This is a genomic window from Herpetosiphon giganteus (assembly GCF_016907925.1).
GTDB lineage: Bacteria > Chloroflexota > Chloroflexia > Chloroflexales > Herpetosiphonaceae > Herpetosiphon > Herpetosiphon giganteus.
Genome location: NZ_JAFBCZ010000020.1, coordinates 57,672 through 115,342 on the forward strand (window position 1 = coordinate 57,672; position 57,671 = coordinate 115,342).

The window sequence follows — 57,671 nt, forward strand, 5'->3', positions numbered from 1 at the left end:
TTAGCGATTAACTGCTGCGCTGTGGTTAAGCCATTGTTTGATTAGCCAATTTGGCCCGTCGACGCATCCACCAACTTTCATCCCAATTGGTATAGCAAATATGAATAATCATCACCAAGGGCAAAATCCAAGCAAACCGAATCGCAAAATCTGGTTCAATCGGGGTAAACACGACCCACACATACGAAAGCACGATCGTCCACCATTGAGGATAAAACAAAATAAACACAATATAGCTATAAGTGCCAAAAACTGGCGAGGCCAGCGCCATCATCAGAATACTGAGCAGCATGCGGCGTTCACGATCAGCAAACAAGAAGGGAATCCAGATGAAGGGCAAGGCAAAGCGCCATGTATCGCCTGCGGCTAAACGCCAAACGTGGGGCGGAAGCGCTTGGGTATTGCTCAGCCAGCGCACCGGCCAATCGATACCAAAGACCAAAAAACTTAACAGCAGCATAATTGCTGGCGGAATAACTATTTTCCAGAGCTGCGACCATTTTTGGCCAATAAGAAAGCCAACGATGACCAAAGCAGTAACCTGTGGCTTAATTGCCAAAAAGCAAATTCCCAGCCCTTGAAGCCATGAATTTTTTGATTTAAGCATCAGATAGAAGCCAATGCATAAAAAAATATCAACTTGGCCTAGTGAATATTGACCAAGCATTGGAAAGGCGATAATCACCAACGGATTTGCATCGAGCTTATAAATGAACCAAAACATGCCTGCAAAAACCAGCAAGCTCCACAAAGGCATAGCCCATTGATTATCGGGCAAGATCATCAATGGAACAAAAAACCAACGCGCATAATAGGGATTAAATCCACACGTATCACAACCTTTGGCAAACGGCATATAATATTTATACAGATCTTCACCAAACATCGTAATAAAGAACGATGCGATTACCAACGTTCCTGCAATAAGAATCGCACTAATCCAAGCAATTCGTCTAAAATTGATTGATGGTTGGGTCATAAAAGCCTTCCTCGTATGCTGAAGCAGTGTGCATCATACCAAAAAATGCTGAGCTTAAAGTTTGATATTTATTCTCTATAACAGACAATTTTTATCCGCAAAACATCAATTACTCATAAGCTATGGCATAATCAAGCTTGATTAACTTTGTGATTGAGGAGCATCGATGTCGCGGATCTATCCTAGCCAACCGTTAATTGGGGTCTCGGTGATGGTTTGGCATGCCCAGCGGGTGCTGTTGGTGAAGCGCTCCAAGGAGCCGTTGGCAGGCCAATGGAGCGTGCCAGGTGGCGCAATTGAGCTTGGCGAAACAATCGAGGCGGCTGCGCGGCGTGAAATTCGCGAAGAATGCAATGTTGAAATCAGCCCGCCACACTTTATCACCGCCGTCGATGTGATTCATCGCGACCAAAGCGAGCAGATTCAATATCATTATGTCTTGTTGGAAATGCAAGCAGAGTGGCTGAGTGGCGAGCCGCAGGCTGGCGACGATGCGCTGGCGATTGGCTGGTTTGGGGTTGACGATTTAAACGGCTTGGAGATTCATCCTGAAACCCGCTTATTGGTGAAAACCGTTGCCGCCCAACGCCTTGGTTAAACGCAAAACCCCGTCATGCCTAGCCGGCACAACGGGGTTTTTACGTACTGCAATTTAGAAATAGCCTAGTTCATCTTTGGCATCTTGGCTCATCATTTCGGGGTTCCAGAAGGGAGTCCAAACCAAGTTGATATTCACATCGTTCAAGCTTGGGTGAATCACTTCGAGCGCCTTGACCTCTTTATGCGCTTGATCGATAATTTGTGGGCCAGCTGGGCAAGCAGGCGTGGTCAAGGTCATATCGACGACAATTTGACGGCCTTCATCGCGAATATCCACGTTATAAATCAAGCCCAAATCGACGATATTCACCCCAATCTCGGGGTCAACCACGTTTTTGAGCGCTGAACGAACCATATCATCACTAAGCATTGAATTTCCTTCCTATAGCTCACACCACGCAGGTGTGCTTAATTTGAGAATGTTTCGGGTGGGATTTTGGCTGAATCCGTGCCAAGCTCCGATCGAATTTGATCGTTGCGATATTTCTTGATCGCGGCTTTGAGCGTGCCGAGGGCCAAGGTTGCGCAGCGTGGGCGCGATTGCACCACCTCGCGGCCTAGCTCATCGATCATCCAATTAAAATCAAGGCCTTCGACTGCTGTCAGGCTTTGACCTTGCATTTGTTCAAGCAAAATCGAGGCAGCTGCTTGGCTAATGGTGCAGCCCTCGCCGACAAATGCCACATCTTGAATCGCATCGTTGGCTGAATCGACCTTGAGATAGATTGTCACGACATCGCCGCAACCAGGATTACCACCAGGCATGGTCACATCCGGATCGGCCAGTTCGCCACGATGGCGGGGTTGTTCGTAGTGTTCGATTAAAAACTCGAAAGCTTCTTGGCGATCCACATTCGCCTCCATAACTGGTGCTAATATCTGTTTGTATTGTACACGATTATGCCTAAAAATTGGCTAGCTAAACGGCCAAACACCACCCCAAAGGATGGTGTTGTGGTCAAAGCTGTGGTTTGTTCGCGGTTTAGCGGCCAGCAGGCAAGCTATCGGCGGCATTCTTGGCAGCGCTATCAACAACCCCAATATTTAATGGAATTGAGCGCTCGAAGCTGCTGCCATCGGCGGTTGTGCCCGTAACCGTTACGGCTACTTGATACAAACCAAAGCCTTGTGGGCTACTGACATTAAGAGTTGCACGATCAACGCCTTTGGCCGCGAGGCTGCGGTTGGTTGGCATTGCGCTGTGCAATTCAGTGCCTTGTGGCGTGCCCGTCAATTGGGCCTTGATGCTTAAGCTTTGGGCATTCGCAGCATTGACCTTGAAACCCAAGTTTTGGTTGGGTTGGGCCAATAAGTTGGCAGCGTCAAGCTGTACCTTCAGGCTGCTTTCAAGCGTGGCATTGAACAAATAGCCAGTATCTGCTTTGCCACCACTGACCACCACCGACCAGGTGCCGCTTGCAGGCGCAACAACTTCAGCGCTGTAGTGGTATGCGCCACGGAAAAATTCGCCATCAAGCGCTGGTTTGTTGGCAGCATAGCGCTGGCCTTGGCTATCGACAAAGCTCACATCCAGATCAGCACTGTTGCTCACAAAATCAAAGCTCGCAGTTTTAACCCCAGTTTCGAGATTGAAGCGAATTCCGCTGCGGCTGGCGCTTTCGAGCATGCCACCGCGCAAAATGCTATTGGCTTCAATGCTGGTTGCTTGCTCGGCAACTGGGCTGGCGCTTGCATTTTCGACAGCTTTGCTGCGGAAGGTACTGCGAACGCTTGGCTCGATTGAACTCCAAACCACGCTACCCAAGCGAATATTGTCGTGGTCGTAGTTGCGGGTGAAGAGGCGAGTCGTTTGACGGGGATGAATTGAACTGCTAACCTGCACAACTCCATCGTTATCGCCTGAGATGTAGGCTCCACCAAACCACATCGCCGAGAAGAACGGGCCATGGTTGGTGCCGCCAGCGGTGTGGAAGCGCACATTATTGTAGTTGGCGCTGCCATCGGTTTGGGCGCGGAAGTTGTTCATATACGAGGTTTGCATTGAATAGGTGCCATCATCGCGTTGACCAAGCAACGAAGCCAGCCAACCAGCCCACCAACTGTTAGCCAAATCGGCCAGTTGCGAGCCACGATGCGGCGAGCTGAGGGTGACGATATTTTGTACCTTGCTGCTTGCGCCATAGTGAATCACTGCGCTATTGGTATCGACACCACCTTTGCTATGGGCGATAATGTTAACCGAACTAACCCCATAATGGCTTAAAATAACGTCTAATTGGCGATTGAGGGTTGCGCCGTTGGTCCAAATTGTTGATGAAGGGCCATCAACTTCGTCATCAATACTGACAAAGGCAGTCCGATAGCCAGCGGCATAGGCCTTATCATACATATCGTTCGTGCCGTGGTACATGGTTTCGCCCCACCAGTTGGGAGCCTTGCCGTGCAGACCATGGACAAAGACCAAAACTGGCTTGCTGCTGCTGTTGGCGGGCACAGCGCCAACCCAAACCCGACCTTTGCCAGATCCATTAACCTCGGCAATAATCCGTGGCGCTGGGGCGGCCATCAACTGGTTTGTTTGGGCTTGAACTGCTTGCTGGGGAAGGCTAAATGTGGCCAACATGAGGGCGATCAGGGCCAAAATAATAACAATCCGACGTTTCACGAACGACTCCTTTGCATTGCTCATCGTCACTGACGAACGATCATCGAGAGAAGCGACTGACGGATATTTGTGAGAATCGACTAGCGGATAAATGGGAGAGATTGGTGGATAGCAGCATCATAACGCAGAATGTCAAAATAGTCAAAAATTTATTAATAGCGCATTTTTGAGGAGATTTGGCAATGACCCAGCATCTTTGGCAGGTTGAATGGCTTCAGCAACTGTTGCAACAACCACATACGGCCCTCAATCAGCCAGCAATTCAACAGCTTGTAAGCGCCAAGGGCGGCCTAAATTCCTTTCTCCAAGCGCTTTGCCAACAAGCCTTACAGCCAGATCAACAGCGCTTGCTGCAATTGATTGTGGCCGAACCCCAACGTAGTATTGCCTATTACGCCGATAGTTTGGGCATTCACAGCACCACCTATCATCGCCATTTCAAAAAGTTATGTCAACAATTAACTACTCGCTTGAATGATGGGATTGCTGAGAGCCAACCAAGCGCCACCTTCAGCCTGCCAATTCCCCCAACCAGCTGTTTGGGCCGCAATAGCGAACAGCAAACGGTTAACCGGCTGTTGTCCAAGGGTCAACGCTTGATCAGCATTCTGGGCTTTGGCGGAGTTGGCAAAACCCGCTTGGCGCTTGCCATTGCTGAAGAACAGCAGGCCAACTATCGCGATGGCGTGTGTTTTTGTGGGCTAGCCAGCATCAGCCAACCGCAATTGGTTTTGGCCACAATTGCCGAGGCCTTGGGCGTAGCGATTGGCCCACAACAAACTGCCGAAAAAGCGCTCCAGCAGTTTTTGGCAAGCCGTCACTTGTTGCTGATTTTGGATAATGTTGAGCATGTAGTTGAAGGCGTGACCGCAATTGGCCAGTTGTTGCGCGCAGCAGCCCAGTTGCAAATTGTGGCCACCAGCCGCGTGCCGCTCAATTTGTATGGCGAATATATGCTGCAACTTCAGCCCTTGGCCGTACCAACCAAACCAATCGCAAGCGAAGATTTGGCTGAAACGCCAGCGATTGCGCTATTTCTGGAGCGTGCCCAGAGCCATGCTGCCGCACTGCAACCAGATGCAGCAACCCTTGAAGCGATTCGCCAAATTTGCAGCCAACTTGAGGGCCTGCCCTTGGCGCTCGAATTAGCTGCTGCCCATACCCGCGTGCTCTCGCCGCAACGCTTGGCCCAACAATTAACCAACCATGTGCTTGGGCTAAAAACCAGCATTCGCGATTTGCCCGAACGCCAACGCAGCCTGCGCAACCTCATTAGTTGGAGCCTCGATCTGCTTGAGCCAAGCCAGCAACAAGCGCTGCATGCTTTGGCAATTTGGCCCGCTGGTTGGACGATCAGCAGTGCCAGCTTTGCGCTTAATCTGGCAGAAACAGACCCTGCGCTGTATGAGATTTTGGGTAATTTGGTTGATCATCATTTGATTATGCAAGTGCCGCAGACTGAGCGCTGGGTGTTGCACCCATTTGTACGCGATTATGTGCTCGAACAATTAGCAAGCGACCAACAGCAACAGTTGGCGCAGCAGCATTTAGCTTGGGCCAGCCAACTCAGCGAGGCCTTTAATCAACATTTTGCTAGCGATCAACAACATTGGCTCGATCTCTTTGAAGCCGAGCACGATAATTTGCGCGCGGCACTTGCCTGGGCCAGCAGCAATCAGTATCCAATTGCAGCATTAAATATTGCGGTCAATAGCTGGCGCTTTTGGTGGGCACGCAACTATTTCCACGAAGGCCAACAATGGCTTGATCAAGCTCTCGCCCAAGCCACTAGCCAAGCCCAAACGCTTGAGCCAACCCTGCATTCGCGAGCATTAAACGCCTGTGGCGCAATGGCCTGGAGTCGTGGCGATATTGCTGCGGCCCAAGCCAGCTTTAGCCAAAGCCTTGCGCTCTACGATGCCAACAATAACCCCATTGGCGCAGCCATGGTGCGCAACAACTTAGCACTCGTGGCGATCAAACAACAAGCCTATAGCCAAGCCGAAGCCTTATTTGAATTAAATGCCGCCGTCTTTGGCCCCAATCCAGAGCAAGCTGCCAACTATGCAGCAACCTTGAGCAACTTATCGATGCTAGCTCGCTATCGGGGCGATTTGCAACGGGCCTATGATCTGGCCCAGCAAACCCTCAGCTTGCGCCAACAGCTCAATAACCAGTGGGCTAGCGCAACCTCACTCACCAATCTTGGGGCAATTAGCCTGCAACGCGGCGAATATCAGCAAGCCCAAGCCTACTATCAACAGAGCTTGCAGGCCTTACAACAGCTTGGCGAGCGTGAAAGTATTGCCGAATGTTTGGAGGGCATGGCGATTTTGGCAATTCAGGCGGGCAATTATCAGCTTGGCGCACAACGCTTAATTGTGGTTGAACAGCTACGCGAATCGATTGGCGCGCCACGCTCCGAGCCAGAACAAGCCTTGTTGGCTCCATGGATTGCCCAGCTTGAACAACACTTGGACGCAAGTGCCTATCAACACCTCAAGCAGCAAACCAGCCTTGATTTGCTCAAACCCATGATTGAACAAGCGCTCGACGAGGGATGAAAGAACATACAGCATAGAGCAAAAGTCAAAAATCAGAAATCAGAAATTAAAAGTCAAAATAGATGTCAAGGATGGGAGGCTTTTGGCTATAGGCTATTGGCTATCGGGGAGCAGAACCATAATCAAATAAATCTGTGGCGAAAAAACTTAACCTTCGCGTTCTTCGTGCGCTTCGCGGTTTCAACGGCTTAATTTTTAACGCAGAGGCGCAGAGCATATCAGGCTATCGGCGGTTGGCTATCGGGGAGCAGAACCATAATCAAAACAATCTGTGGCGAAAAAGGGTTTAATTGTTGAGGGCTGAGGATCAGTTGCTCCTTCTGGACTTATAGCCCAAAGCCAAGAGGCTATACCCACATTTGATTGACGATTAGAATTATTGTTGTTATACTTGCCTAGAGAGAGATTGCAGCTTCCCATTCTATCCTCTTATCTCAACCCTAACACTACAATAAATTCATTCACAACCCAGCAGTTTGGCCTTGGTCTCTTGCGAGATCCTTGTGATCTCGCAGTATTCCAATTACGGAGGATAGGATGATCATTCGTTCGATCTGGAAGCATATGCTGGTTTTTCTTCTTTTAGCCCTCTTCTTTAGTTGGAACACTCGGCCTGTTAATGCTGTTATCAATAACAATGGTAGTGGTTTTTGTTGGCAAAGTGGGGCTGCATGGCCGTCAAATAGTGTTAGCTATAAAATAGATCCTACTATTCCAGCCAGCTGGACGACAAATATCAATACATCCGCAACAACTTGGACAAATATAGGTTCAAGCTCATTTACATTGAGTAATAATTCATCATCAGCAAATGTTATTAGCAAAGGCAGCCTTGCTAATCCAAGCCATATTGCGTTAGCCTCAATCTATGCTTCTCCGACAACAATAAACAAAGTACTTGTTGTTTTTGATCAGACTGACTCATTCACAACGATACTACCCGCATCGCCAGAAAGTCATTGGATAACCGAAATTATGACCCATGAATTTGGTCATTGGTTTAATCTAAGGGACAATTATAGTTCCATGTGCAGGAGCGTTACAATGTATGGGACATTTGAATCAGGCGAATCCTATCGAGCTTCACTTACTTCATATGATATTAATGGGGCTGCATGGCAGTATCCATAGGCTTATTTTTAGCAGCCTATATGCTAATTAATTCCATATAAGGAGCTGTGACAAATGTGGTATAAAACTAAGCTAATCCGGCGACTTTTCGTGGTGATTCCTTTAATTGCGCTTGGAATCATACTGCTATCGACCCGTGCTTCATCAAATACCCTTGATACAAACATAGCTATGCTTGAAGAACGAGAGCCGATTGTTATCTCAAGTTATGCAGCCATGGAGTTTAAAAGTCTTGAAGACCTGATTAAACAATCAGATCTGATTGTTCATGGGGCGGTATCTACGGCTAACCCATCGCGCTGGAATACGCCTGATGGAACATTACCAAATACTGTGACTCTTGATACTATTTCTGCTGACTTTATTATTTATACCGACATGGTTTTTGAGCCAAAAACCGTCTTAAAGGGAAATTCATCAAACGATCAACTGATCGTTCGAATATTTGGGGGCAGCGTTGGGAAAGATCAGATGACGATTGATGCAGAGGAGCTTAAGCCTGGTACAGAATATGTCATCTTTCTGGCAAAAGATACAGGCTCAACTGCTCAATTAGGGCCTGAGCACTACTTAGTTTTCGGTTCAACCCAAGGTATCTATGAGATCACCGAAGGTCGCGTTGTTGCGCAAACAGCATTACGAGGCGAACAACAACGAACTGATCCTGCCCAATTAAGAGACGATAAAGCCTTAGCTGGACTGTCTATGGATGAACTCATTCGTCAAATCGATCAAGCAAAATAGGATCAGGGTAATGGCAGAAGGCAGAAAAGCAGAGAACAGAGAACAAGTCAAAAGTCAAAAGTCAGAAGTCAAAAATCAAATAGATGTCAGGGATGGGAGGCTATTGGCTATTGGCAATCGGAACATGCTTCGTGAAATTCGTGGAATTCGTGGCTAACAAACTTAACCTTCGCGCTCTTCGTGCGCTTCGCGGTTTCAACGGCTAAATTTTTAACGCAAAGGCGCAGAGGATGTGAGGCTATGGGCTGTGGGCTATCGGAACATGCTTCGTGCAATTCGTGGAATTCGTGGCTAACAAACTTAATCTTCGCGATCTTCGCGATCTTCGCGTGCTTCGCGGTTTCGTCCTTCGTGCGCTTCGTGAATCAATCTTCAAGACAATCGATTACCCTTTTTCGATTCCATCCTTGCTGCAAACGCTTGTAAATAGTCATTCAGTTGATAATCAAGCGTATAGCCACGCCGCATTGAGCCGTCAATAATCCGCATCGCAAATTCTTCAGGATCAAAGGGAATCACCAAGTATTCAGTATAAAACACCGAAGGCTCGACGTAAGAACTATATACCCGTTCTTTATGTCTGCCACGGTCTAGGAGCATATAGATATTCAAGCCTCGGTGTTGATCAGCGGTAAGCGTTAATGGCGTATGGCCCATATACCAAATTATAATTTGCACCTGCTGTGGCTGATCAATGGCGGGAACTGCATCAAGCAGCACCAATTCAGCGCCTAAAAGCGAACAAACTTCTTGGATAGCCTCGATTAATTGAGGCTCGCGTGAGCCATACAAGCCAATATGTAAACTCATTGATGGCTCCAAAGTCAAAAATCAAATAGATGTCAGGGATGCGAGGCTATTGGCTATTGGCAATCGGAACATGCTTCGTGCAATTCGTGGAATTCGTGGCTAACAAACTTAACCTTCGCGTTCTTCGTGCGCTTCGCGGTTTCAACGGCTAAATTTTTAACGCAAAGGCGCAGAGGATGTGAGGCTATTGGCTGCTGGCTGTTGGCTATCGGAACATGCTTCGTGAAATTCGTGAAATTCGTGGCTAACAAACTTAACCTTCGCGTTCTTCGTGCGCTTCGCGGTTTCAACGGCTAAATTTTTAACGCAAAGGCGCAGAGGATGCGAGGCTTTTGGCTAACGGAATATGGTTGTGGTAACTCAAACATTCCGCTAGCCCATAGCCTACAGCCAATAGCCTTCTTTTAGCGCGGCGCATCGGCCAAGACAAAAATATCCAAATCGCGGTCGCTGTTGATCAATTTGGTCAGCAACGAACCGCCGCGCAGCTCATCCCAGCGTGAGCGCACAGGCCGCCCAATAAAGATGCCAGTTGCATGCTGCTCGTGCGCCACTTGGAGCATCGCCGCTGCCACATCTTTCTCCTCGATAATCACCACCTCGTGGCACAACTCTTCTGCATAATCGAGGTGTTCGCGGGCCGCCAAACGATAGCCACTTGAGCCACCACCAGGCGGGCGAATATGCACCCCAATCAGCAATGCGCCCATGCCATAGGCCAAATCGGCGGCCCGTTGCAACAAATACATGGCACTAGGATTGAAGCCAATGCCCACCAGCCAGCGCGGACGTTCGGCGCTATCGCTCAATGGGCGGCGAATTTCGAGCAAGGCGTGGGTTGCAGCGCGCAGTTGATTCAACACATCGAGCCGCAGCGAGGTGCTACGCGCTTGCTCTGCTTCTGGAGGAGCCAGCAAAATCCCTTCATCGAGTTGGCGAATAATATCAATTGGCTCAGGATCGATCAGCACCAACTCGCTGGCTTGCTCCAAGGCCGTTTCAGGAATAATCGGCGTTGGCGTAATGTCAGTCAAACGGGTAAAAATAGGCGCAATCGTGGTCAAATTATAGGCATAAATCGTTGACCAAACTGCAATTCCGGCCATGCGCAATTGCTCGACCAGCTTCAACGGCTCAATTGGCTGATCTGGCAAGCCATGTTGATGCGCTAAGTTGCCAAGCACAATAATTTGGGGTGGATCACGCAGAATCGTTTCGAGATCGAGCGCTTCAATCCGTTGATTGTTTTGGCGCTCGTAGATTAAAGGTAAAGGCCGCAAACCACGGGCAAAATCGCATAAATAATCGCTTGAAGCATTAAAGGCAATCCCAACATCATAGCCTTGGGCTGCCAACAGTTGGGCATCGGCCATCAACCGACGGGTGCAGCCAATGCCTGGCGCTAAGCTCAAATAAATGCGATGTTCGCCATAACGGTGTGAAGCGGATTCAGATCGCATGGAGACCTCATTGCATAGATTGAGCTTTAATTATACCTGTAACGTCAATCGCGTGCCAAAAGCATCTCTGGCAAAACTCGGACCACAATTGGCCGCCCGCGTAAATCGCGCTGAGCATAGAACAAAGCTCGTCCTGCTTCAAGTTGCTCAACATTCTTGGAAAGTTTGGGGTTAGCAAGCCCAAAGCCAATTAAAAAGGCCCCAAAAAAGATCGTAAAGGCTCCACCAAAAATATAGGCACAAGCATAGGCAATCACTGCCCAAATCAACCATGCCAAGATAGGCAAGGGCTTGAGCGCTGGCAGCAGTTTAAAATCGCGGGCGGTTTCGGCCTTTAGCAAGCGTTCGCGTAATTTACGCCAATGGATCTTAATTTGATAAAAATAAATTGCGACTGGAATCACAATACTTATCCCGAGCATGCCCGCTAAATCTGCAAACTTAAAGCCAATTTGGCGAATTTCAAAGCCAAGAAACAGCACGCCTAAGCCAAGCAAGATGCCGCCAGCGATGCAGAGCCAACGCCCGACTTGGCGTAATTGTTCAGTTAAGCGCATTCCATGCTCCTAGGGTTGTACCTGATAAATAATCCAGCCATCGGCTTCGTAGACTTTGGTCGCTGCTTGTTCGAGCAAGCCGATATTGGCTTGGGGATAGGCTCGTTGCTCATTCGGCCCCCAAACCACATAATTAACTTTTTGGCGAGTCAGCACTTCGCGGAGTTGATTTAGATCGGTTGCATTATAAATCGCATTCAGATCGCCTTGGCGCTGCGCCACTTGCTGATTGGCATCGGGCTGCTTACTGCGCCACAAGCCTTCGTGAGAACCAGGCCACGCCAAAAGGGTTGGCCGAGCGCTCAAGGTCGCCAATTCGCCGCCATCTTGATAACTACTGCCAGGCGCGTTTGCCAAAATGCTGGTGCGCGGTGTGTTGGCTTCAAGCCAAGCTGCGGCCTTGCGAATTGGCTCTGAAAAGTGTTGGGAACTTTCAATCCCATCAAGCTTCGCGCCGCTCGCATCCCACGAGGGCGAGGTTCGCGGGTTAATCACTGAAATTGGGTAGACCAAGCCGCCAGCCAACAAAAGCCCAAACAATGGCAACCAAATGCCATTCGTCCAGCGTCGCCATTGGCCATTGCTCAACAAGCCCCAAATACTAGCAGTCGCAGTAATCCCCAACAGCATCCAAGCTTGATAATAGACCTTGAAAACCGTGTTCATGCGATTATCAAAAATGTCGCGCAGATACAGAAAATCGACAACCACAATCAATAAGGCTGCCAAGCCAACCACAATCAAGCTAAAGTTTTGCACATCGCGCTGGTTGCGTTGCCACGCTGTTTGCCAACAGATCACGGCAATTGGCAAAAATACAACCGCTGGAATGCCTGCGATCAAGCCAATCAGCAGCACCACCCCAATCACTGCCCATTGTTGCCATGCGTTGACCATGCTGGTTAGCCAGGCAACGATTGGCACCAAGAACAAACCAAAAATGATCAGCAAATCAGTCCAGCCTGAATGATCACGGGCTGGAGCCATAATTTTGCCCAAACTGTTGATAATTGGGATGTTGACGAAGGGTTCAGGAATCGTATCGCGGCCAGCAAACGAGGTAAACGTGAGCAAGAATGGCATATACAGCAAAACCGCTGCTAGCACCACCAAGCCAACTTGACCAGCCACATGCAACCAGTCGCGGCGCGTTGGTTGCGGCGTATGACTCCGCCACAAGTTGACCAAGCCCAAGGCATACAACACACCAAAGGTTGGCGCATCCCATGAATTAGCAGCGTACAAGCCGCCAATCACCAAGCCAGCCATGGCCAATTCAAGCCAATCGTGCTTGGGGAAGCGCAACATTGCAGGCCGCACAAACAGCGCTAGTGCCAAGGCAATTGCCAAAAGCGTCAGCGGAATCGCGAGTACATGCGGGTGCATATCGGCCAAATAGAAGCTGAAGAAGGGAAATTCGGTGATAATCTCACGCTGAAACATCCCCATGCGTTGCTGGTTATCAACGATGATCGTCGTTTCTTCGCTATCATCGTAGATCACCCGTGATGGCCACCAAGCATTAAATTTCTCGCCCATTGGTGGCAAGGTCGAGCTTTTAGACTCGCTTGGGTTATCCGATTTGAGCGTTGCAGGATCGACGCTAGCAGGTTCGATGCCTTGCAGCGATTGCCACAGCACCGAAACTCGTTGGCTATCGGTGAGCTTATTAACTTCCCCATAATTGATGATCGTTTGCAAGGCCCCCATTTGGTTGCCTACCACCAGCACCAACACACAGCCAAGCAAGCCCAGTGCGCCAATTCCAACCAAGCGCAAACGCGATAGCACATAATCGTGCCACCACAAACGCACCATTGTTGTGACTAAACCAGCCACCCCAACGCTGGCCAAGGCCATAATCGTGGCCAAGCCAAGATTGAAGGTTTCGCCAAGCGTCGCGCCGCTGAGCACGCTCAAAACGCTGATCAGCACATAGCCAAAATAGTAATAATTAACGCTAAATCCCGCCAACCATAAATCGCTTGGTGGATAGCTGGAGCTATTCAACACGGCGCTAAATAGCATCGCTTCCATCGGTTTTTCGGTGTAATGAATCCCTGAACCATAATACCCATGCAAACGCAACTGAATACCTAGCCAGAAAACCAGCCCAAACAACAGCTCGTAGGCCACCCATTCAGGCCAATGTTGGCGAATTACCGCCAGCATGCGCGCTTTATCAAAGGGCTTTTGCACAAACCAGCTCAGCGTGCCAAGACCGATTAGGCCCAAGCCAACCGTCACGCCATCGAAGCCGGAAAGATTGAGCATCGCGCCCATCCAAGCCAGCCATGCAACAACCAACAGGCCCAGCGCCTTGCTCCACGCCAAGCCCCGCCCTGGCAAATGGCCAAACACGCGCATACTCAGCGGCAGCGCGAGAATTCCGATTAAAACGATGCTTAACCACCAAGCAATCATAACAACTCACTATGGCAGGTTCTTCAAGCGCTCCTGCGCCGAACCTACCCACAAGCCCTCGGGCGGGGCGATACTCAAATAGGTTTCGTATTCGCGGCGAGCCTCGGTAGGATTATTTTGCAAACGATACACTTCGGCCAGATGATAGTGCGGGTCGGCAAATTGGCTATCGGCCAGAATCGCCGCGCTAAATTGGGCCGCCGCCGCATCAAGTTTGGTGCTATCAACCTCGGCCCAAGCCAAATAGCCTTGGCCTAGTTTGGTTTGGTTTTGCGGGTTTGGCCCTGCATTATAGGCTTGTTCGTAGGCCAACACCACCTGATCGTAGCGTTTCAGAGAGAGCAATACATCGCCCAAGAGATGGTGCAAGCCAATATCGTTGGGGTGCACATCGGCAGCTCGACCCAAAATCGCTGCCGCGCGATCAGCTTGGCCCGATTGCCACAATTGCTTGCCAGCCTCGAAGGCATAGCCAGCATTGTTGGGGTCGCTTTCGTAGAGCGCAACCGCCGCCTCAACTTGGTTGCCAGCCTGATCAACCGGCGTGTTCGGCACTGCTGGCGTTGCAGGCACGCCATCTCGCCATTGCATCGCTAGCTCGCGCAATTGCGGGGTAGTTTTGTAGATTGTGACGCTATTCTGTTGATAAACTTGCTGCACGCCGGGCATCGTCACAAATTTATCAACGCCCATTGGGTCGCGCAAGCGCTCAATCTGGCCAACATACACATAATCTACGCCATATTTATTCAGCAACCATTGGGTACGCAATACATCAAGGCTGCTATAAATCTCCAGCACATCGCGAATGCGTTGATCAACCAATGGTCCGGGCCGTTGCTCGCCAGCATGCAAGGCACTAATGATGGTTGGCAAGCCAGTGTTAGCCGTGATCCGAATGCCAAAAGCGCGATAGAATTCTTGCTCCGATTGCAGCAGAATTTCGGTGCCAGTAATATTCTCGGTAATCCAACGAATGGCCGCCAGATCGTCGGCCAAATTAACAATGCCATTGTTGACGCTATATTCAGCGGTTTGCATATAGGCCAAGCCATCAAGGGTCAAGCCTTGCACTGGTTTATCGAAGCGCATGCCAACCCGACTGAGCGTGCCAAAAATCGGGAAGAACAGGCCAATCACAACTCCAACCGTAACCACCGTTTGCCAACTATATTTGGCTGCCCGCGAGCTGCGTAAGGCCGAAGCAATATGCGGCAATAGCAGGCTCGCACTCAAAGCCCACAGCACCCAAACTTGATAACCAAATTTAAAGACCGTGTTCATACGCTCTGAATCGCCAGGGCCGCCTTCCCATGTGCCAGGCGCAAGGTGATCGCGAATGAACAACATCTCGACACCCAAGGCCACTAAGCCGCCAACCAAGCCCAGCACAATCGCCCAGCGCGCCGATGGCGAGGCTACCCGATTGATAAAGCGCCGAATGAGGCCCGCCAAGAGCAAGCCAATCGCCAAGCGCACTGGAATGCCAGCGCTGAAAATTGGCTTATAGGTTGCTGCCAAACCTGGCAAAACCGAAGGCTCGGTAAGTGCACTTTTGCCAGCAGCACTACGGGTCAAAAGCAGTACAACCAAGGCCGCCGCAGCCAAGCCATAGCCAATCAGCCAGCGCCCGCGCGTCGCTTTCACCCAATCCAAAAATGGGGTTGGTTCGGCGCGTTTAAGCGGCAGCAACAGCCAAACAGTGATTACCAGCACAAACAGGCCATAAATCGCCAGCCACGGCACAAGCGCTGTGCCGACCCGAATTGGCCACACGCCGCCGACTGGAGCTTTATAGCTGCCCAAGAATGGCGCATACAGCAGCAAACCAAGCGCTACCGTCGCCACGCCTAGCAGGCTATAGCCAAGCGTCGCCCACCAACGGCGTTGCGGCGCTTGCCAACCCCGCGCCATCAAGCCAACGATGAGTACCAAGCCGTAGGTCGGCACATCCCAAGCATTGGCCGCCGCCAACGAGCCAACCGCCAAAGCAGCCAAAGCAAAAGCTGGCAATTGGCGGAGCAAACGTCGCCGTCGGCTCACTTCCCATGCCAAGGCCACCACCAACAAGGTTATTGGCAAGGCAATCAGGTGCGGGTGCAAATCGGCAAAAATGATGCTCCAAGCAGGGAATTCATTAATTGTGTTGAGTTTATCGCTAACAGTGACCCGACTTGGCCCCCAGAACCATGGCACGCCGCCGCCCAAACGACGGGTAAAGTTTTCGCCCGTGCCATTGGCCAGCGCATCGCCGAGCATCGCGCCCAAGCTGGTTTCACTATCGAGCGGCGCACAAGCAGCTTCGCGGCCTTCGCCACCCAACTCGCAAGCTTGCCAAGCCCGCACCACGCCGCCAATTCCGGTCGAGGTGCCAATGGGCAATACGCCTGCTAAATTACCAATGATAGCCACTGCAACGAGGGCCATGGCGGCAACTTTGAGCCGCCGCGTAACCACCAAGCCCACGGCCCAAGCACCAATGCCGATCAACGCCCCAACCGTGGCAACCGCCAAATTAAAGCCAATTGCCGAGTTTAGGCCAAACAACTTCATCGGCAAGGCCATCAAATACAGGCCGTAATAGTAGTAGTTGATCGTGCCTTGCGAATAGAACGGATCAAGCGGTGGCATGTTGGGCGAGCGCAGCACTGCATTCAAAAAGCCAAATTCAAACGGTTTTTCGCCACCCCAATAGGGATGCCACAAATCAGAATTGGCCGCCCGAACCAAAGTCCAAAGCGCAAACAAGCTAACAAAAACCAACTCACTAATGATGATGTTGCGTCGTTGTTGCCGCCAGTTGGCGCGAATCCGTTGGGCCGCGCCAAAATACCATGCCGCAACCGCCAATGCCGCCAACATGGCCAAGCCCACAACTACGCTGAGCCGCGTCCATTGCCAGAAGCCAAGGCTGGTTGGCAGCCAAATCAGCCAGCCAAGCAGCAAGATTCCAGCAATTTTACTGGCGCTCCAAGCTGCGGCCAACGACGAACGCAAGGCTTGGGCCACAATTGGGAAGGCCAGCAAGCCCACCAATTCAAAAAATAGCAACCACAACACGATTGCAGCACCCTGATTTTGATTGATCCAAGCCCAATCCGAGAAGCCATCGACGCGCGGGGTTTCAACCTTGTTATCGACTGTGGCTTGGGGCAAGGGCTTTTCGGCCATGCTAATCGCCGCAACCGGATTGGCTGGCGGAATGCCTGGCAACTCGGTTGGTGGCAAGGCGCTTGGCTCGGGCACTTTGGCATCGGTGCGCAGGTAGATTTGGGTTGAGCCGCTATCGTAGCCAATGCGCCAACGCCCTGAGGCCTTCAGTTGCTCAAAAACTGGCAACAAATCGCCATAGACCGCGCGCTCCAAGCCGCCAAGGTAAATCACACTCACGCCATAGCGATCGAGATACGTTTGGGCGGTGTTAGGATCAAAGGCGGTATAAATTTGCTGAATGATATTTTTACGATTGGCAATAATCCCAGCTGCTTCTGCTGGCGCACGTTGCTGATTCTCGTGACCATCCCAGCCAATCAGGGTTGGCAGGCCAGTCCAGGTTGCAATCCGGCTGTTCCAGCGATAGGCCGAGGTGCTAGCTTCGAGCACGGTTGGCGTGCCTTCGACGTTGGCACGCAACCAACGAATCGCCGCTGCATCGTCTTTAAGCGCAATTTCGCGATTTTCAACCCACGTCGCGCCTTCCATCCACGCCATGCCATCAAGCCCACGCGGCGCATCGGCCACATAGCGATCGGCAACTTTGGCTTGGGTGGCGGTAATTGGATAGACCAACGCGCCAAGCACCAACAAGCCCGTGACGGTTGCCCACGAGATGCGCAGTGGAGCGGCCAAACTAGAACGCAATCCGCTGCGGAAGGCGCTCAAGGTCAATGGTACAACGCTGGCAGCAGCCAAGACCAACAATGCCCAAGCTTCGTAGCCAAGCTTAAAGACCACGTTCATGCGCCCAGCGCCGGGCAAGACAATCGTTTCGGTCAGGAGTACCAGCAAAATGCCAGCAGTCGTCAAGGCCAAGGGCACAACTTCGCGCCGGCGGGTGCGGCCAGCCAAAGCACTCCACAAGAGCGAAATTCCCCAAACTGCCAGCGGCAATAGAACCACAATTGAGGCAGCACGTTGGGCAATTGCCTGTTTGAATAAATTATCAATCAAAAGCGCTACTTTGCCTGGCTCAACGCTCATATCAAGTGGCGTTACCACATTTTGCAGCAGGCTGATCAATGCCATCCAGACGAGGCTGGCCCCAACCCCAATCAAGGTGCTGCGCATGCCCCAAATTCGCCGCGCTAGCAATAGCATCCATGGAATCAAAATCCAGAACCACAAACCATACAGCGCGGTAAATTCGCGAATTGTCATCCGTTGGTCGTTGGTCAGCAATTGGGGCTTGCCATAGTCGCCAGTCGCCAAATAGCGGTTGAACGGCGACCAAACCACGGTCATGACCACAACCACTGCCAGCGGTGGCAGCACAATCCACAGCCAGCGCTTGGGCCAAGCGACGTTGCGGCTTTGTTGGACCCCAACTACCAGCAAGGCAACCGCCGCCAAAGCCAAGCTTAGCGGATAATCCCAAACATTGGTGGCCTTGAGTGCGCCAACCAAAATGCCCAGTGCCACGCTCCAACCAGCCAAGGCTTTGGCCGAAATCTTGGGCGCTTTGTACAAGCCAACCAGGCTCAGCAAGAGCAAGACAAGCAGCGAAAGCCCAATAATGTGGGCATGCAAATCGCCATATAAAAACGAGAAGAAGGGAAATTCGCTAATTGTGCTGGGCGGAATCACCCGCGTTGCATTCCAATACGGCCATTCTGGGCGCAAATTGAACGATTCGCCGTCGAGCCGTTTGGCAAAGCCCGCTGCCGCATCAGCCAACGGCGAGCCACCTTCTAGCCAAATACCTTGGCTCGATTGCTCAGGATTCGACCAACTTAACTCGCTGTTGCCCAAAATCCGCGCACTATTGAAATAGAAGATTGGCTGGACCAAATTGCCCAACAGCATCAAGGCTACCGCCGCCCCAACCGCTGTCATGCAGGCGCGGCGCTCGATCTTTTTGGCAGCTCGTCCAAGCGTCGAGAGCAGGTTGTAGCCAAAACTGCCACTCAGTTGCGCGGTCATGGCAAACAAGCTGATTAATGCCAGATTGAAGCCAACCTCTGGGCGAATCGCCAACAGCTTCATCGGCGTGCCCATCAGCACATAGCCCCAATAGTAGTAGTTCATGTAGCCGCCAGCAAACCATGGGTCATAGGGCGGGAACTGCACCGATTTGAGCGTCGCAGTCAGGTAGGCCAAATTCATGGGCTTTTCGCCGCCCATGGCTGGGTGCCATAAATCGGGGTTGAGGTAGCGAATCGTCAGCAGAATCAAAAAGCCAACCAGATAAATCGCCTGCGACGTGAGAATTGCCGCGCGACGTGTTTGCCACCACAAGCGTAATTCGTGGCGCGAACGCAGCAAACTAACCCCGCCCAAGCCAACCAAAACCAGATAGACCCCAGCAATCCAGAAGCGATTGAACGACCACCAATGCCACGCAGCAGGCAGCCATGCAATCAAGGCCAAGGCAAATAAACCAACTAGCCGCGCCATGCCCAAGCCACGGTCAGGCAAGGGCAATTTTAAGCGCCACAGCAAGCCAAAAGCCGCCAAGCCCAGCACTTCTAGCGCCAAAACCCAGAAAATCAATGGCGCAACATTGGCAACACCATCAAAAACCCAAGCCCACGTGCCAGAAGTCAATTGCTCGCGCCATTCGGCCACCGTTTGTTGCAACATGGTTGGCATTGGCGTGGCAACTTTGGGCCGCAGCTTATAAATTTCATCAACATTCACATCACGCAAAATTTGCTGGCGTGCTGCATCAAGATTCCAGCGCTCAGTGCGCTTCCAAATCGTTACCCGTGGATGATCGTAAACGCTCCAATCTTCGGTGGCGTGATCATCGGGAATGCTGATGCCCAAAAACGAAGGATACGAGCTGAAATCGGCAACTTTTTCGTACCCCAACGAGCCATCGAAAATGCCCTTGAAGAAATTGAGCGTCGCCGGAAAGCGCATCGGCAATTGGTCAAGCGAATCGTAGGCGCGGTTCGAGGTAAAGGCCAAATAGTTGGCTTGGTTGGCAACTTGCAGAATTTGCTCAATTGAGCCAGCATCATTTTCATTAACAATTGGCAACTGCACATCAGTCCAGATCCAATTTTCCATGCCTGGAATGCCAATATCCCACGAATCGGAGGTGTGAGTGCTGCCCGGCGGTAGGTTGGCGTGCGCCCAGGCCGAGGCTTGAGTTCGGGTATGTGGTCGCTCATAAATGCGGCTAAAACCCCAGCCCCAGAGCAGCGTTACCAGCGCAACCATGCTGGTGAGGCCAACTGCCAAGCCATGCAATGGCACTTTACGAAACAGCAACGGTGTGCCTTCACGCCGCGCCCAATCAACAAAGCTAATCAAGCCCCACGCCGCAAATAGAATTAACGGGCCATAAATTGGCAGCAAATAGCGCATCGGCTTAATCATCAAGCCGCCCTGCCAGAAGAAATAAATCCCTGTCCAAAGCCACATCGGCAACAGGCCAAGCAAGCGCTGACGCGAACTTGAGCGCAGCAAGGCAATGCCAAATGCCAGCCAGCCAAGCCATGCCGCCACGCCCAAAGGCACGCCCATGCCCCAGCGAATCATGTTGGTCAATTCGTAGGTATAGTTGCTGCGGCCAGCCCATTGATGCGATGAAGGCGCGTCGACATCGCCCGATGAAGTTGCACTAGCGCGGCCAATTGCCTCAAGGAAACGGTCATCAAAACCAATACCATTGAAGGCATCGGGCATGCTAAAACGTAGCGTAAAGAGCATAACCAAGAAGGCTAACAACCCAAAAGCAACCCCATACAAACTGCTATTCAGCAAGCGCACAAACATTGCCCATGGTGAATAGTCGCCACGCAAATAGGCAGGGTTGCGCCAATAGGCCACCATCGCCGCAATCGCAACAATTCCGCCAAGCGGCGCGAGGGTAATTTTGCAGGAAACTGCCAATGCTAAGGCTGCGCCAGCAAACATGGTGTTGAGCACGGCGCTCCACCAGTGGCGCGATTGGGCCAAACGCGTGCTCGCATACAAGGTCAACAGGCCATACATCGCCGCCTGACCATCGACGACAAAAAAGTGAGCATGTTGAATGAGGGCTGGTGACCAAGCAAAACAAAAGCCAGCCAACAAGCCAATGCGGCGGCTGTTGAGCGTGCGGCCAAGCAAAAACAAAATGACGATCGAAATCAAATCGGCAATTGTTGAGACAGTGCGGCCAACCACCGCAATTTGGCGGCTCGATAGTTGGTCTGGTTCAATTTCAGGATAGAATTTTTCAGTTAGGTAGCGCACGCTAGCAACTGGCAACGAGCCATACACATAGCCTTGGTCAATCGTGCGCGGGTTGAGTGAGTTACAGCCGCTGGTTGCGCTAGGCCGTTGTTTGCTCAGATCAGGCTCTTCTGGATTGCGCGTATTCTTCAGCTGCGCCACGCCTTGATCGTTGGTCACAAGCTCACATTCGGTTCTGAGATAGCTCAAAAACGAATCGGGCACCCGCAGATTGGGCGTAATCGCATCCTTGAGGTAATACTCGTCTGGGTGGATGAGCGGCGCGTAGCCATCCCAATCAGCACGATTGATCGATCGTACTCCCCAAGCCATCCAAAGGATTACCAACAATAAAAGCAAGCTGATCAAATCGGGGAAGCGTCGCCCAAAGGCACGCAGCGCAGCGAAACGTGGCATAGTTATCACCCTGAACTCAACAACGGGCGAATTATAGCGCAAAATCGGCTTGCATGGGAACACAATAGAGAAGGATGAAGGATGAATTATGAGGGATGAAGTTTAGAACAGAGAACAAAGAGCCTAGAACAAATCAGAAGGCAAAAGTCAAAAATCAAAAGCCTTGAAATATTGAAACCGCAAAGAGCACAAAGAGCACTTTTTTGCCACAGATTGACACAGATTATTGTGATTATGTTCGCGCCAGCCCATAGCCTACAGCCTATAGCCATCATTTCTCTGCGCCGCTGCGTTAACATTTCGATCCACGAAGCACACGAAGCGCACGAAGAATATTTTTTAGCCACGAATTGCACGAATTCCACAAATTGATGTTCCAATAGCCCAAAGCCTAGAGCCTATAGCCATCATTTCTCTGCGCCTCTGCGTTAAAATCCCGATCCCCAGCCCCCGACCCCTGATCCCGAGCTTTTTGACTTTTGATTTTTGCCTTCTGACTTTTGACTTTCACTATGCTCTTCATCCCTCATCCCTCATCCTTCATCCTTTCGCTATGGGCTATGCATACACATACTCATAACAAACCAACGTCAGATCATCGCGTTTGATCGTGCTGGCTGGGCTCGTTGGCTCAAGCGTACTCCGACCTTGGATTTGGTAGAGTTCGCGCAATAGCTCAAGCACCGCCTGCACATCGGCATCAGCATTGTAGAGATTGAGAGCTTTGCGCAAGCGTTGCACAACCGCCCCAACCTGCGGCTCTTTGAGCATTTTGCGCAATTCACGTACTTCACTGCGATCAACACCAGGTTGCGCTAAATGATTATGCAATAGCTGGGCAATGACATTCTGTTCTGGCGCAACAATTTTATCAACCACCGTCGCGGTAACTTGTTGCTGCACATCACGCAAAATGCTATTCAGAATCGTATCGTGAATCGCAAAAATATCGACTTCGCTGTAGGGCGGCGGAAAGCGTGGTGTATCAGGGCTGCACGCAATCAGTTGCATAATGGTGTAGCGGTTGTCGGTAATCGTCTGTTTTGCAAGGTCGTAGTAGCGCCAAAAATGGGCAGTGCTACCATCACGCGGGGCTGTGAAATAGAAAAACAGGCCCTTAGCATTGCTGCGCTCAATTCCCGAATGAATCCCATCATCAAGGTCGGTCAGCCAGCGCTGGGCATCGGTCGTCAGCACATTTTGCAATTCAGCAAATAATGATTCGCTACTTGCTAGCTCCAAAAATGATTCTTGCTCCTCAACCACTGCATTATCTTCGTCGGCAATTCGTTTGAGGGTGTTGAAATCGCGCGGCGTAACCACTTCGCCAAGCACACTTGCATCCAAAAAGCCTGTTTGATTGATCAAATCGATTTTGCTGGTTAGGCTGCGCACCAAGCCCAACAAGGCTTCAAGTTCGCGCTCAGGAAACATATTGTAGACATGCAAAACATCGAAGTTTGAGCCAAGCCGATCGATCCGGCCTGCTCGTTGCACCATTCGCGTTGGATTCCAATGGAGATCGTAGTTCAGCAAATGGCCGCAATCTTGCAAATTATGGCCCTCAGAAAGCACATCGGTGGCAATCAGAATCTGCACTTCTTCACTCGTCCCAATCAAATCTGGTTGATTGCTGGCGCGCGGCGCAAAATGGCTAACAATTTTGGCGCGATCACTGGTTTTGATGCTGCTATCGATGCGGCGAATGGTTGGATTGCCAAGGCTCGCCTGCCAGGCTGCGTTGCTTGGGTCGGTCAGGGTCTGATATAAATAACGCGCCGTATCTTTGTAATAGGTAAAAATCACTACTTTGCAGCCATTCAGTTGGTTGGCGAGCAAGGCTTGCAATTGCACCAACTTCGCATCGTGGCTGGCCTGAATTTGGCGAATCGCATGCCAAATGTCGTTCAACGCGTCAATATCTGCTTGCAAAGCCCGATGCAAGCGCCGCCGATCGTATTTGCTGGCCTCAAGTTTGGGCAGTTTGGCAATGATGGCGCTGGCCGCTGCATGTTCATCAATCGCCGAAGCTTGCGAGCTTGGGGTGCTATCGTCGCTATCTTCGTCGTCGGCTTCGAGCAAACGCATAGCCTGTTGAAACGAGACTGAATCGAGCACAACCCCATCTTGAACATATTCGGCAAAGGTTTTGACAAAAGCCAACGAGCGCCGAATCGAAATCCGAAAGGCTTCAATGCTCGATTCAAGCCGTTTGAGAAAGCGGCTTTTGAAAATACCAACCAAGGCTGCTTGCCGCCCAAGCTCAAATTCATCTTGGTCAATCGGACGCAACTTGTAGGCTTCAAGGTTGTAATGGGCTAAATGCAGGCCTTCAATCGCGCGAATAATGTTTTGATACAGCCCACTGTAAGCCGCTTGCAAATCGTATTCGACGCTGTGTAGCTGCCGCGTTGGCCAGCGAATTGGCTCGCCATGAATCAGCGCTTCTGGGTAGGCACGGCGAATAAATTGGCGCGTGCGCCGAATAACCACTTCTTCGAGCAGGTTGAAAATCCGAATTGAGCCTGCTTCCATCGATTCGCGCCGCGCTGCCAAGAAATATTTGTAGAGATCGCCGATGCCCGCCGAAGCAAAATAGCTGCGATCGTTGCCGGTAAACAAATTGATTTGGTTGTATAAATCGAAAATGTTGTTGTTAATCGGCGTGGCGGTTAGCATAATTAGCTTTTTGCGATTGCCACTGCGCCCCCGTCGCCCATTGGCGGCCAGCAAAAGCTCAAGTTGTTGATAGCGTTTGGCGCGCTTGTTGCGAAAATTATGCGCTTCGTCAACCAGAATCACATCAACATCCAAAAATTCGCGGCTATCAAATTCGTCGAGGCCAAGCCGTTCTTGGGTCAATACTTGGCCCGCAATTGTCGCGCTACGCAGCTCGCGCTCCCACATGCCGCGCAACGAAGCCGGACAAATGACCAAGGCTTTTTGGCGCTGATGGTAGGCGTAATCTTCCAGCAGTTTTTTGCCAATCCAGGTTTTGCCCAGCCCCACCGAATCGGCGACAATCACGCCATCGTATTGGGCCAAAATCCGCCGCGCTTTGCGCACAGCATCATCTTGAAATTCGGCCAATTCGACCGCCGAACGGGTTGCTGGTTGCTCGTCGCGCTCAGCCAAATCGTCCTTGAAGTAGCGATACAGCGCTTTCATGTAGATTTCGTAGGGCGTGTATTCGCGCCCGCCAAATTTGGAGTTTTCAAGCAATTCGATCAATTGATCTTTATAGTCGATTGAGCGTTGCCACTGCTGTTCGTACCAGCGCGAGAGGTCGAGGATGGCGCGCGTGCCAATTTCGCTTTTGAGCAGGCGTTCTTGTTCTAGCCCAAGCTCGCTGCTGGTTTGTTGCGCGGAATGCTGGGCGACTGTGGCTTTGGCTTCAGCATCATCAAGCTCGGCATCGGTCAGCAAGGTTTTATGCACCAAATTCAATTCATGATTGCTGACCAAGCCCGGCCCAGTGAAATTGCTGCTGCCCACAATCCCCACAATTGGCGTGAGCGGATCGAACACATTGGCATCGGGCAAACGGCCATACAGCAAATAGCACTTGGCATGTAAAAAGGCCCGTCGCCCTTGTTCATCGGGCAAAAAGCCAGTATACAAGCGCACATCAACCTTGTCGCGGCGCAAAAAGCGAATCAGCGCTTCGACCAAGCGCAAGGTGCGTTCGCTGAAGGCTTCGGCGTTGAGTTCGTGGCGCAAAAACGCGCCCGAATCAGGCCGCATGCCCAAATCATCGCCAGCCAGCGGTTTATCGCCCAGCAGCAAGCGCACTCGGCCTGTGGTTTCTAGCTCGTGGCGCACTTGCTCAAAGCCGCGAATGCTGAAATAGGCCGTGGCAATATCCAGCGATTGGTCGCTCGCTCGGCTGAGCAAATAGCGCAATACATCGGCCAAGCGCTGTTCAATGTTATCAATCACATACGGAATTTGCATTGAGGTTACCTTTGTCTGATGCACGAAATTTGATCCACGAAGGACACGAAGGTTTTTTAGCCACGAATTGCACGAATGATTATTTTTAGCCACAGATTGCACAGATTAGCTAGATTGTGTTCCCCTCACCCCCAGCCCCTCTCCCACTGGACGCGGGCGAGGGGAGCCTTGATTCAGCGGTTCCCCCCTCTCCCACTGGACGCGGGCGAGGGGTGTTCGTTTCGTGGTTCTAGGATCAACCGTAGTGAAACAACATTCCTCATCCCTATGTTCTATGTTCTATGTTCTATGCTCTTCGTGCTCTTCGTGCGCTTCGTGGATCAAAGCCTAACTCCGTAATACGTGCAGCGCCCACTCGCGCAGTTGCTCGGCCTCGCCCCGTGGAATCACCTTATCGTGGGCAGCTTTGTTGCGTAGTTGGCGCATGGCATCGTTATTGAGCACTTCGGCCAAACCGCCAGGCCCAAACATATTGCGCTCGCTAAAGCGTTGGCTCACAAAGCTGCGCAAGGCTTGCTCACTCTTACTGTTCAGCATAATCGGGAAATTGCCTAAGGTGAGTTTACGCTTGCGCTCCATAAATTCGGCCAAATATTTGTTCTTGCAGTCAGCAGCCCCAAAGCCCGATTCGTCGCGGAATGGCTTGAAGATCGTTTCGTAGAGCAGGGTTTCAACTGCCTTGGTAAACGGAATCACGCTGACTGAGAAATCCATGGTTTCGTCTTCCATCAACAGGCTATATTCGCCAGTTCGCAGGAAGGTCGGAATTTGCGGCGGTAGGTTGCGCCAATCGGGCAAGGCTGCATCCAAGCTGGCTTCAATGCTAATCGGCTCGACCCGATCGAAGAAACGCTCAGCAGCAGGCAAAATTTCTTCGGCAATCTTGTCGATAATCGCATCTGCTTGTTCGTCGCTGGTTGCTGCGCCCGCTTCTTTGAGCACGTTGGCTTTGGCTTCGCTCAGCGCTTGCTCATACTGTGGGCGCTCGATCAGCTCAATCTCTGCATCGCTCAAGCCATATAAGCGATAGACAATTTTATCGATCAAGGCATCGGTGCGGGCCAAATCGTGCTTAATTGGCAGCAATCTGGCAAGTGATTGGCGGTAGGCTTGCTGAATGCTGGCTTCGAGCTCGCTCAGGTTGGCAGCAAAGCGATTGCGGTTTTGGTAGAGCCGATACCAGAAATCGCCCCAACTGACCTCGCGTTGGCCTTTTTGGTAATCGCCAAGGTAGCCTTGAATAATCGTTTTGCCAGTCAGGCTTTCAATCCCAGTTTCGCCTTTTTTGGGCTGAATGCGCAGTTGGGTTTCGAGCCAACTCAAGAAGCGCTTGCTCTCTTGTTGCTTGGCTTTGTTGAGCTCGATCATTTGTTGCGCGAGGTAGGCCAACAGATCATGCACCACGTCGCTTTGCTCAGCAGCCAACACCTGTTGCACCTGCGTCAACACCTGCTCGTAGGCACGAGTGTGGTAGTGCTCAATCGCCGCTTTGCTCAAGCGCTCACGCTCGGCTGCCTCGGTCGTGAAGTCAATGCGACGAATTGGGAGATCTGCAAGATATGGACCTGAGAACTTCATATATTGATTTGCAAAGTCAGGGCTACTTGTTTTAACTAAAGAGAAAAGAAGATTAGAATTTAACAATGCAAGAATGTAGTATGGCAACAATTCAAAATTCATAGGAAATCTAAGCCCATATCCTCCAGCAGTACCGGTCGGTATAGCAAATTCATCAGTTGTATAAGTAAAGTTAGAATAATCACTAAGTGCTGGAGTTAATAATCGTGAACCAGTTCTAGTATCCTCATCACTTAGATACATTAATCCATACCAAGCGCCTGATAATTCTGTAGCATCTTTACCAAACCATTGTCGATTTGCTAATGTAACTTTATGTTCTTCTAAATATTCTTGCATTTTGATTGGTAATTGAGTGATTTTAAGAATCTTACCATTTTCATCATATGGCCAAAATACATAACTTGATATTTCTTCAATTCTATATCGTTTTATATTACGACCTCTTGCATAAGGTAGGCAAAATTGTGGATAAATCCCTAAATATTTCGCTTTTTCTATATCCATTACAAACAAACTGTCAGATCCAGTTTGTACTCCAGTATAAAACTTAAAACCAAGTTCTTTTAATGTAGAAGTGTGCTTATTTTTTACTAAGCTATTTACTGAATCATCCAATATCCATGCTTTATCACCTAAAATTCTAACATTTATATGCTTTAATAGTTTTATATTATTAGGATCAGAATACACCTTCATATATAATGTATCATTATCAATATTAATTTCTTTGCTAATAATTAAAATTGAGGGATATGTAGTTATATCTTCAAAAACAGGACTATCACCAAAATCTATAATTTTTTTAATATAAAATTCATCAATTATCAATATACTTCTAATACCTTTACCTGAACTAACATTTATAAATTTATTTGGCTGAATAGATCCCATAATTCCATCTTTTTTGAGATATGCTAACATTTTCTCAATAAATACCATATATAAATCAAATTTACCAGTAGCACTCTTAAATAACTCATTATAATAGTTTAAAACATTATCATCTTCTCTAATTTGTGTAATATAAGGTGGATTAGAAACAATAGCATCAAAACCTGCATCCAGATTTATATCTATATCTTTGGCTCCTGGATAGCTTGGTTGAAAATAAACTTCTGGAAATTCTAATTGCCAATGAAAATAACTATAAGATTGAGCATCTATCATTGCACTTTCAGCAATTCCACTACTAATTTCGTCACCAAAAACAGAGAAATTATTAATATTAGTCAACCATTCCTCTAATTGATTATGTTTCAATAATTCAACAGTTGGATCAAATGTATTGCCATATCCTTTAAATTTCTTCAATAACGGAAGAGATCGAGATTTAGTAGCTTTACTATATCGATTATTAAACCAACGTGAAGTATAAATATCCAGCATACGCTTATATGGAGCTAATTGAGCAGAAGCTTGTTGATAAGCATCAAAACTACTACGACTTTGTGCTGGAGTATTATCACTTAGATTGCTAATCTCTCTCATGCTTTCAGTTGCTAATGCAATAGCAGCAAATCGATTTTGACCAAATAATGTATTTTGATTATCAATAGCCTTACGTACAACTTCAACCCGCGCCCCAATTAGGCTATTGCCATGCTTCAAGTGGTGGTCGAGGAAGCTCAATGGCGCGCCGAGGGTAAAGGCATCGAGCCACAAACTGACCTTGGCCAGCTCAACCGCCATCGAATTCAGGTCAACGCCGTAGATACAGCGTTTGAGCACCGCCCGTTTGAGCAAGGCCACCCGCGTCAAGCGTTCGCGGTCAATCGTCACCCCTTGACGCTCCATATCGGCCACAATCTCGTTGCGCGTGCGGTCGATCATCGCCCAAACTGGGTTATCGCTCCATGCATTCAAAAAGGGAATCAAGCGATTGCTAATAAAATCGACGACTTCGACTAAAAAGTGGCCGCTGCCCATGGCTGGGTCAAGCACGCGCACATTCAAACAATCGTCGAGCAATTGCAGCATCGAATTATTTGGGTCAGTCCAAAATACCGCCGGATTTTCCGGCTGTTTGCTGCTGAGGTTGCCCGATTTGGCGCGAGCAGCGACCAATTTAGCGTAATCGCGATATTGTTTCTGAGCCGCGTGCAAGCGGGGAGCCAAGGCTTGGAATTTTTCATCAAGCACCGCGCCAACCGTCTGCTGCACAATATATTTCACAATATAATCGGGCGTATAATAACTGCCCGTGGCTTTGCGCTCTTTTTTATCATTGACCAAATAGGCCATGCCCTGCTCGATAATCGCCAATGGTTTGGCAACTTTGGCCACTGTTTGATAGACCTCTTTGCCTTTTTCCTTGGTCACAGCCAAGCGTTCGCTGGCAATGTGCAGCTTGAATTCCAACAAGCCTTCGTAGATGCTACCAAGCTGGCGCACGCCCAATGATTTGAAATCGATCAGCACCAAGGCTTGGCTGCGATCATCCAAATCGCGCGCCAAGCGATCCAAGCCCAAGGCCAAATAGCGGTCGGGCACTGCATAGGTTTGCAAAAACTGACCGCTCAAGCTGCTTGGGCTGAACAAGCCGCCGTTGTAGGTTGGCATATTCAAGTCTGGCGAGCCACGGTCAATCACCGCGCACAAGGCCAAAATACGTTGATACAGCGCAGTTGACGTGTCGCTATAGCGGGCTTGCAGCTTGGTTTGACGCTGGTCGAGCAAGGTTCCACCAGCCTCTGCAAGCTCCTGTTTGATGGTATACAAGCTGTGTTCACGATAGCCGTTGTGCTCATTCAGCGGCAGCAAATCGAGGCTTTCCGCATACAACACAAACATCAACCGGTATAAAAAGGTCAACGTGCCTTCAAAGACCGGGTTAAGTTGGCTTTCGCTCAGCGTGGTGTGGCCTTGGCGGCGCATATCGGCGATAAAGCCTTGGGCAAATTGCGGAAAAATCTCGGTAAAAACCCGATCTTTCAAGCGTTCGCCCAGCCCTTTGGCATACTCCGCCGATTGTTTGAGCATGCGATCCAAAAAGCCACTGAAGGCCGCAGCGCGGAAAAACAACCACCAATATTTGAGTGCATCCAAGGCATCCTGCGCCCCAAAAAATGCCTCTTCCAAATCCACCTCGTAGTAGTTGGTGGCCTTATTGCTGGCGGTTGTTGAATATAAGCGCCAATATTTGCCATTGCTCACAATCACCCATGGCACTGTGCCAGCCTCAAGCGTCGAAACCACTTCGGCTCCAGGAATAATCGCTGGCGTGGCAGAATCGCGCTGGGTATCTTGATCGTCTAAATTGCGGTTCCAAACATAGCCAAAAAATGCCGCAACTGGCGTAGAACTTTTGGGCAAACACAGATCGAAGCGATAGGCTGGTGCATCGGCGACTGGCTGAGCAACAAAGCCCAATTCGCTCAAAATTGGCGCATAAAACTGCTTTTGAATGCTGGCAAGTGGCTGATTGGTTAATTGTTTGCGGGCAGTTTTGAGCAGGGGATTAATTTTGCGGCCAATTGGCAGCACATCATCGGCCCATTCACGGTTTAATTTGGGGTCGGTCAAACGCTGTTTCAAATAATAATCCGAGAACAAAGCGCGATTATTGAAATATTCCTCGCTCCATTCAGCCAGCACAAACGCCGAGCGCAGTTTATCCCACTGATAAAGCGCATCTGGCTCGCTCATGGTAAAGCGTTTAAGCACCCGCAACTCAGCATCACTCACGCTCAAGCGCTTGATTGTCAGCGGTACAGGCCGCACAATCTGGCGAATCGGCGTGCCGCGTTGGGTAGTTTGAGCCAATTCACGCAGCAACAACACAAACTCAAATGTCTCATAATCTTTGGTCAAAATAAACAAGGCCAATTCAGGCCGATCGCGAAAAGCGCGGGCGATTGCATTGCGCAAGGCCGCAGTTAAGGAGCGCACTTCGAGCAAATAGATTTTTATTTCTTGATCATGTGGGTCGGTTGCCAACAGCTCCACATGGCGAATCTCGTGGCGCAAATCGGGGCTACTCAAGCCAATTTGGGTATAATCGTCAATGGGCGTGCGCAGATCGATCGAATACTGCAAGCGGGCCAAAAAGCCAGCCAAGGCATCGGCATGTTGCAACTGGCGGATATCACCGCGCGTTAACTGAACGTCATTGGAGTCAAAAGCTTGGTTCATCGCACAATCTCCCGCAAACCAGAACATGGCATCATGTGTTAGCGCAGTGTAGCATAATTTCCGTACGTTAAAGCATTGATCCACGAAGGACACGAAGGGACACGAAGGATAGGAACCGCGAAGCGCACGAAGAGCGCGAAGAGCATGTTTTAGCCACGAATTCCACGAATTCCACGAATGCTGTTCCGATAGCCCATAGCCCATAGTCCATAGCCATCGTTTCTCTGCGCCTCTGCGTTAAAGCCTTGATCCACGAATTGCCCGAATTGCACGAATGCTGTTCCGATAGCCCATAGCCTGAAGCCTATAGCCTATTTTGATTTTTGACTTCTGCCTTTTGCATTCATCCTTCATCCCTTCGCTATGTTCTATGCTCTTTGTTCTATGTTCTAATAATTAACATTTTTTTACAAATTTCCAAAAATCGGCTAGTATACAGTCGATAGTTAATTAAACGAAAGGAGCCGAAAACGTCGATCTGCTGGCCTCGCCGTGTTGTGCTCAACATCGTTGCTCAGGTAGAGGTACGACCGCCTTGTTGGAAGCGTACTGGATAACTGTGGGTTGCAACTCGTTGTTGAGGAGGCTTATGTGAAGCGTCTATGGCTACGAACATTGGTTGTCGGCTGTATCCTTGGTTTGGCAGCGCCGACGATTACTGCTGGGCAGACTCGTTTGAAGGAAAAAACACCTGAAAATTTGGCGGCAGCAGAAGCGCCCGCCGTTGCAGGCCAATATCTAATTAAGTTCAATAATTCTCTCTCCAAAGCAGATCGCAAGACCACCCTCAAAAGCCTCGGAGCCGATCAGCTCCAACACCTCGATAGCCTTGATCTTGAGTTAATCGAATTTGCTGCGCTCAAAAACAATGCTTCGCCTGAGCAAAGCGAGCGTGTTTTAGCCGAGCTGAAAAATAATCCAGCGGTTGAGTATGTCGAGCCAAACTACATCTATGCACCGCTGTACACGCCCAACGATCCGGGCGTTGCCCAACAATGGGCTTGGGGCGTTATCAAAGCCTACGATGGCTGGAATATTACCCAAGGCAATTCCAGCGTGATCATCGCAATCGTTGATACGGGGATTCAAATCAATCACCCTGATCTTGATGCCAAAATTGTGGCTGGCTACGATTTTGTTGATAACGACACCAATGCAACCGATGGCAACGGCCATGGCACGCACTTGGCTGGCACAGCCGCCGCCGAAACCAACAATAGCACTGGTGGCGCTGGCTTGTGCCCAAATTGCCGCTTGATGCCAATTCGCGTCTTTAATAATAATGGCAGTGGTACGCTTGCCGCAGTAGCCCAAGGCATCACCTATGCAGCCAATAATGGAGCCAAAGTTATCAATCTAGGGCTGGGTGGCAGCGCCTCAACCACATTAAAAAATGCTGTTGATTATGCGTGGAACAAAGGTGCATTCCTCAGCTGCGCGGTTGGTGGCAGCAACAGTGGTGCTCCAACCTATCCCGCTGCCTATGCCAACTGCTTCCCCGTGGCTGCTAGCGGCAAGACCGATATTAAAACTCCATCGTCGGGCTATGGCACATGGGTCAAAGTTGCGGCTCCAGGAGTCAGCATCTATTCAACATGGCTCAACGGCGGCTACAACACCATTAGCGGCACTTCAACCGCAACCGCCCATGTTGCTGGCTTAGCAGGCCTGTTGGCCTCGCAAAACCGCACCAACGCCCAAATTCGCGATCGCATTTGCGCCACCGCCGACCCAATTGCAGGCACTGGCACTTATTGGTCGTGTGGACGAATTAATGTCTATGCAGCAGTTCAGTAATTGATCCCCTCACCCCCCAACCCCCTCTCCCACTGAACGCGGGCGAGGGGGAGCCGTCGTTTTCACCAAGAAATTGGGGGAGAACCAGAGCGTTAAAGCCCCTCGCCCGCCACGTGGGAGAGGAGTTGGGGTGAGGGCATGCTCTGGTATTCCAACCTATTCCCGATAGCCCAGAGCCTTTATTTGTACTGGTTCATTGCATGAACGACGATTCCCCCCTCTCCCGCACGCGAGCGAGGGGGAACCGCCGACTCCGTGCTCCCCTCGCCCGCCACGTGGGAGAGGGGTTGGGGTGAGGGCATGCTCTGGTATTCCAACCTATTCCCGATAGCCCATAGCCTTTGTGCGCTTCATCCCTCATCCCTCATAATTCATCCTTCGGTTGCTCTTCATCCCTCATCGGCGCGCTTCGCCAAATCGAGCAAGCGTTGCAAGGCGGGCAAGGCTGCTGCAACAATGCTCAATTCGACCTCGCTCAAACCAGCGACATGCGCGGTCAGCTGTTTGTGGGCTTGAGTTTGGGCTTGGCGCACCGCCGCTAAGCCAGCATCAGTTAATTGCAAAAGTTGTTGCCGCCGATCTTGCGGATGCGGAATCCGCTCGATCCAACAGCGCTCAACCAAAGCTGGCAGCAACTCGCTAATTGCTTGTGGGCTGACGTGCTGTTGGCGCGCCAAGCTACTCAACGATTGTGGGCCATGCTGAAGTTCGTTCAACATGCGTAATTGGGCGGCGCTCGTTGCGCCATCAAGTTGTCGTCGCACCTCAAGATCGACCAAGCGATGCAGTTGGGGAGCGAGAACAAATAAATCTTCGACCAGCCGATCAATATGATGCCGTTGCATAATTCCCCTTTATTCTTCAAGTTACTTGATGATATTTATAAACTAAGGCTTGATTTATCGCACTAAATCTCAATTATTAAAAAAATATTTTCAAGCTAATTGAACTTGACAACGATCAGAAAGATCTTTATTATACTCATAGATACTCATTCATCAAGCAGCACCCGTCTAGCAGGCAGCTTCGCCCTGTGAAGCTAGCTCGTGTGCTTTATGGAGGTGTTAATGCCTAAATCTTCGTTGTCGCCACCGTTAGTATTGCTCGATCGCGTGCTACGCTGGTGTTTTATGATGAGCGCTGGCTTAACCATCCTATTGCTTTTTGCTGAGCTTGCCCCGCGCTGGAGCCATGTTGGCATCGCAATTCAGCTTCTCAGCCTTGGCTTATTAATTGCCATCAAGCCACTCAAACGCCCAGGCCATCTTTTTCTCTATCCATTGCTGCTCGCGCTGGCAATTAGCATGTGCGAGCCAACCCTACCGCCCTATCAACTGCCGACGATCATCAGCCAAGCAGCGCCGTTCGCGGTCGTTACGCTGATTCTCGGCGATCTGATTCAGCGGCGTGTTGTGCCAATCTGGCGGCCAAAACGCTTGGTTGTGGCCAATGGCAACGTCGATCTGATCGAAGCTGCCTGTTTTTTCCAACTTGATCCAGTGCAACTTCGCCAAGAACTCGAACAACAGGGCTGCCCGTTGCGCAATGCAAGCGATGGCGGCACACTCGTCAAATTAGCGCCAATTCTAACAGTTTTAGCAACTACAACACACTCAGGAGGTGCCGATGCCCCATGATATATCGTTGATCACCAATATCTCGGTTGCTTTGGTTGCAGCCTTCGCTGGCGGCTTGCTTGCTCGCCGGCTTGGCCTGCCAACAATCGTTGGCTACCTTTTAGCGGGTATGCTCATTGGGCCGTTTACGCCCGGCTTCAAAGGCGATGTTGGTGATATTAGCCAGCTTGCAGAAATTGGGGTTATCTTCCTCATGTTTGGGGTTGGTCTCCACTTTTCGCTCAAAGATTTATGGGCTGTGCGCAAAGTCGCAATTCCAGGTGCAGCCCTGCAAATGCTGTTAGCCACAGGCTTGGGCTTTGGGCTAACGCGTTTGTGGGGCTGGTCGACTGCCGCTGGCTTGGTTATGGGCTTAGCGCTTTCGATTGCCAGTACGGTGGTGCTGCTGCGCGGCTTGATGGACGCAGGCGAGCTGAACACGCCCGCTGGCCAAACCGCCGTCGGCTGGTTGGTGCTTGAAGATTTAGCGACCGTACTGATTTTGGTCTTGCTGCCCGCCTTCTTCGGCAGCAGTGGCGGTAATCCTTGGGCCGCTGGTGGCATCGCCTTGCTCAAAACCACAATCTTTGTAGTGTTGATTCTATTCGCTGGCGGGCGCTTCTTGCCCTGGTTGCTCACTTGGATTTCGCATTCGCGCTCACGCGAGTTGTTTATTTTGGCCTCGGTGGCGGTCGCGCTTGGTACAGCCTTTGCAGCCACGGCAGCCTTTGAAGTTTCGTTGGCGCTGGGGGCCTTCTTGGCTGGCGTGGTTTTGGGTGAATCCGACCTAAGCCACCAAATTGGCGATGAAGTGCTGCCCTTCCGCGAAATCTTTGCCGTAATCTTCTTTGTTTCGGTGGGGATGTTGGTCAACCCAATCTATGTATGGAACAATATTGGCCAAGTTATCGCCCTCACCGCATTAATTGTCTTTGGCAAGGCCATCTTCACCCTCTTTTTGGGCCTAATTTTGCCTTCGTCTGGCCGCACAATGATTGTGGTTGCCGCAGGGCTAAGCCAAATTGGTGAATTTTCGTTTATTGTCGGCCAAGCTGGGGTTGGCTTAGGTGTTTTGAGCCAAGATCAATATTCGCTGCTTTTGGCCGGAGCGATCTTCTCAATTATGCTCAATCCGGTGATGTTCTGGTCGATTCCCCATGTTGAAACATGGCTCAAGCGCTATCCACGGCTGTGGGTACGCTTCGAACGCCACGCCACAACCGAGCCAGAAAAAACCAAATTACCAGAAACTGATCATGTGGTTGTAGTTGGCTACGGGCGAGTCGGCGAACACATTGGCACCGTGTTGCAGCGCTTGCAGATTCCCTTTGTGGTTGTCGAAGCAGACAATCATCGCGCCGACGATTTTATAACCAAAAATATTCCAACCTTGATTGGCGACGCTGCCAACTCGGAAGTACTGACCCACGCCAAGCTCGATAAAGCCAAGGCCTTGGTCGTGACCTTGCCAAATGAGGCAGCGAGTGAATTAGTCGTTGCCGCCGCCCGCGATCTTGCACCAAACTTGCCAATTGTGGCCCGCGCTGCAACCAATTCTGGGGTGGAACGCCTAGCCGAATTAGGTGCTCACGACGTGATTCACCCAGAACTAGAGGGTGGCTTAGAAATTATTCGCCATACGCTGTTGCGTTTGGGCTATGCAGCAACCCAAGTTCAGGGCTATACCGATGCTGTGCGCCGCGATCAATATCACACCAACATTGTGCCGACTGAACATCTGGTGCTTGAACAATTGATTCAGAGTGTACGTGGTTTTGAGATTGCATGGCGCAGTATTAACGCCAATAGCAGCTTGGTTGGCCAAAGTTTGGCGATGCTCAACTTTCGCGCTCAAACTGGAGCCTCGGTCATTGCCGTGCTCCGCGATCAGCAATTGATTAGCAATCCAGAATCGCAATTGACCCTCGAACCAGGCGATACGTTGGGCGTGATTGGCGACGAAAGCCAAATTCAGGCCGTCGATGGCTTGATTAGCAACAGTCAAGCAGCAAATCCGCCGCCCACAAACCGCCTCGCTCCAAGCGGAGCCTAAATCAATGCCCCTCGACTGAACTCGGTCGAGGGGCATTTTTTGCCTCCATGATCACAAACCAATCGTTAGACCGATGTTTGCAGCCAGCCACCGACCTACACTAGCCACTGTTTTTGTCGAAGGAGGTCTGGATGCAAGCCCAAACTACCCAATTGCCATGGGAACAAACCGACTGGTTTAGCACAATCAGCAGCTGGATTGAGCAACAGCTCAGCGCTCATGGCCGCCAGCTCAACGCGCCAATCGAACTTATCCATCAACGCCCATGGTCGGCCTTTGCCCAAATTAGCACCAACCAAGGCTTGGTCTATTTCAAAGCTCCGGCCCCAGCCTTCAGCTATGAGGCTGGCTTAACCCAAGCCCTTGCCATGTGGCAACCAGCCTGTAACGTGCCTGTTTTAGCCATCGAGCCAAGCCAAGGCTGGATTCTTTCCGCCGATGCAGGCACAACTTTACGTCAACTTGGTCAAAATGCCAGCCAACTTGCTCACTGGGATGCACTGTTACCGCAATATAGCGAATTGCAAATTCAGCTTGCTGCGCGCGTGCCAGCATTGCTCGATTTAGGCCTACCTGATCGACGTTTGGCGCATTTTCTCAAGCTCTTTGCTGAATTGCTGAACGATCATGTCAACTTGTTGATCGATCAAGAATTTGGCTTGAGCACTGCCGAACATCAACAACTGCACGCCTTGCAGCCAATTGTTCAAGAGCAATGTCAAGCCTTGGCTGGATTTGGCTTGCCGGAAACCCTGACCCACGAGGAAATTCACGAAAATAATGTGCTCTATGCAGCGCGTGGCTATACCTTTACCGATTGGAGCGATTGCAGCGTAAGTCACCCCTTCTTTTCGATGTTGGTGACGCTGCGCGCCGCCGCCCATTGGCTCAAACTCGACGAGCAAGGCCCCGAGTTGCAACGCCTGCGCGATGCCTATTTGGAGCCATGGACCCAATTTACTCCGCGCCAGCAACTTGACCAAGCCCTGGATCTTGCCTATCGGCTTGGCATGATCAATCGAGCGCTTTCATGGCGACAAGCGCTGAATGGCCTTGATCCAGCTCAAACCAAAGACTATCAAGATAACGTTTCAGGTTGGTTGCAAGATTATTTAGCCATCCAAAATGCTGGGTAGCCCACAATGGATAAACAAACCATTATCGAGAAAATTAGCCCTGAGATATATGCGATCGAAGCTGAAGATGCGCGTTGGTATGGCTCGCAAACCAATAATCCACATGGACTTGGCTATAGCTCCGATACGTTGCATGAAATTGATAGCTTAATTTGGGATACGGCCAATGAGCTAACTGATAGCGAAAAGCTCTTGCTCATGTTTGCGATCTACGAAGATTTGCCAGGCTATGCGTTGCTCATGCTGAATTGGAGCCGTTATCAACATTTTGCTCCGCCAACCCAAGCCCTTTTTTGGGCAGAAGTTCGGCGCATTTTGGCCCAAGGCGATTCTGCCTGCGCTGGCCCACTCGAATATCATCTAGCGCTTGATTGGTTTGAACTTTGCAACAATTGTGATGCGATTTGGCATCATTTGGCGCATAATGCCAATATTGCGCTTTTGACAAGCCTTCTGCGAAGTTCAGCTACTGCTGCTTGGCATTTAAAAGCGCCGCTGTATGCCCAATTGATTGCCAATGTAGGTTGGCATGAAGCTCTTTATGCGAGTTTGCACGCGAGCTACTATACACTTTATGGCCAAATTGATAAACATGAAGCGCTAGGCTATCTCCAGCAATTGGTTATAGTCGATCTAGATCAGGCGCTTGCCACGTTGATCAGCACTGTTCAAGTAGGCGAGCGCTATACAAATGCCTTTGGGGTTGAAGCGATGCAGCGGGCTGCAAAGAAGCCAAACCGAGCATTCGGCAGCTTCAATCTTGACCTTTAACCCGATAGGTATATGTAATTTGGTATTCAGCGCCGAGCTCTGCTTGCAATCGTTGGGCCAACGCCAAGCCTTGCTCGGCAAATTGCTGCTCTGCGGCGCGAGTCGCAAAGCCCGAACTCACCGGATCATCATCAACATAAATCGCATCAAATATATCCGACCAAGCCATCAAATCGGCAATGAGGTCTGGGCTGAGCGGCAATTCGCTGGGATCAATATCGCCAAACTGAATGCCATCATTCCACCAGACCGGATAACAGCAATAATCAGCAGCTAAACGGAGCTTTTGCATGAACACCCTTCCATGAAATACGCATTAGGTAATTGCTGGCACGTTTAAGCCTGCTCAAGCGGCGGATCAATCTGCCATTCGACCGTCTGATAGTGTATCAACGTTTGGATAAACTCTTCAGTCTGTTTCGCAGGATCAAAAAAATTCAGCATCATTTCAAGCGTTGCAGAAGTATGATTATGGCTCCAGTTGCATTCCAAAATATCGCCATAGCAATCAGCATTATCAGCGATAGCTTGGATAATTCGTGCTATTTCTGAGGGAATTGATACAACTCCAGCCAAGATTAATCGGGTTTGGCGAAAATCATCATGCAGAGAATTAGGATCATAATTAACCGCCAAAGCAAGGTTATATTCGATATGCAAAATTAATTGCTGCTGTTGAGCGTCATACTCAATTGCCTCAATTAATCCATTATGCAATGAATAAAGCGTTGGATCATACTGCATATTAATTACCTTAAAATCAGGTATAAAACCACTGTTGCTAGTTCCATGAACGGATTGTGATGATGCAATCCGAAAGGATGAACCCTGAACACCTTGGCTTAACGCAGAACGTCCTCGATGATGAAGTTGCTTAACCAACACCATGGAGGACGCAATGCCCACGGACGAAATTATCATCCGCTTGTTCTGTATTGTCGATGATCGCCTTGCTGCTGTCAAAAAACATCCGCTCGCCAAGCTGTATCCGAGTGAAGTTGTCACCATCGGGTTATTGTTTGCCTTGAAAGGCCGGACATATCGGGCGTTTTATCGCTGGTTGCAAGCCAATTATGGCCCGTTGTTCCCGCGCTTACCGGAACAATCGCGCCTCTATCGCGTGCTGGTGAATGCCCACGCGTATACCGACCAGTTTTTGGCCGACCCGACCATCCTTGGCATTATCGACTCATTTGGGATCGAATTGCTCCATCCACGGCGCGAAGGCCGAAGCACGACACCACTGGGGAAGAAAGGTATCTCCAATCATCGCTGGATCGTGGGAATTAAACTGGCGTGGCTCATTAATCAGCGCGGCGAGGTCGTCGAATGGTCCTGGCTGCCTGCCAACGTCAGTGATCAGGAATTTCGTGAGGTCGTTGCTTGGCAGGCCGGGCACACGATTGCGCTTGGGGATCGCGGGTTTCGCGTTCGCGCTGACGAGGATGATGGCGTACCGATTAAAATCTGTGGTCGGGGTGACTGGAACTGCCGTTTTTTGATTGAAACCACCTTTCGTTTGTTGGAACGGGTCTTTCAGATCAAGAAACTCACCCATCGAACGGCACGCGGCATGGATATGCGTTTGGGCTTTGTTGCCGCATGCTTTAATGCATTGTTGCAGCTCACAAATGGAAGATTGTCTTTCCTTGATTTTGTGATTTAAACTAGCAACATTGGTTATTACCATATCAAATAGAATATTTTATCAACATTTACGCTTAATCTGCTTAATTTGGCGAAGTGGGTGGTTTGTTATTGGCAAACGTCGGCGTTGCAATTGATGTGCTTGTTGCATGTAATAGGCTTCTAAGCCTAATTGACCATGAAAAAGATCAACAATTGCTTGATTGTGCGCAGCTGAATGTCGACCACCAAACCAGCAATAGTCATTGGTTTGGCCTTCAAGCCGTGCTAAAACGCGATCATACACGCTTGCCGTCGTCAAAACTTGGTTGCTGGGTTCAAGGGTAAGCACTGAGTTTTGCTGCATGATGGTCGCAATTTCACCAAAGGTTGCTTGCTCGATTGGCTCATCATAGAACAGATAATGGCTCAACGGCTGTTGCCAAGCGCGATGTTGCCAATGATCAACCCTCACAAACCGCCAATAGTGCTGATCAGGATATTCAGCAAAAAAGACTACCGCAGTTTTTTCTATCGCATCGGCTAATTCATCAGGAAACTGATTAAACCAATAGTGACAGAGATAAAAATAATTGCGAGCGTTTGCTAATCGCTCATAATAAATCAGAGGAATCGGTAAGTGCATACAAGAATACTTTCGATTAACCAATATAAAGCTGCTTAAACTCAACATACAGACATAGCAAAAATTGTGATTCTAATAAACTTATTCGTTGATTAATTAATGAATAATAGTGATTTTCTGAGTTCAATAGGCGCTTGAAAATCGTAATTTCTGCTAAAATGGATGCTAGATCTGCTTGTTCAACAGCTAAGCCTGTTTGAAATAAGCGCATCCATTCTAAATTGGCTTGGTTAATAATTGGCAGCCAACCCTGATTAAATACCGCTTCAGTGGCGATTGGCAAAAAGCTCGTTTTATCATTTAAATCGGTAAGCAGCAACCCAATCGACATGGACTTCCTCGTCAATATTGAACAAACGAGTTATAAAAACAGCAGCAAGTTAACATGACTTGCTGCTGTTTGGCCTATTTAGAAGCTTGTTTGTTCAACCTGACCATCAGCAAAGCTCATGGTCAGGTGCAGTGGTTGTTGCGGACTGGTCACAAGCTCGATTGTGTTCCAAGCAGGTGTAGAGCGTTCCCGCAGCTCGCGCAGGATGAAAAAGAGTTGATAATCGACCTCAAAGCCTTGCTCATGACGCAGTTGGTTGGCCGAGCTAAATCGCCCGTAGAGCAAGCCATGGTCGGCTGCGGGAATTTCGGCAACCACGCGCGCGCTAATCCATGGCTGAGGAATTCGCTGCTCAATTGTGCTACGCAAGGCTGCCAACAATTGCTCGCTAGTGGCATCGCTTAAATCATAGACAGCATCATTATGGTAATGAAACGCCTGATAGAACGGTAACCCATCAACCTGATAGCGCGCAGCGAGGATAATTGGGCGTTGATCAGCATTGGGCAGGTTAATCACTTGTAGATCGAGCGTTACATCATGGCCAGCCTGGCGTTGGGCATCAAGCGTTTGCTCGAATTGCTGCCATGCTTGTTGATTAATCTCAGTTGGTTGAAAAGGCTTAGCTGGCTCAGCAGGAGCAGGATCATCAATCTGCCATTCGACCGTTTGATACTGAATGGTACACGAAATAAACTTTTCAGTCTCATTCAAATCATCAGTAATCGTAGCATTAAGCGTTACACTTGGAGGGGCTGACTGATGCCAACTGAATTCATAAATATCACCATAAATGCTATCAGGATCGGTGCGTCCATCAGCAAATTGCGGCAATGCAGGCTCAATCGCTGAAACCCCATGAAAAATCAAGCGGGTTTGGCGAAAATCATCAACGAGGTTATTGGGATCAAAGCTAACAGCTAAAGCCAAATTAAGCTCAATTGAAAGCACAAGCGTTTGATCAGCTGGATTATAGGCAATAGCTTCTAATAATCCATCATGCAAGCGATATTGGGTTGGGTCAATACGCATAATAACTCCTCTTTATTCTACGACGATATGTGATGGATCTGATCCTTTATGGACAGGATTGCCATCGCGGTCAAGGTATTTATTGACTTTCTTATGGGTTGTATGCGGATTAGTAATATGATAATGGTCAACACCTTCAAAGCCTTTGGCACCTGGTTTACCTTTATCGAATCGAATAGTTAATCCTGAAGGATCTTCAAAAGTACGATGGCCGTGTAATACTGCATCTGGGTCGGATACTTCTTTCCAGCCTTGCTTGAGCAAATCGTCAGGATTTTTGGGCAAATTCGCAACAATCCCGGGAATCCGTTCGGCAGTTTCTTCAAGGGTTTCTTCGGCTACATTTTTAACAACCCGTTCAGCTCCTTCTTCGACAACTTCCTCGGCAACCTCTTTAACGGCCCGTTCGGCTCCTTCTTCGGCAATTTCCTCGACAATTTCTTTGCCAGCCTTAACGCCCCATTTGCCAAGTTTGCCTGCATCACCGACAATCGGAATCATCGCAGCAGCCGAGATCGCAGCCTCAAGATGGCGACCTTCGGCGAGATAAATCAGGGCATTAACCCCATCGGCAATTTCGCCAAAACCAGGGATAAAGCCTACAACATCGAGTGCACCATGAACCCAATCACTGGCCTTATTCCATGCCTTGCTTAACCAACCGCCTTCATCTTTCTTGGCAGCAGCTGCAGCAATTATTTTGTCTTTAAACAAGCCCGCAGCTTCTTCCTCTGCTTGGCGAAAGATTTTGCTAATCTCACCAGTGACGCTTTGGGCTACGCTAAAGTTGTTTTCAAGCCGCTTTAAGGCTGGCACAACCTCGCCAGTATATTCATGCTCAAAGGCTTTAAAAGCATCACCATGCCAGCTACTGGCTAATTGCTGATGCAATTGATTAAGTTGTTGTTGTAGGCTTGAAACTCGGTCTCTCAATTGACCAAATTTGGTTGCAATTTGCTTCAGCTGCTCATACTCAGCTTGAACGATTGGTGCCGTCATCCTGCCTCCCAATACCAATAAAAAAGATCAACCTGCCATGCGAGTTACTGGGAGCAATGTTCTACTAGAATTGTAATCGTTGACATGTCACATTAAAAGTGCCTTGCTAGCATAGCATACTCAATAGCTAGCTAGATTAATCGAAGCTTAATCTTAAGCTTTGAAGAGTTAGGATTTACGGGCCAGGATCGTAGGCTTAAATAGCAACACGCGGATCAAATGTTGATCCGCGTGTTGCTATAACCAGAAACTAATTAGCGGCCAGTTTTGGCTTTTACTTCAGCAGTCAAAGCTGGCAAGATTTCGTTAATATCGCCAACAATCCCGTAGGTTGCAACTTTGAAAATTGGAGCTTCGGGATCTTTGTTGATTGCCACGATGGTGTTTGATGAGCGCATACCAGCGAGGTGCTGAATTGCGCCTGAAATCCCACAGGCAACATACAATTTTGGCGCAACGGTTTTGCCGGTTTGGCCAACTTGGCGCTCGTAGGCGATCCAGCCAGCATCGACAACTGCGCGCGAAGCGCCGTGCGTGCCACCCATCACCCGCGCTAATTCAGGGATGAGTTTTTCGTAGTTTTCAGGTGAGCCAAGGCCACGACCACCAGAAACAATCACGGTTGCATCGGCCAAGTTCACAGCGCCGGTGCGTTGCTCAACATTGCGCACTTTGGTCCGAATCGTGACCGCAGGCATTGCCACATTCACCACTTCGCCAGCGCCAGCGCCAGCAATTGGCTTGCCAACTTGGCGACGCACTGAAGCGATTGCTGGGCGAGCAGCGCCAAAGTGCAAGTTGTTGATCACGTTTGCGCCGTGTGAAGGGCGGACGGCGGTCAATTGGCCTGCTTCTACGCTCACATTGGTTACATCGGGAGCCAAGCCTACGCCCAACTCAGCAGCCAATGCGCCAGTGAAATCGCGCATTTGCAACGATGAACCAGTCAAAAACAGTTCTGGTTGGTGGGCTTCGATTGCAGCTTTGGCAGCAGCAACATAGCCATCGGTGGTATATTGCGCCAAATTGGCATCATCAACCACATAGGCTTTGCTTGCGCCAGCAGCAAATGCTTGCTCGACCAAGCTAGCCGTGTTGCTGCCAAGCACTAAGCCTGCAACGCTTTGTCCAAGCGCATCGGCAATTTCTTTGCCCTTGCCCAACAATTCTTTGGAAATTGCGCTCACTTCGCCATTTTTATGTTCGATTAAGACCCAAACGCCACTAGCCATGAAAACACCTCATTGTGAAGGATGAAGGATGAAGGATAAGGGATGAATAGGTTCCTTCAAACCCAACATCAATAGATAATGACTATGTTTTGGATGAATGCTGAGGGGAATTTATTCATACTTCAGCCCTCATAATTCATCCTTTCAGGTTACAGGATTTGATTTTCAACCAATTTTTGAACCAAGCTGCTCACTTGAGTTTGGACGTTGCCACTGATCATCTCGCCTGATGGGCGGGCTGGTGGTGGCACGCGATCAGCAACTTGCACATTGCCAGCAACATCGCTGCCGCCAAGGCCAAGGTCGCCTAAACTCCAGGTTGGGATTGGTTGCTTGCTGACTTTGCGAATCTTCAACAATGATGGGTAGCGTGGCTCGTTCAAATCTTTAACCGCCGTCACGACGACTGGCAACGAGGCTTCCACAGTTTCGAGGGTGTCTTCCAAAGCGCGATCAACCACAATGCTGGTTTCGCTCAATTCGTGTACTTTGAAAACATAGGTCAGTTGTGGCCAACCAAGGAAGCGGGCCAACGCTGGGCCAAATTGGCCGGTTTCGTCGTCGGTGCTTTGCTTGCCACAGAAGACAATATTGACATTATCGAGTTTCTTGATCGCAGCGGCGACAACTTTAGCAGCGCTTTGCGAATCAACATGCTCCAAAGCTGGGTCGTTGATCAAGACTGCTTCGTTCGCACCCATTGCCAAGGCTTTTTTGAGTGAATCAGTGGCATCATCGCTGCCAAGGCTGATGACCGTTACTTGGCCATCGTTCTTCTCGGCCCACTGCAAGGCTTCTTCAATCGCATATTCATCAAACAAATTGATAATTGGATTGATTCCGTCGCTGTTAATCTGCTTATCGGCAGTGATTTTCACACTATTTTGTTCAGGAACTTGCTTAACACAAACTACTGCGTGCATTCAAGAAACCTCCGTTGGTTTGCTGAGTGGCTCCTTTGCCACAAGCATGCGCTGTGGCTTTGGCCATAGTATACCATAGACTGACTGAGCATGACGCACTGCGTTTAACTCGTGCCCGATCATTATTTTGTACAATTGGCGTGCATTTGACTGGCGTATACTCATACTAGGCCATAATCTACTCACGTATTGCATAAGCCATAAAGCATTCTTGGGTTGGCTTTGGCGCACAAATGAGGAGTTTTTGGATGGATTTAAATAGCTTTGAATCGGTACGCAAGCTGCGCAAAACCGCGTTTAACTATTGCTGCGGGATTGCCTTAGGATTAAGTGCGTTTATTTTAATTGTAAACATCGTATTTTTCGCCAACTTTGTTTGGTATCTTTTAGTATTAACTGTAATTTACAGCATATTAATGTTTACCCTTGAAGAGAGATTTATAATAAAAGGATTTATTATAAATCTCTTGGGTTTATCGTATATATTATCGGCCAGTTTTCCGACTGCATTAGTAGCTGTCTTGGAACGTTCAAGTATGCTGTTATTAATCCCTTTATCAATGGTTGGATTAATATCGGGATCATTCTTTATGTTAATATTTGGATTACTTGAGATATTAACTATTTTCCTTTTAGTATTAATAATTGATATACCAGATTATAAGGTTATCAATACAAATATCTTAATTACTGGCATTGCGCTTCTCATTTTTTGGTTTTTAGTACGCTCTTTAGAAAACGCACTGCGCCAATCACTACACCTCCAAACCAATTTACAAAATTTGGTTGATGAGCGCACAGCTCAATTAGCGGTCAGCGTCCACGAAGCCAAATCGGCTCAATACGTTGCTGAGCAAGCCAACCTGCGCAAATCGCAATTTCTGGCCACGATGAGCCACGAATTGCGCACACCACTGAACGCAATCATCAACATGACCGAGTTTATCGATTGGTTTGGCCCGCTCAACAGCCAACAAAAAAGCTATCAAGATCAGGTTCGCGGCGCTGGTGAACATTTGCTACACCTGATCAACGACATTCTCGATCTTTCCAAAATTGAGGCTGGTCGGGTTGAATTGCACTTTGGCAACGTCGATTGTGCAGCGATTGCCCAAGAAGTGCTGGAAACCGTGCGGCCCTTGGCTGAAGCGAAAGGGTTGCAGGTCGATTATCGTCAAGCTGATCAGCTTGATTTGGCGTGGGCTGATAGTAAAGCGATCAAGCAAATTGTGCTCAATCTTTTGTCGAATGCAATTAAATTTACCGAAACTGGCCGCATTAGCGTAGCTCTTGAGAGTACAGCAGACACAGTTATGGTGGTGATTCACGATACAGGCATTGGCATCGCGCTCGAACATCAGCAATTTATTTGGGAATCGTTTCGCCAAATTCAAAGCAGCGACGATCGCGAATATGAAGGCACTGGCTTGGGCATGAGCATCACCAAACAGCTGGTCGATTTACACGGTGGCGACATTACGGTCGAAAGCGAGGTCGATCGCGGTACCCAATTTCGGGTTTGCTTGCCAACCAAAGCAGCCTGGCAGCAACGCCACAGTACATATACCCACGCTGCGAGCAAGCAGACGATGGTGGTCGTTGATGACAACCCAAACACAGTTGAAGAATTTGGCACCCAGCTAGCGACCAGCGCTTGGCGCATCATTGGCTGCTTGGATAGCCGCGAAGCCCTAGCAATCTACCGCCGTGAGCAACCAACGTTGGTTGTGCTTGATGCAACTTTAGCTTTTGTTAGCGCTCATAGCTTAATTGACGAAATGTTGGTGATTAATCCTGATCAGGCAATTATGATCGTCGCGCCAAACAACGAGTATAGCCTTGGCTTGGAAAGCTGGCCGCATATCAGTCGGCCATGGCCGCAAGCGTTGGAGCCAGTGTTGCAACAAACCGTAGCAACCGCCCAGCAGCAGCGCCAACTAGTAACAATCGCCTAATCAGGAGCAACCGATCACCTTAGGAGGAATAATGCATCCATCGACGACCCAAATTTCTGCCGGAGTGATTGAAGATAACCCGCAAAACCTAGAAATCGCGCGGGTTTGTTTGATTCATCAACTGCATGCCCACTATCAAGGCGGTTGGAACTCAGGCAGTAGTTTCTTTGCTTGGCATAGCGCGCATTCCGATATTGACTTAGACATTTTATTAGTGGATATTCACATGCCCAAGGAGAGCGGAATTAAACTCTATCAAACAGTGCGTGAAGCCTTGCCACACACCAAAATTATTGCTTGGACAGCAGATGTAGTGCCGCAACGAGTTGTGGTCTATCAACAAATTGGCTTTGATGGTATGATCGGCAAACCGATTAATACCAAATATTTTCCGTTACAGATCCAGCGCATTTTAGCTGGCGAAGCTGTCTGGGAGATTTGATTGTTATGTTGGCCAATGCCGAGCCGATTTTGCTATTTGCCGAAGATGCCCAGACCGATGCCACGATTGTGCAGGTGATTGCGCAACGTTGTGGCTGGCAGGTTGTTTGGCTCAAAAGTCTGTTTGCAATGTGGCAATATTGTGTCAGTATGTTAGATCATGAGCAACCAGCGCTTAATTGCGTGATTATGCTCGATATGAAAATGCCCGACCCAGCCTATCGCCATTTGGAAGGCTCGGTTTTAGCTACTTGGCTGAGCCATGCCATGCACGAACAACGCTTGCAAACAGTGCCAATTTTTGGCATGACCACCGATAAAACCGTGCATCGAGAGTGGGAAGCACGGATTGCAGGTTGCTACCAACTTTTTGAAAAACCCTTGCGGCCTGAACATTTTCAGCAGTTGCAGCAGTATTTGGGCAAGCCCAGCCCGCCAACAATCGATGGCGTTGATCAAATTGCGGTTGAAATTATTCGCAAGCAACATTTAGATATTATGCACACCGTGATTGCGGCCTATCAAAACCAGGCAATTCCAGCCAGCGCTGCCGCTTGGTCGCTCGATGAATTACGGGTTTTATTGAGCCAGCTGACCAATTCAATTTACTGCCCACGCCATTTGCAACAACAACGAGAGCAAATTCTTGAGCGGGCTGGGGGCTTGATTCAATTGCAACGCTCGATGCGCAGTTTTTTGAGCAATCCACAGCTTTCAACCTTTGAGCTGAAAATTCTTAATCGGATTTTACAAGGCGTTTCGCAGGAGCGCATCGCCGCTCAAGAGGCACTTGGGCGACGAAAGCTGGAAAGTACAATTGAACAGATTTTGGTGGCATTTGGGCTGTTCATCAGCAATTAATCCCCCCAAATGTACAATTTACATCCATTTGGGCGCTTTATACTAACAATTGAGCGATGAATAGGGGTTCTTTCAGCAGAGATTAGAAAGAACTAAATCCACGGGCGTGGAAACATATGGCGTAGCAATCCTAAGGTTTAGGCGAGCTACGCCGTTGGTTTTTAACTTCTATTAGGCTTGCAAGGCTTGCAACTGAGCATAGGCTCCGTGTTGCTCGACCAAACTTTGATGATTGCCGACCTCGATAATTTGGCCATGCTCAATCACGACAATGCGGTCAGCATTGCGCACGGTCGAAAGCCGGTGGGCAACCACAAACGTTGTGCGACCTTGCATCAAGCGTTCTAAAGCCTCTTGAATCAAGCCTTCCGAGATGCTATCGAGCGCCGAAGTGGCTTCATCCAAAATCAGCACCCGTGGGTTGCGAATGAGCGCGCGGGCAATGGCCAAGCGCTGGCGCTGCCCACCAGAAAGCCGCGTGCCGCGCTCGCCGATAATCGTATCGAGGCCATCGGGCATGTCGAGCACAAATTCCAAGGCGTTGGCATCACGCAAAGCTTGCTCAATTGTCGCTTCACTCACATTATTCAAGCCATAGCAAATATTATCGCGCACCGAGCCATCGAAAAGCAGAGTTTCTTGCGAAACCACCGAAATATGACGGCGATAGCTGCGCAAATCAATGCGTTGCAAATCATGACCATCAAGCAAAATTGTGCCAGCAGTTGGCTGCAAAAAGCCAATCACCAAGTTGAGCAAGGTCGATTTGCCCGAGCCAGATGGGCCGACGAAGGCGATGGTCTCGCCTGGCTGCACCTCAAGCGTCAGATCATACAATGATGAGCGCTGGGTGTCGGGATAGCTGAAGTGTACATGTTGAAATTGAAAGCGCCCTGCAACCTGATCAAGCCGTTGTTTGCCCTCGTTATCCTCAATATCTTCGTTATCGAGAATTTCGCCGACCGAATGCACCGATTCTAAGCCTTTGGTAATTTGCGGCGCAAGATTGGCCAACTCCATCACGGCCCCAGTTAAAATTGAGAAATAACTGGTCATCAGCACCACGTCGCCAATCGCCAAGGGCAAAAATTGGGTGTAGCAAGCCCAAGCCGCCACCAGCAAACACAGGCCATTAAAGAGGTTAAAACTGACCCACGAAGCTGCGCCAAACAGCGAATTAACCGCATCAAGCCGCAAGCCAGCATTTTGAAACTGCACCAAGCGGCGGTCGAGCTTGAGCATTTCTTCTTCTTCAGCGGCATGGGCACGGGTGATGGGAATTAGCTGAATCATTTCGCTTAGGCGTGCGGCCAAGCGTTCAACTTGATGCCGAAAGGCGCTATTGCTCGATTGAATTGGATTGCGCGTCGTGCGCAACACAATTGCCGCCAATGGCACAGTTGCCACAAAAAACACCAAGAACCATGGCGAGCGAAAGGCCACCACAATAATCGCTGCCAGCAAATTTAAGAGCGCCGCCGGAAAACTTTGAAACACATTGCGGGTTAATTGCTCGATAATTTCCACATCGCGCAGCACTTTGGCTTGCAAAACCCCGCTGCTGCGTTGATTGTAAAAACCAATCGACATTAATTGCAGTTGTTGGGCCAACATCGAACGCAATTTGCTTTCCATGCGCCGAATTGCCAAGCTCAACAAGCGAATATAGACATATTGGGTTGGAATATTTTGCAGCAAGACGATTAATAATAAGAAGCCATCGAACCATAAACGACCCAAGCCAATTTGGCCTTGGCTCGAAATAATATTAATAATGTCGGCGGTAATTAATGGCATAATCCAAACCGGACTATGTTTAACAATATAGATTAGGCTGGCTAGCGCCAATTTACCCCAATCTTCGCGATATAAATTGAATAAAAGCCGCAATGGATGCTGGCTGGTTGCTTTGGCTGCGACTGGTGAACGGCGGACGGCAATTGATTGATTGGTCATCGGCATAGCGATACCCTACGCTGGTAAAAAGATGATCGGCGCGACGCTGCGTAGCCCTAGTCTACCGCATATGTAAAAATTCGCATAGCCCAATTGACTGATATTACAGCCTAATTTATGGCCCCAATTACACCATTTGATTGATGGCGCAGCGCTTGCAGCCCGCTATACTGAGCGCAAACAAATTCGCCTAGGATTGAGCAGGAGAAGCATATGCTGCGCAAGCTTAAGCAATGGTGGTTTTTGCGGCGGATTGAACAGAGCGCCAAGGCTACCATCAATAATCATCGGGGCTTCAGCGCTAAAGGCTGGGACGTAACCCCAACCCTAGCCTTCGAACCTCGCCAGCAAATCGCTGATGCAGTGCAAACATGGCTCCATGCAGAGCTGCCCTACACCGCCACACCCTATGGCATTGCTGATTATAAAGTCACCCTTGGCTATGCCCACATGGACGGAGCCAAGCGCACCTACCTTGGCCAAGAACCGTTACCAAGATTTGAGCGCAAGGCAGCAATTGAAGCCATCGCAGCAATTCATGCGCATATTATGGCCGCCGATTGGACAACAATGCCAACGCTTACGACCCTCGAAGTCTATTTACTCAGCTATGGCGACGTGCTTAAACCCTTCTTTGATGCTGAAGCCAAGCGCTAAACAGTTTGGTTGCAACTGTCCAATACAAACTTGAATCTACGTAGCTGTGCTTAGCAGCGAATATGCAGCTAGCGCGGAGATTCGTTAACGTTGAACATTTAATCGCCTAGTGCCATGCCCAATAGCTTAATGTGCATGGCAGATTTGTTTAAGTAGCCAATTTTTAATGCTTTATTTACCAATCTTCCTTAAAGTAATCAATAAAATATTAAAACGCTCGTGTAGTATGCAGCTATGCGGTTTTTTTAGGCCAAAAGTTGACAGTATTTCAAGTTATTGTTATGATGGCTCGCATACCGCAATTCTACCCATACTCTATTCCCCTACGCGGTTATCCCAACTCGATCGTAACATATAAACCATTAGCAAGCGGATGGCACTCCCATCGATTGTTTTTGCTTTCCCAAAGGCATTATGTGGTTGTTACAATCGAAAAATTCACCCTGATCGTGATTTAGGAATCTTCTTGCTCCCCTTCCGCATGTTCCTAAACCGACCAGTAAACTCTTGGCAAATCTTGCTCAATCACACAACCCTTAATCAATAACTTGGCTGGATGTTCGGATAGGTATCTGATTAAACGATCTGAATTGGCATTGATTCGGATGTCTTTAATTAGGTCATTACTTCACGTTTCAAGGTTTTAACCAAGCCTTGGTCAACGCTTTTTAGCGCTATTCGTCGCAATACCCAACCTGCATGCTCGTTGAGCACGCAGCATCGTTAAGCTTGGCAAAAATCGAGCATATCGCTCAATTGATTCAAATACTGCGCCAAGCCCAGCTTTGCTATACCCAAAAATATTGATTGCCCTAGAAAATTCATGTGACGCTACACGTAGCAAGGAGTTCGCAGTGATCTTAATCATTACCAAGCTTTTAACCGATACAACGGTGGTGAGTGTCCGTGAGCTTTTGGAGGCGCAGGGTCAAGAAGTTGTCGTATTAAGCCAAGAAGTTATGGAGCAAAACGCCTCATTCCGCATCAATCGGGCAGCAGATGGTACAGCGCAAGCAATTTTACGCTTAGCTGAGCGTGAAATTAATTTTGCAACTGATGTGAGTGCTGCATGGATTTGGCGTAGCTGGCGACCAGAACCATTACTTGAACGCTATCAGCAATTGGCCAAACAACACGACGAATGGAATTTCTTTTCTGGCGAATGGGGCGCATTATATAAAGGTATCGTCTTAGCACTCAAATGTCATAATATTTTCTGCATCAATCCGCCACCATTTCACGATGCCTTTGAAGAAAAATGTGCGCAGTTATGGATTGCAGCTGATGTAGGTTTTAATATCCCTGATACGCTTTTTACCGCCCACCTGCCCTATGCCCAAGATTTCTACGAGCAACACGCCGATTCAATTATTTATAAGCCGTTTCGACCATTTTTCAAGATGATTCCGGCAAAAGATGAAGAGCCAAGCAAAATTGCCAAGCTATTAACTAATCGGGTTTCGAAGCAACACTTTAGCAATGCACGTAATGCAGTTCCCACGCCTGGCATTTTCCAACCTTATGTCGACAAAGCCTTTGAACTGCGAATTGTAGTCGTTGGCCGCGAAATTTTTGCCTGCTCGATTCACTCGCAAAGCAGCGAACGAGCGCGCGAAGATTGGCGACGTTACGATATTCCCAACACGCCGCATCAAGTATATGTCTTGCCTGATGATTTAGCCGCCAAAGTGCGCAACTATATGGATCGCTTGCAGCTGGTATTTGGCAGCATCGACATGATTGTCACGCCTGAAGGCGAGCATATTTTCCTCGAAATCAATCCCAATGGCCAATTCGATTGGATTGCCCGCCTCACCGGCATGCCAATTTATGAACATTTTGCAGCAATGTTGCAAGCTGCCAGCATCGATTATCCGATTCCTTTGGCTCAGGAGGCTGTTAATGCTCAATAAGACGTTAATTTATCGCCGCTTACCATGGATTCGCGCCTCGGAAGGGCGAGATTGCGGCCCCTCGGTCTTTGCATCGGTAGCGCATTTCTACAAACATCGCATTACCTTGGAGCAAGCGCGCAGTTTGGTTGGCGCTGATCGCAATGGCACAAGTTTGGCCGGTTTGCGCGATGGCGGGCGGGCAATTGGGCTTGAATCGCGCCCAGCCCAAGCAATTTATAGCGCCCTGCAACATGTGCAACTGCCAGCAATTGCCCACCTCAAAGGGGGCGAAGGCCATTATGTGGTGATTTACAAATGGTCGCCAAACTCGGTGGTTGTGCTTGACCCCAGTCGAGGTTTGCGCACGCTCAGCAAAACCGAATTTGAAGCCATGTGGAGTGGCTATTTGGTTGAATTCAAGCCAACCGCAGCCCTCAAACCACGCGAGCTTGAAGTTAAGCCGCTCAAAACCTTGCTGCAACTTGCGCGCCAACATAAGCTTATTTTGGGTATTGTGCTGTTTTTTGCCCTGCTCGCAACCTCGTTAGGCTGGATAACCTCGTTTTTTATGCAAATCTTAATTGACTCGATTTTGCCTAATCGCGATCAAGCGTTGCTTTTTGCTTTAGGCGTAGGCTTAATTTTAGTCAGTGTTTTTCAATCGGCGCTCCAATTTGGCCGTTTATGGCTCAGTGCACGGGTTGGGCAACGAGTGCATCAAAGTTATTCAGCCAAGTATATTGATCGCTTGTTGCGCTTGCCGATGAAAGTTTTTGATGTACGTTGTATTCCTGGCTTGGTATTACGCGTAACGCAGGCCGATGGAATCCAATTGGCACTCTCCGAAGGCTTAATCACGATTTTGGCTGATACAGCGATGTTTGTCACTGCATTAGGCATTATTGCCTTCTATAATCCAATTGCTGCATTAATTGCTGCGGCGGCGTTGCCATTAGTTTGGTTTGTACTCTTCTCGCTGAATGATCGGGTTTATAACGCACAATTATCATCAATTATTCATATGGAGGAATTCACTTCGCATATGGTTGATGTTTTTGATTGTGTACGAACGATCAAAGTTTTTGGCGCAGAAGAACAATATAAAGCATTGCTTAACGAGAAATTAGCTAATTTTACCAAATCGCGGATGGATAGCCGGATCAATATTGCTTTGCCGAGCGCATGGAGTGTTTTGGCAACCTCGTTAATCACTGCTTCGATTTTATGGTATGGCAGCAGCCAAGTATTTGCAGGCAGCATGACACCAGGCGAGTTGGTGGTGTTATTTGGCATGGTTGCCTTCTATTTACAACCAATTCAACGCTTGCCAGCAACAATTCTGAATATGCGCACAGCATTATTGGGAATTGAGCGTATGGATGAAATTATGACTCTGCCTGATGAGGAATCGCGGGCGAATGATGTTGTTGCTTTACCAGAAGTCAAAGGCGAGATTAAATTCAACGATGTGCATTTTGCTTATCTGCGCAACAAAATGGTGCTGAAGAAACTTAATTTTGAAATCAAGCCTGGCGAAACAGTAGCAATTGTGGGCGAAACTGGCTCTGGTAAAACATCATTGGCAAATTTGATCGCAGGATTTTATTTGCCAACTCACGGCGATGTATTAATTGATGGGATTAGCACGCGCCAAATCAAGCCTGATGAATTACGTAACGCAATTAGTGCTGTTTTTCAAAATACGCGCTTGATGCAGCAATCAATTCGCGAAAACATTACATTAATGCGTGATACTGATCTAGAATTAATTCGCAATGCAGCAAAAATTGCCCAAGCAGATGAATTTATTGCAGGCCAGATGTATGGCTACGAATCGCAAGTAGCGCGCGGCGGCGATAATTTCTCCTCAGGCCAAGGCCAACGGATTACGCTTGCGCGAGCGTTGCTCAAAAACGCACCAATTTTAATTCTCGATGAGGCCACAAGCAACTTAGATAGCGCGACCGAACAAGGCTTTTTGCAAGCCCTCGAAGAAAATCGGGCTGGCCGCACAACTGTGGTTATTGCCCATCGGCTTAGCACAATTTTACGCGCCGACCGCATTTTGGTGATGGATGCTGGCGAAATTATCGAATCGGGCAGCCATGAGCAATTATTGGCTCAAGCTGGCCACTACTACAATTTGATTAAGGGTCAGCTTACCAAGCCACTCAGCGAGCCAATCGAGCAGATAGTCACAACCAATTTGAATCAACGAACAGCCTAAAATTCAATGCCCTGCTGTTTTGCAGTCAAGGCAGCAGGGCATTCGCCCTTTGATTTAGAAACCATCGTTAAGAAAGGTTGGTGCTACATCGAGCGTTCTATCAAGCTACGAAGCTGACAGAACAATCATATTCGAGTATTTTTACGCTAAAATATCACAGATAATCACCAATAAATAGCAAAAATCATTCAATATTGCTATCTTTGGATATATTTATTTAATATTCAATCAAATTCTATATTTATAAAAATCATTATAAAATCTAAAATATATCTATATTAACCTTGACATTAACCAAATTATTTCTATAATCATGATCATTGCTGGAACGAACAAAAATTCGCCAAAAAGTCCATTAATCTCGACTAATTGAAGAGGAACGATCATGCAAGAACAAACAATGCTGGCAGCCAAAAGCGAAGAAGTGATTATTTTCGGCTTGACCTATCTCGAAGAAGAAGCTGCTGAAATCAACGATATTGTTGGTTGTTTGCTGCCAATTGGTAGTGGTGGTTACACCTCAACTGGCTGCGATGATACCGATGGCGGCAACCCAGGCGAACTAATTCCCTAAGCAATCCAAGGCTGATCTGTGGCAATTTCGCATATTAAGGAGTCGCATTCAATGGAATCCAAAAACACCAACATTGAAGCAATGCCAGTTATTTTTGGCTTGACCTACCTCGAAGAAGAAGCTGCTGAAATTAACGATATTGTTGGCTGTATTGTGCCAATCGATGGCTATACGACAACTGGTTGTGATGATACCGATGGCGGTAATCCAGGCGAAATGATTCCTTAATCGACCTCGATTTATTCGTGCGGCGAGTTTGTATCAAGGAGTAGCATTCAATGGAATTCGAAACTACCCAAATCGAAGAGCTGCCGGTTATTTTTGGCCTGACCTACCTCGAAGAAGAAGCTGCTGAAATCAACGATATTGTTGGCTGCTTGATGCCAATTGATGGCTATAGCTCAACTGGCTGCGATGATACCGATGCAATTCCCTAGGCCAAACTTTTCGGCAGCAACAAACGCCATTTGTGTGTAAAGGAGTGCAATTCATGGAATTTGAAACCACCCACACTGACGAAACGCCCATGATCTTCGGCCTGACCTACCTCGAAGAAGAAGCCGCCGAAATTAACGATATTGTTGGCTGTTTGGCCCCAATTAATGGCTATTCGGGCACTGGCTGCGACGATAGCGACGTTCCTCCAGGCACCCAAATTCCCTAAACCTACAGAACATTAATTTCTTCCAGCAAGCAAACGAGCCGTGGATTTACCATGGCTCATTTGGTTTAAGCAGCAATAAACGATTATTCAGCATGAAAATTCGCTATAATGACAATCGAGAAGGATTTGGAGCCACCCGATGGCATAAAGGAAGCGCCTCATGGATTTGCTCGCAGCTGAAGTGCCAAGCCTCATTTGGCGATTAATCGAACTCCGCGACCTACTTTTAGCGCAACAGCACAGCTTTGAGAGCATCTGTCAAACATTAGCCAACCCGTATCCTGCTGGGCAATCTGGCCAACGAGCATTTCGGCGCGACTTGCATAGCTTGCGCGCCTTCGGCTATCAGATTGAGGTTGAGAACAAGCCAAAACGCTGGAAGATTAGCACGAATCAGTATGTATTGGCTGATGACGACCTTGAAGCCCTGATGGCAATTCGCGATCTTTTTGGGTTTGGCCATCCCATAACACCGCAAGTTAAGCAATTTATCGCCCGTTTGACCAGCAATTTATCGCAGGCCCAACAAACGACTTGGAGGCGGCGGCCAGCCCTGCGCGTCGCGTTTAATCCAGCGATTGATTATACGCCCTATGCGGAATGGATTCGTTTTTTTGAAAAAGCCATTCGCCTGCGCCAACAAGTGAGTTTTTATTACCGATCGCTGAGCAGCGATCAGCCCCAACTACACCCACGGATCGACCCCTACGAGCTAGAATATCGCGATCGGCATTATTATCTGCTGGCCTATTGCTATCGCTATGGCATGATTTTAACCTTTCGGCTTGATCGCATGATCTTTGATTCGACCAAGAAGTCGCCAGAATTATTGCCAGATATGCAGCAACTGCGGCGCGAACGGCGCAAAATTCATTTTACCTATCGTTTACCTGCTGCGTTTGCCAGTGGTGGGGTAAG

At 49.0% G+C, this 57,671-nt stretch carries 42 protein-coding genes (1 of these 42 only partly in view); 21 read left to right on the forward strand and 21 right to left on the reverse strand.

The genetic code is table 11. The features are described 5' to 3' along the window. Nucleotides 1–25: 25 nt before the first annotated feature. Nucleotides 26–979, reverse strand: a complete 954-nt coding sequence (locus JOD20_RS17450) for a glycosyltransferase 87 family protein (RefSeq protein ID WP_204756492.1) — start codon at nt 977–979, stop codon at nt 26–28. Between the two features lie 166 nt (nt 980–1,145). Here JOD20_RS17450 and JOD20_RS17455 point away from each other — a divergent pair, with 166 nt between their 5' ends. Continuing rightward, the gene (locus tag JOD20_RS17455; protein WP_204756493.1) at nt 1,146–1,577 is read left to right on the forward strand and encodes an NUDIX hydrolase; all 432 of its coding nucleotides are present in this window, start codon (nt 1,146–1,148) and stop codon (nt 1,575–1,577) included. A 54-nt stretch (nt 1,578–1,631) separates the two neighbouring features. Here JOD20_RS17455 and JOD20_RS17460 read toward each other — a convergent pair whose 3' ends face one another. The 3 genes from JOD20_RS17460 to JOD20_RS17470 all read right to left on the reverse strand — a co-directional run bounded on the left by JOD20_RS17460 (nt 1,632) and on the right by JOD20_RS17470 (nt 4,205). Continuing rightward, a complete protein-coding gene (locus JOD20_RS17460) occupies nt 1,632–1,949 on the reverse strand; it encodes a metal-sulfur cluster assembly factor (protein ID WP_110515384.1) in 318 nt (105 codons plus the stop codon). A 38-nt stretch (nt 1,950–1,987) separates the two neighbouring features. Continuing rightward, a complete protein-coding gene (locus JOD20_RS17465) occupies nt 1,988–2,431 on the reverse strand; it encodes an iron-sulfur cluster assembly scaffold protein (RefSeq protein ID WP_204756494.1) in 444 nt (147 codons plus the stop codon). Nucleotides 2,432–2,561: 130 nt separating this feature from the next. After that, entirely contained in the window at nt 2,562–4,205 is a 1,644-nt protein-coding gene (locus JOD20_RS17470) for an alpha/beta fold hydrolase (RefSeq protein ID WP_204756495.1), read from the reverse strand. A 182-nt stretch (nt 4,206–4,387) separates the two neighbouring features. Between JOD20_RS17470 and JOD20_RS17475 the strand changes: the two genes are divergently transcribed. From JOD20_RS17475 to JOD20_RS17485, 3 genes are all read left to right on the forward strand, one after another. Next, entirely contained in the window at nt 4,388–6,769 is a 2,382-nt protein-coding gene (locus JOD20_RS17475) for a tetratricopeptide repeat protein (RefSeq protein WP_204756496.1), read from the forward strand. Nucleotides 6,770–7,306: 537 nt separating this feature from the next. Further along, a complete protein-coding gene (locus JOD20_RS17480; protein WP_204756497.1) occupies nt 7,307–7,900 on the forward strand; it encodes a zinc metalloprotease in 594 nt (197 codons plus the stop codon). Between the two features lie 54 nt (nt 7,901–7,954). Then, nucleotides 7,955–8,644, forward strand: coding sequence for a hypothetical protein (locus JOD20_RS17485; RefSeq protein ID WP_204756498.1), 690 nt, complete (start codon nt 7,955–7,957; stop codon nt 8,642–8,644). Between the two features lie 372 nt (nt 8,645–9,016). Here JOD20_RS17485 and JOD20_RS17490 read toward each other — a convergent pair whose 3' ends face one another. From JOD20_RS17490 to JOD20_RS17520, 7 genes are all read right to left on the reverse strand, one after another. Then, a complete protein-coding gene (locus JOD20_RS17490; protein ID WP_204756499.1) occupies nt 9,017–9,454 on the reverse strand; it encodes a hypothetical protein in 438 nt (145 codons plus the stop codon). A 404-nt stretch (nt 9,455–9,858) separates the two neighbouring features. Then, nucleotides 9,859–10,914 carry a histidine kinase gene (locus JOD20_RS17495; RefSeq protein WP_204756500.1) on the reverse strand — a complete coding sequence of 352 codons (1,056 nt, stop codon included), beginning with the start codon at nt 10,912–10,914 and terminating at the stop codon, nt 9,859–9,861. A 44-nt stretch (nt 10,915–10,958) separates the two neighbouring features. After that, complete coding sequence (locus tag JOD20_RS17500) at nt 10,959–11,471, reverse strand: hypothetical protein (protein WP_204756501.1); 513 nt, start codon at nt 11,469–11,471, stop codon at nt 10,959–10,961. A 9-nt stretch (nt 11,472–11,480) separates the two neighbouring features. Next, complete coding sequence (locus JOD20_RS17505) at nt 11,481–13,895, reverse strand: DUF2298 domain-containing protein (protein ID WP_204756502.1); 2,415 nt, start codon at nt 13,893–13,895, stop codon at nt 11,481–11,483. 9 nt (nt 13,896–13,904) lie between these two features. Continuing rightward, a complete protein-coding gene (locus JOD20_RS17510; protein ID WP_204756503.1) occupies nt 13,905–21,695 on the reverse strand; it encodes a DUF2298 domain-containing protein in 7,791 nt (2,596 codons plus the stop codon). 558 nt (nt 21,696–22,253) lie between these two features. After that, nucleotides 22,254–25,649: a helicase-related protein gene (locus JOD20_RS17515; RefSeq protein ID WP_204756504.1), complete on the reverse strand. Its 3,396-nt coding sequence runs from the start codon at nt 25,647–25,649 to the stop codon at nt 22,254–22,256. Between the two features lie 327 nt (nt 25,650–25,976). Next, nucleotides 25,977–31,361, reverse strand: coding sequence for an Eco57I restriction-modification methylase domain-containing protein (locus tag JOD20_RS17520; protein WP_204756505.1), 5,385 nt, complete (start codon nt 31,359–31,361; stop codon nt 25,977–25,979). A 591-nt stretch (nt 31,362–31,952) separates the two neighbouring features. On the opposite strand from JOD20_RS17520, the gene JOD20_RS17525 reads away from it, so the two are divergent. Then, complete coding sequence (locus tag JOD20_RS17525) at nt 31,953–33,158, forward strand: S8 family serine peptidase (RefSeq protein WP_204756506.1); 1,206 nt, start codon at nt 31,953–31,955, stop codon at nt 33,156–33,158. Nucleotides 33,159–33,547: 389 nt separating this feature from the next. Here JOD20_RS17525 and JOD20_RS17530 read toward each other — a convergent pair whose 3' ends face one another. Next, nucleotides 33,548–34,003, reverse strand: coding sequence for a MarR family winged helix-turn-helix transcriptional regulator (locus JOD20_RS17530; protein ID WP_204756507.1), 456 nt, complete (start codon nt 34,001–34,003; stop codon nt 33,548–33,550). A gap of 222 nt (nt 34,004–34,225) precedes the next feature. Here JOD20_RS17530 and JOD20_RS17535 point away from each other — a divergent pair, with 222 nt between their 5' ends. From JOD20_RS17535 to JOD20_RS17550, 4 genes are all read left to right on the forward strand, one after another. Then, complete coding sequence (locus JOD20_RS17535) at nt 34,226–34,795, forward strand: hypothetical protein (RefSeq protein WP_204756508.1); 570 nt, start codon at nt 34,226–34,228, stop codon at nt 34,793–34,795. Beyond that, nucleotides 34,785–36,827 (forward strand): monovalent cation:proton antiporter family protein, encoded by a 2,043-nt coding sequence (locus JOD20_RS17540; RefSeq protein WP_204756509.1) that lies wholly within the window; start codon nt 34,785–34,787, stop codon nt 36,825–36,827. Before JOD20_RS17535 ends, JOD20_RS17540 begins: the two co-directional genes overlap by 11 nt. A gap of 131 nt (nt 36,828–36,958) precedes the next feature. After that, nucleotides 36,959–37,963 carry a hypothetical protein gene (locus tag JOD20_RS17545; RefSeq protein WP_204756510.1) on the forward strand — a complete coding sequence of 335 codons (1,005 nt, stop codon included), beginning with the start codon at nt 36,959–36,961 and terminating at the stop codon, nt 37,961–37,963. Nucleotides 37,964–37,969: 6 nt separating this feature from the next. Continuing rightward, complete coding sequence (locus JOD20_RS17550; RefSeq protein ID WP_204756511.1) at nt 37,970–38,734, forward strand: hypothetical protein; 765 nt, start codon at nt 37,970–37,972, stop codon at nt 38,732–38,734. On the opposite strand, the gene JOD20_RS17555 is transcribed toward JOD20_RS17550, so the two are convergent. Next, nucleotides 38,718–39,026: a hypothetical protein gene (locus JOD20_RS17555; protein ID WP_204756512.1), complete on the reverse strand. Its 309-nt coding sequence runs from the start codon at nt 39,024–39,026 to the stop codon at nt 38,718–38,720. The genes JOD20_RS17550 and JOD20_RS17555 overlap by 17 nt on opposite strands. A gap of 44 nt (nt 39,027–39,070) precedes the next feature. Next, nucleotides 39,071–39,622 carry a hypothetical protein gene (locus JOD20_RS17560; protein ID WP_204756513.1) on the reverse strand — a complete coding sequence of 184 codons (552 nt, stop codon included), beginning with the start codon at nt 39,620–39,622 and terminating at the stop codon, nt 39,071–39,073. A 10-nt stretch (nt 39,623–39,632) separates the two neighbouring features. Between JOD20_RS17560 and JOD20_RS17565 the strand changes: the two genes are divergently transcribed. After that, nucleotides 39,633–40,400, forward strand: a complete 768-nt coding sequence (locus JOD20_RS17565; RefSeq protein ID WP_204756514.1) for a transposase — start codon at nt 39,633–39,635, stop codon at nt 40,398–40,400. A 42-nt stretch (nt 40,401–40,442) separates the two neighbouring features. Here the strand turns inward: JOD20_RS17565 and JOD20_RS17570 are convergent, their stop codons facing one another. From JOD20_RS17570 to JOD20_RS17595, 6 genes are all read right to left on the reverse strand, one after another. Then, on the reverse strand, nt 40,443–41,006 hold the full coding sequence (locus JOD20_RS17570) for a hypothetical protein (RefSeq protein WP_204756515.1): 564 nt from the start codon (nt 41,004–41,006) through the stop codon (nt 40,443–40,445). Between the two features lie 16 nt (nt 41,007–41,022). Beyond that, nucleotides 41,023–41,337: a hypothetical protein gene (locus JOD20_RS17575; protein ID WP_204756516.1), complete on the reverse strand. Its 315-nt coding sequence runs from the start codon at nt 41,335–41,337 to the stop codon at nt 41,023–41,025. Nucleotides 41,338–41,415: 78 nt separating this feature from the next. After that, nucleotides 41,416–42,369 (reverse strand): hypothetical protein, encoded by a 954-nt coding sequence (locus tag JOD20_RS17580; RefSeq protein WP_204756517.1) that lies wholly within the window; start codon nt 42,367–42,369, stop codon nt 41,416–41,418. A 12-nt stretch (nt 42,370–42,381) separates the two neighbouring features. Beyond that, a complete protein-coding gene (locus JOD20_RS17585; protein WP_204756518.1) occupies nt 42,382–43,368 on the reverse strand; it encodes a WXG100 family type VII secretion target in 987 nt (328 codons plus the stop codon). A gap of 254 nt (nt 43,369–43,622) precedes the next feature. Then, a complete protein-coding gene (locus tag JOD20_RS17590; protein ID WP_204756519.1) occupies nt 43,623–44,600 on the reverse strand; it encodes an electron transfer flavoprotein subunit alpha/FixB family protein in 978 nt (325 codons plus the stop codon). 149 nt (nt 44,601–44,749) lie between these two features. Beyond that, nucleotides 44,750–45,523 carry an electron transfer flavoprotein subunit beta/FixA family protein gene (locus tag JOD20_RS17595; protein ID WP_204756520.1) on the reverse strand — a complete coding sequence of 258 codons (774 nt, stop codon included), beginning with the start codon at nt 45,521–45,523 and terminating at the stop codon, nt 44,750–44,752. Nucleotides 45,524–46,113: 590 nt separating this feature from the next. Between JOD20_RS17595 and JOD20_RS17600 the strand changes: the two genes are divergently transcribed. From JOD20_RS17600 to JOD20_RS17610, 3 genes are read left to right on the forward strand one after another with little or no spacing between them, the layout of a single operon-like run. Further along, nucleotides 46,114–47,478, forward strand: coding sequence for a hybrid sensor histidine kinase/response regulator (locus tag JOD20_RS17600; RefSeq protein WP_204756521.1), 1,365 nt, complete (start codon nt 46,114–46,116; stop codon nt 47,476–47,478). Nucleotides 47,479–47,509: 31 nt separating this feature from the next. Further along, nucleotides 47,510–47,920, forward strand: a complete 411-nt coding sequence (locus tag JOD20_RS17605; RefSeq protein ID WP_204756522.1) for a response regulator — start codon at nt 47,510–47,512, stop codon at nt 47,918–47,920. A gap of 5 nt (nt 47,921–47,925) precedes the next feature. Next, nucleotides 47,926–48,780: a response regulator gene (locus JOD20_RS17610; RefSeq protein WP_204756523.1), complete on the forward strand. Its 855-nt coding sequence runs from the start codon at nt 47,926–47,928 to the stop codon at nt 48,778–48,780. Nucleotides 48,781–48,951: 171 nt separating this feature from the next. Here the strand turns inward: JOD20_RS17610 and JOD20_RS17615 are convergent, their stop codons facing one another. Continuing rightward, nucleotides 48,952–50,742 (reverse strand): ABC transporter ATP-binding protein, encoded by a 1,791-nt coding sequence (locus JOD20_RS17615; protein WP_204756524.1) that lies wholly within the window; start codon nt 50,740–50,742, stop codon nt 48,952–48,954. Between the two features lie 207 nt (nt 50,743–50,949). Here JOD20_RS17615 and JOD20_RS17620 point away from each other — a divergent pair, with 207 nt between their 5' ends. From JOD20_RS17620 to JOD20_RS17655, 8 genes are all read left to right on the forward strand, one after another. Then, on the forward strand, nt 50,950–51,393 hold the full coding sequence (locus JOD20_RS17620) for a hypothetical protein (protein WP_204756525.1): 444 nt from the start codon (nt 50,950–50,952) through the stop codon (nt 51,391–51,393). 854 nt (nt 51,394–52,247) lie between these two features. Further along, a complete protein-coding gene (locus tag JOD20_RS17625; RefSeq protein ID WP_204756526.1) occupies nt 52,248–53,306 on the forward strand; it encodes an MvdC/MvdD family ATP grasp protein in 1,059 nt (352 codons plus the stop codon). Beyond that, nucleotides 53,296–55,515 carry a peptidase domain-containing ABC transporter gene (locus JOD20_RS17630; protein WP_204756527.1) on the forward strand — a complete coding sequence of 740 codons (2,220 nt, stop codon included), beginning with the start codon at nt 53,296–53,298 and terminating at the stop codon, nt 55,513–55,515. The genes JOD20_RS17625 and JOD20_RS17630 overlap by 11 nt, the downstream gene beginning before the upstream one ends. Nucleotides 55,516–55,900: 385 nt before the next feature. Continuing rightward, on the forward strand, nt 55,901–56,089 hold the full coding sequence (locus JOD20_RS17635) for a herpeto-tandem family RiPP (RefSeq protein WP_204756528.1): 189 nt from the start codon (nt 55,901–55,903) through the stop codon (nt 56,087–56,089). Between the two features lie 51 nt (nt 56,090–56,140). Then, the gene (locus JOD20_RS17640) at nt 56,141–56,317 is read left to right on the forward strand and encodes a herpeto-tandem family RiPP (RefSeq protein ID WP_204756529.1); all 177 of its coding nucleotides are present in this window, start codon (nt 56,141–56,143) and stop codon (nt 56,315–56,317) included. 50 nt (nt 56,318–56,367) lie between these two features. Further along, on the forward strand, nt 56,368–56,526 hold the full coding sequence (locus JOD20_RS17645) for a herpeto-tandem family RiPP (RefSeq protein WP_204756530.1): 159 nt from the start codon (nt 56,368–56,370) through the stop codon (nt 56,524–56,526). Between the two features lie 53 nt (nt 56,527–56,579). After that, nucleotides 56,580–56,753 (forward strand): herpeto-tandem family RiPP, encoded by a 174-nt coding sequence (locus JOD20_RS17650; protein WP_204756531.1) that lies wholly within the window; start codon nt 56,580–56,582, stop codon nt 56,751–56,753. A gap of 160 nt (nt 56,754–56,913) precedes the next feature. Beyond that, nucleotides 56,914–57,671 carry the 5' portion of a helix-turn-helix transcriptional regulator gene (locus tag JOD20_RS17655; protein ID WP_204756532.1) on the forward strand. The gene runs 220 nt beyond the window's last position, so only the first 758 of its 978 coding nucleotides appear in the window; the start codon lies at nt 56,914–56,916; the stop codon falls past the right edge of the window.

Bases quoted from the DNA above. Each gene is read 5' to 3' on its own strand.
- JOD20_RS17450 (WP_204756492.1), bottom strand. From the start codon at position 979: ATGACCCAACCATCAATCAATTTTAGACGAATTGCTTGGATTAGTGCG.
- JOD20_RS17455 (WP_204756493.1), top strand. From the start codon at position 1,146: ATGTCGCGGATCTATCCTAGCCAACCGTTAATTGGGGTCTCGGTGATG.
- JOD20_RS17460 (WP_110515384.1), bottom strand. From the start codon at position 1,949: ATGCTTAGTGATGATATGGTTCGTTCAGCGCTCAAAAACGTGGTTGAC.
- JOD20_RS17475 (WP_204756496.1), top strand. From the start codon at position 4,388: ATGACCCAGCATCTTTGGCAGGTTGAATGGCTTCAGCAACTGTTGCAA.
- JOD20_RS17480 (WP_204756497.1), top strand. From the start codon at position 7,307: ATGATCATTCGTTCGATCTGGAAGCATATGCTGGTTTTTCTTCTTTTA.
- JOD20_RS17485 (WP_204756498.1), top strand. From the start codon at position 7,955: ATGTGGTATAAAACTAAGCTAATCCGGCGACTTTTCGTGGTGATTCCT.
- JOD20_RS17490 (WP_204756499.1), bottom strand. From the start codon at position 9,454: ATGAGTTTACATATTGGCTTGTATGGCTCACGCGAGCCTCAATTAATC.
- JOD20_RS17495 (WP_204756500.1), bottom strand. From the start codon at position 10,914: ATGCGATCTGAATCCGCTTCACACCGTTATGGCGAACATCGCATTTAT.
- JOD20_RS17500 (WP_204756501.1), bottom strand. From the start codon at position 11,471: ATGCGCTTAACTGAACAATTACGCCAAGTCGGGCGTTGGCTCTGCATC.
- JOD20_RS17505 (WP_204756502.1), bottom strand. From the start codon at position 13,895: ATGATTGCTTGGTGGTTAAGCATCGTTTTAATCGGAATTCTCGCGCTG.
- JOD20_RS17510 (WP_204756503.1), bottom strand. From the start codon at position 21,695: ATGCCACGTTTCGCTGCGCTGCGTGCCTTTGGGCGACGCTTCCCCGAT.
- JOD20_RS17515 (WP_204756504.1), bottom strand. From the start codon at position 25,649: ATGCAAATTCCGTATGTGATTGATAACATTGAACAGCGCTTGGCCGAT.
- JOD20_RS17520 (WP_204756505.1), bottom strand. From the start codon at position 31,361: ATGAACCAAGCTTTTGACTCCAATGACGTTCAGTTAACGCGCGGTGAT.
- JOD20_RS17530 (WP_204756507.1), bottom strand. From the start codon at position 34,003: ATGCAACGGCATCATATTGATCGGCTGGTCGAAGATTTATTTGTTCTC.
- JOD20_RS17535 (WP_204756508.1), top strand. From the start codon at position 34,226: ATGCCTAAATCTTCGTTGTCGCCACCGTTAGTATTGCTCGATCGCGTG.
- JOD20_RS17540 (WP_204756509.1), top strand. From the start codon at position 34,785: ATGCCCCATGATATATCGTTGATCACCAATATCTCGGTTGCTTTGGTT.
- JOD20_RS17545 (WP_204756510.1), top strand. From the start codon at position 36,959: ATGCAAGCCCAAACTACCCAATTGCCATGGGAACAAACCGACTGGTTT.
- JOD20_RS17550 (WP_204756511.1), top strand. From the start codon at position 37,970: ATGGATAAACAAACCATTATCGAGAAAATTAGCCCTGAGATATATGCG.
- JOD20_RS17555 (WP_204756512.1), bottom strand. From the start codon at position 39,026: ATGCAAAAGCTCCGTTTAGCTGCTGATTATTGCTGTTATCCGGTCTGG.
- JOD20_RS17560 (WP_204756513.1), bottom strand. From the start codon at position 39,622: ATGGTGTTGGTTAAGCAACTTCATCATCGAGGACGTTCTGCGTTAAGC.
- JOD20_RS17565 (WP_204756514.1), top strand. From the start codon at position 39,633: ATGCCCACGGACGAAATTATCATCCGCTTGTTCTGTATTGTCGATGAT.
- JOD20_RS17570 (WP_204756515.1), bottom strand. From the start codon at position 41,006: ATGCACTTACCGATTCCTCTGATTTATTATGAGCGATTAGCAAACGCT.
- JOD20_RS17575 (WP_204756516.1), bottom strand. From the start codon at position 41,337: ATGTCGATTGGGTTGCTGCTTACCGATTTAAATGATAAAACGAGCTTT.
- JOD20_RS17580 (WP_204756517.1), bottom strand. From the start codon at position 42,369: ATGCGTATTGACCCAACCCAATATCGCTTGCATGATGGATTATTAGAA.
- JOD20_RS17585 (WP_204756518.1), bottom strand. From the start codon at position 43,368: ATGACGGCACCAATCGTTCAAGCTGAGTATGAGCAGCTGAAGCAAATT.
- JOD20_RS17590 (WP_204756519.1), bottom strand. From the start codon at position 44,600: ATGGCTAGTGGCGTTTGGGTCTTAATCGAACATAAAAATGGCGAAGTG.
- JOD20_RS17595 (WP_204756520.1), bottom strand. From the start codon at position 45,523: ATGCACGCAGTAGTTTGTGTTAAGCAAGTTCCTGAACAAAATAGTGTG.
- JOD20_RS17600 (WP_204756521.1), top strand. From the start codon at position 46,114: ATGTTAATATTTGGATTACTTGAGATATTAACTATTTTCCTTTTAGTA.
- JOD20_RS17605 (WP_204756522.1), top strand. From the start codon at position 47,510: ATGCATCCATCGACGACCCAAATTTCTGCCGGAGTGATTGAAGATAAC.
- JOD20_RS17610 (WP_204756523.1), top strand. From the start codon at position 47,926: ATGTTGGCCAATGCCGAGCCGATTTTGCTATTTGCCGAAGATGCCCAG.
- JOD20_RS17615 (WP_204756524.1), bottom strand. From the start codon at position 50,742: ATGCCGATGACCAATCAATCAATTGCCGTCCGCCGTTCACCAGTCGCA.
- JOD20_RS17620 (WP_204756525.1), top strand. From the start codon at position 50,950: ATGCTGCGCAAGCTTAAGCAATGGTGGTTTTTGCGGCGGATTGAACAG.
- JOD20_RS17630 (WP_204756527.1), top strand. From the start codon at position 53,296: ATGCTCAATAAGACGTTAATTTATCGCCGCTTACCATGGATTCGCGCC.
- JOD20_RS17635 (WP_204756528.1), top strand. From the start codon at position 55,901: ATGCAAGAACAAACAATGCTGGCAGCCAAAAGCGAAGAAGTGATTATT.
- JOD20_RS17640 (WP_204756529.1), top strand. From the start codon at position 56,141: ATGGAATCCAAAAACACCAACATTGAAGCAATGCCAGTTATTTTTGGC.
- JOD20_RS17645 (WP_204756530.1), top strand. From the start codon at position 56,368: ATGGAATTCGAAACTACCCAAATCGAAGAGCTGCCGGTTATTTTTGGC.
- JOD20_RS17650 (WP_204756531.1), top strand. From the start codon at position 56,580: ATGGAATTTGAAACCACCCACACTGACGAAACGCCCATGATCTTCGGC.